We start from the raw sequence: 57,671 nt of genomic DNA, 5'->3' as shown, positions 1-57,671 counted from the left end.
TTTAATACTAACTGGACAGTTCCGCCTGCGCCGGCGGTAAATTCCGGTCAAACGATCTTCCTCTTTAATGGTTTACAGAATGCCAACAACATCCTGCAACCTGTATTGCAGTGGGGACCGTCTGCCGCCGGTGGTGGTAACTATTGGGCTATTGCCAACTGGTATGTAGGTAATAATTCCGTATTCAGCAACCTGATACGGGTAGCTCCTGGTACTAACCTGCAGGGTATCATGAGTCTTATTGGAGGAAGTGGAAGTACTTATAGCTACACTTCTGCTTTTGCAGGCTATCCCTCCATTACGCTTACCGTTAACAACATTCCCAAGCTTTACTGGGCTGCTGAATCATTGGAAGCATATGGCGTTGCAAGTTGCTCCAACTACCCAAATACGGCTAAAACAAGGCTTAGTGCAATTGAGCTGAAGGTAGGCAGTGCACAGGCGCCGTTGTCATGGAGCGTGGCCAATGCGGTCACCGACTGTGGACAACATGCTACTGTTGTTACGCCAGGTACTCCTAACGGTATCGTGGATATTTATTATTGATAATGACTTAAAACGGTTCCGGGCCATGAAACCTTGCTGGCTTAGCCAGCAAGGTTTCATTTCTATCATAACACCTCATGATTACAGGACCGGCGGAGCTTTCAGCCGGATCAGGCATCTGGTATTTCAGGCTCAACCAGCTTCGCTAATTTCTCCAGCGACTCCTGCCATCCCAGGTAGCACATTTCTGCAGGTATGACAACAGGAATACCTGTTTGTGTGATTTTTATTTCTGTACCTACCAACGTTTTCCGAAGCAAAACAGTAGTGACCATCTCACCAGGCAGGTTCGGGTCATCAAATTTATCGGTGTACTTCAGCAACTCGTTGGGTTTGAGCTCCAGGTATTCTCCACCAAATGAATGACCGTTGCCGGTGGTGAAATTTTGAAATGACATCTTAAAGGTGCCTCCCTGTTTTACGTCCATTTCGTGAACAGTACAAAGAAAGCCATATGGAGGCAGCCAGGAAGCAATGGCCAGCGCTTCAGTGAATGCGCGGTATACCTTTTCCGGAGACGCTTTGAGAACCCGGTGCAACGAAACATTATTGTCTGACATAACATCTTATTTTCATTTCCTACTCTTCTGGCTTTTCGGTTCCGCCCGTTTTTTTAGTGGTCGCTGCTCCACTTAGTTTATTTGTTCATTTCAGTATTGTAAAGATGGAAGGAAAATTTGGTTTTGACAGAGGCTAAATACGACAGTCTACGGGTTATTTGCGACCATATTTGCAAAAGCATTTCTCATAACCGATACAGCCCCCCAAATTTTTATCTCCTGAAAATTAAAGAAAAATTTGAGAAACCAATCAGTTGCACATATATTTGCAACCGATTAGTTGCGTAATTAAAATAATAACTATGAAAAGTAAAATCCTCTTTATTTTATGTCTATTGACCGGCCTCCTGTTTATTAATGCAGGCCTGGATAAATTCTTTCACTATATGCCGGTTCCTAAAGACATGCCTGATAAAATGGTGAAAGCAGGGATGGCCTTTATGGAAATAGGTTGGCTCATGCCATTGGTGGGCGCCATAGAAGTGCTCGGCGGCTTGTTATTGATCCCAGGGAGGACGAGGGCGCTTGGCGCAATTGTGATCTTACCTGTTTTAACGGGCATTCTGCTTGCCTGCATCAGCATGGCTCCATCCGCTCTGCCTATTGCATTTGTGTTGATTGCAGTCATTCTTTGGGTAATAATTGATAACAGGGGAAAGTACCTTCCCATGATAGAAAAGTAATTTAGTGGTATGGGGCCTGATTGCCATCAATCGGGCCCCATACATAAACGATACTTTAATGAGAAGAGATATTTTCCAGGCCATCGCCGACCCCACACGGAGGGCCATCATCGCTTTAATTGCAGTACATGCAATGACACCTAATGCTATCGCCGAGCATTTTGACACGACGAGACAGGCAATTTCCAAACATTTGAAAATATTGACGGAATGCGAACTGGTAAAACAGGCATACCAGGGAAGGGAAATTTTTTATCAGCTTGAAATTGATAAAATGAAAGAGATCGACAAATGGCTGGAACAATTCAGAAAGATTTGGGAGAGCCGTTTCGATCAACTCGATCAACTATTGGCAACGATTAAAAAACAAAAGAAATGAAAAACAATTTGCAATTCGACTTCCTCGTAGATAAGAAAGAAAATACGCTGACCATCAGACGTGAGTTTTTAGCCGACCGGCAATTGATTTGGGATTGTTATACCAAAAGTGAATTACTTGACAGGTGGTTTGCGCCCGCTCCACTTACCACAAAAACAAAATCAATGGACTTCCGTGAAGGAGGTCACTGGCATTACGCCATGGTAGAACCCAACGGTACAGAATATTGGGGATATACAACGTATCTGAAAATAAAACCAATTGACTACTACACTTCCTTAGACGCTTTCTCTAATGCCGAAGGTGAAATAAATAAAGACCTGCCCAGCGCCGAGTGGCTGGTGACTTTTATAGACAAGGGTGAAAACGCTTTAGTAGAAACGATCGTCACCTATAAATCTTTGTCAGATCTGGAACAGGTGGTGCAGATGGGCATGGAACAAGGGATGCTGGCAACCCTGGAAAAATTAGACCAATTATTATTAACCATAAATAAGTAAAAATATGAGCAACAAGGTTACGGTTACCGCCAGCATAAATGCAGATACTCATAAAGTTTGGGACTATTATACCCAACCCGGACACATTACAAAATGGAATTTTGCAGACCCTTCCTGGCAATGCCCTGCTGCTGCAAATGATATGCGCGTAGGTGGTAAATATTCAGCAAGAATGGAAGCGAAAGACGGAAGTTTTGGCTTTGACTTTGAGGCTACTTATAATGAAATTGTTGATGGTGAAAAATTTACCTATACCATGCCGGATGGCAGACAGGTAACCGTTAACTTTAATAAGGAAGGAGATAAAACCGAAATTGTTGTAACATTTGACGCGGAACAGGAAAATCCAATAGAAATGCAAAAGAGTGGTTGGCAGGCAATTCTCGACAATTTCAAAAAATATACGGAATCAAACTAAAGCGGGATATTTAGTATATCCATTGAAGTTCGATAATGTAACCTGATATACAGCATAAGCTGAAAAGCCGGCAGATACAATATCTGCCGGCTTTTCAGCTTATGCCGTAATAAAGCGTTGTATTCCGCATACATGCCCTCGAATTTACGATTAAAAAAGTGACAGACGGTGACATTATAACCACGAGACCGTATATTTTTTCGCTACTCTTTTTTCATATTTTTTGATTTAAAAAACGATGACGCAAAGGGAAATGTACCAGGTGTGCGGATAGATACCTTTCCTTAAAGAGTAATATGATGGCAGCAACTGCCAGCAGAAGCGTGGATGGAAAAGCGGCGCCTGCTCCAAGTGGCGTTATTGCTACCAGAAAAACTGTAGCTGCAATTAACCCCAGCTTCAGCAGTGCATCCCTGGCAGCAATGAAAATGCCTGTTGCCAGCTGACATATAGAAATAGACACGACAATAGCAGTGGTATTATCACGAAATGCACCATAAATGAACTGTTCGTAAACGGCTGAAACAGTCATTGCTCCATATGCCATAAACAGTTCCGGTGACCGGATAGCCATGAAGGCATTGAAGAGCGCGGCGCCAATAAAGAGCAGTGCCAGCAGGAGCCGGGCGATAAGAGGCCAGAAAATAGCAGTTATCAGTATTGCCAGACTGACTGCATTGGCTATCAGGTAGGTGAGGGAGAAAATATTTGCATGCATGATATCAATTTTAAAATATGATCAATGGAAATCAATTCTCTTGTTGATAATAAAATTAAAGGAAAAGCAGCCCTGGATAAATGATGCCGGTCATATATATTCTTGATTCACATCATCATTCCGGGGATGACGAGAATCATAGTTTGCCCTAATAAGGGTCATAATTCATTTTTCTTTCCGGTGGTAGATTTGAATAAAATTAAAAACACGATGCAAAAGATAGCCGCCATATTTGATGGACTCAGATTTTCTGAGAGTACCCTCCATTATTCCATATTGATTGCGAAGCAACAGAAAGCACACCTGACCGGTGTTTTCTGCCAGGATTTTACCTACAATAGTTTCAGTTTGCACCAATTGTTGAAAGCAGGAACAGCCGAGGTAACCATCAGACAACTTGAAGCTGCGGATAAGGAGAAGCGCGAAGCGGCTGCTGGTATATTTGAGGCCGCCTGCCAGAAAGCAGGGATAGCCTACAGTGTTCACCGCAATAGAAATATTTCGCTCCTGGCTGCGCTGGAAGAGAGCATTTATGCAGATTTGCTCATTGTGGATGCCCGTGAAACATTTGTGCACGATGATACGAAGCCGCCTACCCGTTTTATAAGAGATCTCCTGGCAGATGTGCAATGCCCCGTACTAGTTGTGCCTACCCAGGTGATGGTGCCTCCTGTTTTCAGTGATATCAATAATGTAGTGTTGTTGTATGACGGGGAGCCATCTTCCGTATATGCTATAAAAATGTATAACTACCTGCTGACTTCTTTGCAAACATTACCAACCACTGTGTTATCCGTCAATCCCGAGGGAAATCATCTGGAGAATAAACATCTTATAAAAGAATTTATTAAAAGACATTTCCCGGATGCCGGGTATAAGGTAATGGAAGGCGTTCCGGAAGAGGAAATTGTAAGCTATATGCTAGGGGAGGCGGAAGGAACCATCGCAGTGCTGGGGGCTTACAGGCGCAGTACTGTTTCCCGCTGGTTCCGGGAAAGTATGGCAGACGTACTGATGCAAACATTACCATTTCCCCTGTTTATTGCTCATAATAAATAATAACTATGATCATAAATAGTCAAAATACTGATCGTGGTCATGTTCTGCCGATTCGTTTGACAATAACTTAGACAATTTAATATTAAACAATAAGATGATACAAGATAATTTAGATGGGCGTTTACTACCACACGAATCCTGGAAGTATATACTAAGGGTGATGGAGGATGAAACCATTATTTTTAAGACGCAATTGGCCGATATTCTGTCTAATGATTTTGATAGAAGACATCTGGGGCACCTGGAAGTTTTTCAGCACAGATTTCTGAAGATAGATGAACAGATAGGATTGTTGAGGCATGAAGTAAGAGAGCTGCTGGAGGCAATGCAACATGATAGCAGGACGGCGATCTATCCGGCGCGTGTTACGGCACTGCAGGAGATGCTGGCAGCCAAAATTGATACTTTACAGGATAGTTTTGAGACCCTGGCGATGGACTTTAAAAGATATCTGCATACATATTTTCCCGCCGTCTAGTATATCATATTAGCCAGTTTCTTTTCATCAAGAATAACTACTACACCTTCTTTTATATCTATGAGTTTCTCATCACGAAAGTCACTTAAGGTACGAATAAGGGATTCTGTGGCGGTTCCGGCAATATTGGCGAGGTTTTCCCTGCTGATTTTTACGATGAATGGTGGTTCGTTCTTAGGGTTGTATTTTTTATGGAGATTTAATAATGCTTCCGCTACTTTTTTCCTGAGGGAATTGTACGCAAGCCCCAGCAACTGTTGTTCTCTGGAAGCCACATTTTTAGCCAGCATCCGGATAAACTGGAGCGCAACTTCATAATTGTTATGAAGCAATTCCTCAAAGTCTTTTAATGGGATCACTGCAATTTCAGTATCTTCCATTGCAACGGCGGAGTCTTTATAAACAGATCCTTCCAGTAAGGCTGTATATCCTAAAAAGTCCCCATCGCTATAAAGCTCTGTTACCAGTTCTTTTCCCAGGTCATTGCTTTTACAGGTTTTTACTTTTCCTTTCTGAACAAAAAATAACCTGGAAGGATGATTGCCCTCTGTATAAATGGCTTGCTTTTTTTTGTATTTATCAATATTCCTTCCTTCCGCCAGTGCCTTAAGAGAATCTTTCCCGGTGGCTTCATACATGAGTTTATTTAAGCCTTGCAGGTTGGGTGGGAACTGCAGGTTTTTAATGGCTGCTTTTCTTAGCCTGCTGGCTATGGCGTCCCATAGTTCGGTTCCGGTGAAGGGCTTTGTTATGTAATCATCTGCTCCCATGCCCATTCCTTTTCTGAAATCCGCCCTTTCTGTTTTTGCAGTCAGAAAAATGAATGGTGTGTCTTTTACGGCTTCATGCTGTTGCATGAGCTGTAAAACGCCGAAGCCATCAAGTACCGGCATCATAATATCGCAGATCACCAGGTCGGGTTGATGCTGTAATATCATTTCCACACCGGTTTTTCCATTATCAGCAGTAAGAACGTTGTAGCCGGCAATGGATAAAATATCCACTGTGTTTTCGCGCAGTTGTTCATTGTCTTCAATCAACAATATTCTTTTCATATTACTATAGGACGTTTTCTTTATCAATAGGGAAAATAATAGTAAAGGTAGTGCCTTTGTTTAATTCACTGGTGCATAAAATATTGCCATTCATCATCTCACTATATCTGTGAACAATATGCAGGCCTAAGCCGGTTCCCTGAATGTTACTGACATTGGCGCCCCGGTAGAATCGTTCAAACAGGTGTTCCTGATCTTCCTCCGACATACCAATTCCATTATCTCTCACGAGGAGTGTGAATTCGTCCTCATTTTTGTGCGTTTCAATTTCTATAAGGCTGCCGGATTTCGAAAATTTGATAGCGTTACCCAGCAGATTCATGACAATATGCTTTATCAGCGAAGGGTCCAATACCAGATTTTTTCCACCGGTATGTTTGTATTTAATGATCTGATTGTCTTTTACAATGCCCTGCATTTCCTGGATGATCGTATTGAAATGATCTTCAATTTCAAATTCAGCGCTTCGTACCTGTATCTTTCCTTCTTCAATTTTTCCAACTGAAAGGAAATCATTCAAGGTATCTGTTAACAGGCTGACATTATTAACAATTCGTTGTAAGTGTTTATTACGGATGGGCTGATCCTGATCTGTATCGTAGTGTTTTACAAGAAATGCGGAGGAAAGAATAGTGCTCAGTGGGGTGCGGAATTCATGGGAAGCCATGGAAACAAAGCGGGATTTCAGGTCGCCAAGTTCTTTTTCTTTACCTAATGCGATGGTAAGTTCTTCTTTAGATGCCTCCAGTTCTTCTAATGCTTTGCGCAACTGTACCGTACGGTCTTCCACCATTTCTTCGAGTTCATTGTAAAGCTTTTCTACCCGTTCTTCTGCTTTTTTTCTTTCTGTAATATTGCTGATATAGGCAATGACAAAATTACCTTCTTCATTGGAATAATGACTAAGACTGATTTCTACTGGAAATTCCGTTCCATCTTCGCGAACAGCGTAAAGGTCAAGACCTATACCCATTGGTCTGCTCTGTGGATCCGCATTATACCTTTCCCTGTGTCCAATGTGGCGCTGGTGAACGCGCTGAGGAATTAAAATTTCGACCTTTTTCCCTAACAGCATTTCCCGCTTATAACCAAACTGTTGCAAGGCAAAATCATTGATAAGTACCATTTCTCCCTGTTTGTTCGCAACAAGAATTCCAATACTTGCATAGTCGAATAATGCCCCAAAACGCTCCAATTCCTTATTGAGTTGTTGTTTGTGGTGTCGGTCGGATAAAATATCTGTGATCCGGCAAAAGCAATAATCTTTATGATTATGCTTAAGAAAAAGTTCTTCATATACGCCCGTAAAGGTTTCTCCTTTTACGTTTTTGTATGCCCGTTCCTTCACAATCAGAGCACTCGGGGTGTTTTGCTCCGCTGTATCAATGACGCCTATTTTATTTTGCTCCATGATGCGCTCCAGCGATGGATAATCGTCTGTCCCCAGCATTTTAATACCAGTATCATTAATATAAATCAACTTGCCGCTTTCCAGTTCTCTAACAGCTACGAGACCGGGAATACGTTCCAGGATAGCCGCAAAAATGCTCAATTGAAAGTTTATATCCAGATCGCCAATAGATAAGCTCATAATGTCAGTCAGTAATTTTATATAATAATAATGAATTTTTTTATTCTCCTAAAAGCGCAAAGCGACGAAATTCCTTCCTGCGTTTTACATGGTATTGTGCTACAGCGTATTTTTGAAGATGCTCCATGGCCTCATCAATGGAATCCGTTAGTAGTATGTATTGTAGATCAGTAGGGGCTATCATATAACTTTGAATCATTTTGTGAAACATGGGCATGAGTGGTTCCCAATAACCGCGGTTCATCAGGACCAATGGAAAGTTAAGGATTTTATGGGTCTGTATCAAAGTAAGTGCCTCCGAGAATTCATCGAGGGTACCAATACCACCTGGTAGGATCACGAATCCATATGAGTATTTGAACATCAGTACTTTACGCACGAAGAAATACTTGCAGTTGAATTGCAGGTCAAGGTACTTATTTGCGGTTTGTTCTCTTGGTAAGCTGATGTTACATCCTACAGATTTACCACCGGCCTCTTTTGCGCCCCGGTTAGCCGCTTCCATAATACCTGGCCCACCCCCTGTCATGACAGCAAAACCAAGTCTGGCAATACCGGCTCCTGTTTTTCGCCCCAACTCATAATAGTCTGATCCTGGTTGTACCCTGGCCGAGCCAAATACCGCTATGCAAGGCCCTGCGAAATGTAAGATCCTGAATCCACGGATAAATTCAATCAGTACTTTTAGCGAAAAGAAAAATTCCTTCGCCCTGGAGCGGGGACCTTCCAGAAAATATTTTTCTTCATGACCCGGCAGTTCCGTTACTGTATTGGACTTCTGTCGGTTTATATTTGCTACTGACATGGTGAAGTATTGAGTACTCAATTTCCAACTATCCTCACTCAGCGCGTATGACCGCTGTCATATGACAGGCTGATTATGCTCATTTTCCTATCAGGTAAACTATGCTAAACTTGTATTAACTAAAACACTTTTTTATGCAGATATATATTAGCGAAGAAGCAGTGGTACGGGATATACAGGAGAAGTTCCAAACCATGTATCCCTACCTGAAACTGGAGTTTTTCAGGAAACCACATACAATAGGAGCATGCTCTCCTGAAGCAGAGAAAATATCACCTGATACAGCAATTGAAAAAATAAGAATGATACATAGCTTCGGATGGCTGGATATCAGCTATTACAGGACAGCAGGTGCAGTGGAGCATGATTTTAGCTATATTTTCGGATTGAGTGCGAAGATACTCCGCAAAGCAGGAAATTTGTGGCTGGAAACTACCATAACAGATAATTGGACACTGGAAGAGCTGAATAATGCGGGAAGACCCGTAAAACGCGCCAGGTTGCAGTTTCCACAAAATTCGAATGATGATTGAAGTAGCTACCGGCAGACTGATTACTCCTTTTCAAATCTGCCGGTTTTTTCATGGATACGAATTCTGTAAAGTACCGGCCTTATGATGTTGGTTGAAGTATGTTGCATGGCCATCTCCTGGTGCATTTGAGCAACACCAGCCGTTTCACTTGCGCGCAATTGGGACAAACGGTTAACAAGAAATTTCATAGCATAGTATTTTTCCTTTAAATCAGTCACTTCTTCATAATCTCCCCAAACGATAACACTGCGCCAATTGGTAAGACTGATGATCTCATCTACCTGGAAACAGACATGTGGATGTTTTCTCATCATTTCTATTTTCATCCCTTCCTGCGAATGTGCGATGACATATGTATTGTTGAACGCATAATTAACAGGTACAATGTATACTTTTTCTCCATCCGTACATCCGATACGGCCGGTAACATTGTGCGCTAACACCTGGTCAATTTCATCATAATTCAATTTACCTAACATAAAGATATTTTAAGAAGATCAGGAATATAAAAGTATTAATACCTGCACTGAACAAGAACCTCGTAAAATAGCAGTAGTAGCTCCTTTACAAGCTGTATTGAAATGGGAAATCCAATAATCAGTAACAGTATGCTGATTCCCCAGGAAATTACAGTGGTACCGTATTCCCTGATGGCATATCTTCCGGGTGTGTGAGATAAAGCATGTAACATAACAGTAAGTTGATGTAAATGAAACAGGTAATCAATAATGTGTTATGAAGAGTGGATAAGCCAGCGTTTTAATCAGTAAATCAGCATGACTACGTTTGAACAGCCTGGACACTATGCTTCTGCCGTATGCTCCCATTACCACCAGCGCATGTTGTTTTTTGAGCAGATAATCAAATAATGCCTGTTCTGTATTTCCTTTCAGTGTAACAAAATCTGAACTTTCAAAATGCCTGCTCATCCATGTTGTAATACATTTTTTTTCGCTGGCCGGAATATCTTCTTCGCTGATCTGAACTGCCGTGGCTTTGGATTCTCCCAGTTCAGGCAGCAGGTAAGTCAGTTGCTTCATCGCAAAAATAGAAGATGGGCTGCCATCGTAACAGAAAACCACTTCGTTAACAGGCGTAAAAGAAGAAGGTGCTATTATTACAGGGCATTGTGCGGCGGCCAGAAGATGTTGTAGTAGCGCTGAGGGCGCCTCCTGTGTTTTTGAAATATAGGAAACCGCTGCATCTGCTATAATCAGGTCCGAAAATCTGCTTTCATTGATGAGGCTTTCAACGATATTATCCTCCAGGTATCTTATAGAGGCTCGTACTCCTTTGCTTTCACAAGTATATTCAAATAACCGCATATGGTCTTCTATTCTTTCTGCCTTCAGGTAGTGTTCTGGAAGGCCGCCGGCGGTAACACTTTCTACATAGGGCATGCCATATACCTGTTTTAATGCGGGTTCAGAAGTATAGTGTTCCTTCTCAAAGAAGAAGCCTGTCAGTCGTGAGCGGGTCATATTGGCCAGATAGCAGGCGAAATTGAGGGTGGTTTGCGTGGGTGCTGCACCACACACTACCAGTAATATCTTTTCCATCTTTTTTTGTTTAAAGATAGCCAGGCTGAAATCGTTTAAATATGACCATAGTCATAGCTGGATATGATTTTGGATACATTACGGGTTTTATGATTTCAATCAGCAAGTGGGGTGAGAACCATCATTTTTTTCAGATACCAGAGAAGGTAGCTTAGCATCAAAGTTATTCACTAAGCAAAAAGACCGACAGACAGTTTTATCAAGCCCGGTCAGCAGTGTTGAAAGGCGTTTATAAATTCAAAAATATTATTTATGGAAAAGGTATTATTTATATCAGATGCAGTTACCATGAGCAGGGAGTGTCTTGATTTTTCCTGTTACCTGGGTAACCTGACGCATTCAAAAGTGACAGGTATATTTCTTGAAAACCAGGAGTTGGAACTCAGGTCCAGTGAAGCTATCCAGGAGATAGCTGTTTGTGCGCCGGTTCCAGGTGTGTCACTTGATGTACAGAAACAGCTTTACAGGGATGAGAATATCTCTTTGTTTAAAAATATCTGTGAAGCAAATGGTGTTAACTGTGACATACATAAGAATTTGGGAATGCCAGTGGCAGAAGTACTGAAGGAAAGCAGGTATGCAGACCTGCTGGTAGTTGATGCCGCTACCAGCTTTTCGTGGCGACCGGAAAGCAGCCCTACTGCTTTTGTAAAAGAAATATTAGAAAAGTCGGAGTGCCCGGTTATTATCGCGCCATCAAACTTCGATGGAATTGATGAAGTAATCTTCACCTTTAATGGCAGCAGTTCGTCTATGTTTGCTATTAAGCAGTTTACCCATTTATTTCCTGCATTGAGGCATAGTAAGGTGACCGTATTGAGTGTTACAGAAACGGCCAGCCAGATGAAGGGGGATAGGGCAAGGCTGGAAGAGTGGTTAAGCGTACACTATGAAGATGCAAAGCTGATTGTGCTGGAAGATACCAATATAAGCGGACGACTGATGGAATACCTGCTTGTTAAAGAGAACGTATTTATTGTGATGGGGGCTTATGGACGAAGTTTGTTATCAAAAGTTGTATTTCAAAATCCGGCAGATCCAGTAGTAAAATTAGTTACTCAACCAATATTTATTTCACATCACTAACCAATGTTTTATGAAAAAGATTATAGCAGCCATTGATGCCTTACATTTTTCTGATAATCAGATGGAGGGCTTTAAATATTTTGCACGCGAGGCTGACAGTGCATTAACAGTTGTTTGTATGGATAATCTGACCACCGGTACTATTCCCGTGGCCAGTATGTTGCCGGAATCCTATGCGGTCACCTATGATCAGATCAGTGCCGAAGGCAGGGCTGCGCTTCAATGGCAGCGAAATAAAAATATCAGGCAGCTGCATCAGATCTGCGATAACGATCATATTGGTATTGAAATCAAAGAATCAGTTAATTATCCCGTGGAAGAAGTGGTGGCGGCCAGCCGTTTTGCAGATCTGTTAATGATCAGTAACAGCACGTCTTTTGCCGCCCTCTCAGACAGTCAGTCGCCACGGTTTGTAAAGGACGTCCTGGTGGAGGCAGAATCCCCCGTGATGGTATTGCCGGATGTACTTTCGCCGATTAAAGAAATAATATTTTCTTATAACGGTACCTATTCCTCCATTTATGCGATCCGGCAGTTTACACTGCTTTTCCCGGGTTTTAAAGATATGCCGGTAAAAGTAGTCTATGTAGCAGAAGACAACGAGAAGGTGATGCCGTTTGAATATCATCTGCGCAGCTATCTGAAAACGCATTATGACAGGGTAGAATTTGTTATTATGAATGGAGAGCCTGCAACGGCCTTCCTTGCGTTATTAATAAGACGAAACGATTGCATAATCACCTATGGTGCTTTTGGACGGAGTGATATATCCCGGTTTTTCCATCATAGTGATGCCGAAAATATATTGCGTACTACTAATATTCCTGTTTTTATCACGCACCCTTAAAGCATTTTTTTTATGAAAGGCATCATCATTTATAAAGGAAAATATGGGGCTACCCGTCAGTATGCCATTTGGTTAGGCAATATCCTCAATATACCGGCAATATTGGCTGGGGGCGAGATGGAGGAACAATTGAAAGCAGCTGATTATATAATTATGGGAACCAGCGTTTATATAGGGAAATTGCAGTTACGCAAATGGATAGAGAAGCACCGTAAGTTGCTGGTAAGTAAGGAGCTGTTTCTTTTCCTGGTAGCAGGCACACCTGTTTCAGAAAAGGAGAAGTTACAGGAATACATTACCGCTAATATTGCGGCTGAAATCAGAACCAGGTGTAATTGCTTTTTCCTTCCAGGCAAGCTGGAGTTCAATAAGCTTTCCCTTTCGGATAAGATTTTGCTGAGGATAGGCTCCAGTCTGGCGAAAGGCCGTGGTGAAAGTATTGTAACTACAGATTATAATGATGTGAAAAGAGAATTGCTTTTCGGAATCGTTGATATGCTGGGTAAACTAAATGAGGTATCTGTTAAATGAAAAGTTTCATTTTTATATTACTATCATTGCCGGGATTTTGTGCTGCCTTACCGCACAACCCACATAGCTGGCCGGTAACAGATTCCGCTACAGATATTTTTTATCAGAAAATGGACGGGCAACCTGTCTGGCTTACTGCAGCAGGCCGACATCAGCTGGATTTGCTGGCCCGCTATTTTTAGCAAGCTATCTGTGTGGGGCTGGATGCAAAAGATTATGAGCCTGCGCTGGTACAGGCAGTGATAGATAATAGCTGGAAGATGCCGGCTACCGCAGATACGTTAACGACAGATATGCGAATAACCAGAGCCGCAATACAGTTTTTGTATGGACAGGAGCCTTAGCACTATATATTTTTACCCCTGTAGACCTGCTGTTTTTCAGCAATGGGAAGATGTGAAGTTGGTGGGGCATCCGCATAAAGCGATTATATCACCGGTCGGAACACCTGTCAGTGTTGAACGCGATAATGTTGACGTTACAGATACGACCAGGCATAATAAAGGGAGGAGATCATCCACAATTATACCCAGGTCCAAAATGGAAGAGGCGAAAAAATGATGAAAAAAGCGGATGTAAAACATCCGCTTTTCTATACGTTAATATTCCCATTGCCAGTTGCTTATTTCAGGCATATCTTCCCCATTCGCTTTTATATATTGTTTATGTTCCACCAGTTTGTCCTGCAACAACTGCTTCAGATAAACACCTCTGCTACCGGTTTGAGGTAAGCGATCTATCACATCCATTACCAGGTGGAAGCGGTCCATTTCATTCAGTACAGTCATGTCAAAGGCAGTAGTAACAGTGCCTTCTTCTTTGTATCCTCTTACATGGATATTACTATTATTGATTCTGCTGTAGGTTAACCGGTGAATGAGCCAGGGATAACCATGAAAGGCAAAGATGACAGGGCTGGAAGTAGTAAAAAGCGCATTAAAATCCTTGTCGCTTAATCCGTGTGGGTGTTCTGTTTGTCTTTCCAGCTTCAGGAGATCCACTACATTGATCACCCTGATCTTAACTTCCGGCAGATGTTTCCTCAGGAGAGATACGGCAGCAAGGGTTTCCAATGTTGGCACATCGCCACTACAGGCCATCACTACATCCGGTTCGCATTCCTGGTCGTTGCTCGCCCAGCCCCATATACTTAATCCCCGGCTGCAGTGCTGAATAGCCTCTTCCATATTGAGCCATTGAGGGGAGGGGTGTTTTCCTGCAATGATTACATTCACGTAATGCATACTGCGGAGGCAATGATCCATTACAGATAACAGGCAGTTTGAATCGGGCGGAAGGTATACCCTTACAATCTCAGCTTTCTTGTTAATAACATGATCAATAAAGCCAGGATCCTGATGTGTGAATCCATTGTGATCCTGTCGCCAAACGGTGGAAGTAAGCAGTATGTTTAATGATGGGATTTTTCTGCGCCACGGAATTTCGCGGGTCATTTTTAACCATTTCGCGTGTTGGTTAAACATGGAATCAACGATATGAATAAAGGCTTCATAGCAGTTGAATATTCCATGTCTGCCTGTCAGCAGATAGCCTTCCAGCCAGCCTTCACATTGGTGTTCACTCAGCATCTCCATCACTTTTCCGGTGGGAGCCAGGAACTCATCATTTTTTTCAGTGTCGGCATTCCATTGCCGGCTGGTGGTTTCAAACACTGCCTCCAGGCGATTGGATACCGTTTCATCGGGACCAAAGATCCTGAAGTTGTTGTTGTCTTTATTCAGATGAATGATATCCCGTAAGAAGCGCCCGCTAACATGAACATCTCCTTCGCCTAATTTTCCCCGTTCAGTGGGGTTAACTGCATAATTACAAAAATCAGGCATTCTGAGTGTTTTTGTGAGCAAGCCACCATTAGCATGAAGGTTAGCTCCCATCCGTTTTTCTCCTTTAGGAGCCAATGCTGCTATCTCTTTTTTCAGCTGTCCTTTTTCGTCAAAGAGTTCTTCGGGTTTATAGCTTTTCATCCAGGCTTCCAGCATGGGAAGATGGTCTGCTGGGCTATTGGCAGAAACAGCCAGCGGTATCTGATGAGAACGGAAATTACCTTCTATCTTATATCCATCTACTATTTTAGGTCCGGTCCAGCCTTTGGGAGATCTCAGGATGATCATAGGCCATCGCGGACGATCTGTTTTTATATGATCTGCTGCATCCTGTTTTATATGGCTGATCTGGGTGATGGCCCTATCCAATGCCGCCGCCATGGCCTGATGCATGTCTGCAGGATCTGAACCTTCTACAAAAATAGGTGTCCAGCCATAACCTGAAAACAGCTGTTCTAATTCGGCATGCGAAATTCTGGCTAATACAGTTGGGTTGGAAATCTTATATCCGTTCAGATGCAGAATCGGCAATACAACTCCGTCTGTAACAGGATGCAGGAATTTATTGGAATGCCAGGCAGTAGCCAACGGACCTGTTTCGGCTTCTCCATCTCCCACAACACAGGTTACAATAAGAGATGGGTTATCTAAAACAGCGCCAAATGAATGACTGAGAGAGTAACCCAATTCACCTCCTTCATGAATGGAGCCGGGTGTTTGCGGGGAAGCATGGCTGGAAATACCACCGGGATAGGAAAACTGTGTAAATAGTTTTCTTAGTCCGTCTTCGTCCTGTGTAACAGCCGGATATACTTCGCTGTAAGTGCCTTCCAGGTAAGTCCCGGCTACTACAGCGGGTCCTCCATGCCCGGGGCCGGATACATAGAGCATATTAAGGTCATATTTGCTGATGACCCTGTTGAGATGCGTATAAATGAAATTTTGACCCGGGGTGGTTCCCCAGTGACCTAATTGCATTTTTTTTATGTGCGCCAGCTGTAATGGTTCGCGCAGCAGTGGATTATCCCGGAGGTAGAGTTGACCAACTGATATATAATTAGCGGCACGCCAATAGGCGTCTATCTTATCCAGCAAAGCCGGGGATAAAGGCGCTTCTTTACTGATGACTGTTTCTGTTAGGTTATTCATTATGATAAATTTTTTCTGATAATGATATTATTCAAAGGCTGATCATGCCATTCACTATTTGTGCCAACATCCATTCTTCGTCAGTCGGTATTACTCTTACAGCCACTTTCCCGTTATCAGCAGAAATAAGACTGCTATTCATCTGATTATGCTCATTGTCCAGTTCGATGCCCAGGAACTTTAAATGCTCACATACACGTTGTCTGATAATTGGCGCGTTCTCTCCGATACCGCCGGAGAATACCAGTGTATCAATTCCTCCCAGCGCAGCAGAATAAGCACCAATCTTTTTCCTGACTTCATAACAGAATACGCTGATGGCCTCACAGGCCCTGAAATCGGAGCTTTCCTGTATAAGTAAGTCTGTCATATCACCACTCGTTTCTGACATTCCCAGTAGTCCGGATTCATGATTAATAAGATGATTAAACTGGTCGGCAGAGAGATGCTCAGATTTCATAATATACCATGCCACGCCGGGATCAATATCGCCACTTCTGCTGCTCATGGGAATACCGGCTGCCGGTGTAAAGGACATACTGGTATCCATACTTTGTCCCTGGTGCACAGCAGCCAGACTGGCGCCATTTCCGAGATGAGCCAGTACCACGCGGCCATTGGCACTCTCTTTTCCGGCTATTTTTTCCAATGCCAGCATAAGATACTGATAGGATAAGCCATGGAAGCCATACCTGACGATTCCCTGGTTTTCAAATCTTCTGGGTATCGGTAGCAACCTGGCTACACGAGGCATTGTCTGGTGAAAGGCAGTATCGAAACAGGCAATGTGAATTTTATTCGGGTAATGTTGCCGGAAAACTTCCATCAGATTGATTTCACCGGGAAGATGATCGGGGTCGTAAGGAATGATCTGTTTTAAGGATGCGAGCAAAGCTTCCGTGATAACAGCAGGTGCAGTATGTTGCATACCATGAACAACTCTGTGAGCAATGGCGGTTATCTCATTAAAATMTATATGATTTTCCAGCCATTTTACCAGGTAATGAATGGAAGAAGAATAGTTAGTGACAGCATCCAGCGGAATGGCCGCTGCTACCTTATTGTTCGCTTCCAGCGTTTTAAGGCTGGTGCCAGTTTTGCCAATATTATCAATCTGCCCGGAAAGAACTTTTTCCGGCTGATCAGTTTGTTTAAAAATGGCAAATTTGATGCTGGACGAACCACCATTAATGATTAACAGCATAACAAGGTATTAAAGTGTAGTAAGCAGTTCCAAAGTTCTTGCTTTAGTTGTCGTATTACTATGACAGCCGTCATGTAAATCTTTGATAGTAGTCATTATTGCCACTTTATAGCAGGAGGGATGGGCGCTTTGCCTGTTGAAACAAGCGAGCAAGGTACTTGTATATGGTTGTTTGGGGCAACAAAAATTCATGCAAATGGCAATAGTGCTAAATGCTTTATTAATAAGCACATAGCGCTGTTGCGCTTATACTCTTTTTTTAATAACAAAGCTATCAGCAGGATACTTTTCCTTCATCATGCTGCGTATTCCTTCGCACCAGTCGCTGAAAAGTTTCTTTTCAGACGCCGTTAACCTGGCATTGGAGTGAATAATGGTATAAGATGATAATGGCATTTCTCCCTCATTTACCATCTCGGTACTTTCGCCCAGTTTTTTATACTGCCGGGAAATCCGGTTGTTCGTAAATTCATCGAAATTAAGATGACGTTTTCCATCTGCCACATGTTTGTTCATCCACCAGGCTACCGGCTGAATTTCTGCATACCAGGGATAGACGGTGTTATTGCTATGACAGTCATTACAGGCTCTTTTTAAAATATCCTTTACTTCAGCGGGAGTGTTGTAAGCAGTGGTGATGTCATAAGGCTGTGCTGAAGCAGATATATTTCTTGCAGGGCGATAAAACTGTATCAACACAGCTATCAGTAATAGTATCCATAGGAGGATCTTCTTTTTTTTCATATGAATTCAGTCTTGAATAACTACTTAAATTTTAATGCCAGGGTTACAATGTTACTGTTTAAGCCTGTGGAACGCATATAGTGTCCATATCTCAGCTCTAACCTCAAAAAACCTGTCTTGCATTAAACAATGATAGCACAATTTTGCAGGATAGAATCCCTTATTCCAACTGTTAACGTATCCTGCAAAACTGTTAATGAGTGTTAATAATCTTTTGGCTGGTGTCGGGCATCACTTACATTTGCGGTATGGACACTATTATCAGGCGCATCTGGTGGATTGTAATACCCACTGCTCTGGCAGTACTGGCATTTCAGCTATACTGGTTGCGAACTTCCTATTTCAGCCAGGATAAGAGTTTTCGGCAGGTAGCAACAGATGCCCTGCAGAAAGCCCATGATGTGACAATGGTGGAATCCGTGAAACGGTTTGACCCGGGAAGTAAAAGTGACAGCACCGGGAAATTTGAGGTGAGGAGCAGTGTAAAGATCAGCGATGGAGATAGAAACTTTTTTGATTCACTGTTGCATAGAAGCAAAAACCAGCCAGGTATTAAGATCGTCTCGAAGCTTCCCAATGAGAGTAAATATAACAGCAGCGATACCATTATTGAAAGAGAAATAAGGGCGGAAGGAAGTGGCCTGGATGTGACGAAACTGATTGCCAATGTATTTTCATTGTCTAACCTGGTGGAAATAGATACAGTACTGCTGGCCGTTAATTATAAAAAGGAACTGAAGAAGAGACAGATTACGCTGCCATTCAGGATCTCCCTGTCACCACCCAATAGCCAATGGGAGAACACTCCCGGTATTGTAACATTACCTGTTGTCAGGCAGAATAAGTCGGAGATGCTCCTGGTGCGATTTGAAGGTATCAACAGCCTGTTACTGTTTAAAATTCTCTGGCCAATTATACTTTCTTTTTTCCTGGTATTGCTGATCATTGGCTGTATCTGGTTATTGTGGCGCATTATTGTCAGGCAGAAGAAGCTGGAGGTGATGAAAAATGATTTTATCAGCAATATTACCCACGAGCTGAAAACACCGGTTGCCATTTTGAGCGCCACCAACGAGGCCTTACTTGCTTTCGGTGGCATGAATGATCCGGAAAAAACCGAACGCTATCTCCGCCTCGGACAAGATGAAATCCGCAAATTGCAGGGGCTTGTCGACAATATTATGGCATTGACAAGACTTGAACATGACGATGACGATATGGCCGGCGCCGGGGAAACGGTATCCCTCACAGCGCTGCTGAAAGCAGTTGTATCACGGTTTTTAGGTTTACCGGGCGTGGATATTGAGCTGGATATTCAAACCGGGAATGACCTGTTGCACACCTATCCGGTCGCACTGAAAACAATTTTTTCCAACCTGATCGACAATGCTATCAAGTATACTGTCACACCAGAAAAACGTATATTCATACAGGTGAGAGAGAACGAACAATATTATCTCTTCTTTATAGCAGATGAAGGAGTAGGAATTGAAAAACAACACCTGCCTTATATCTTCGATAAATTCTATCGTGTATCTCACGGAGATATTCATGAGGTAAAAGGACACGGGCTGGGGCTCAGTCATGCGAAACGCCTGATAGAACGTCTGAATGGCGCGATCAGCGCAGAGAGCACGCCGGGAAAAGGAACTGTATTTACCATACAAATGAAAAAATTATGAGCCAGCCGATACGTTTGTTATTGGTAGAAGATGAAGAAGTACTGGCCGGTGTGTTGGCAGAAACGCTGGAAATGAAAGGATTTGAAGTAGTCAAAGCCTTTAACGGCGTACAGGGGCTGGAGCTATATCGTAGCTTCAGACCGGATGTATGCGTAATAGATGTAATGATGCCGAAGAAAGATGGGATTACACTGGTACAGGAAATCAGGACAACAGACAATAAAACGCCACTTGTATTCCTTACTGCCAAAGGAGAAATACAGGACGTGCTGAAAGGCTTCCGTGCAGGGGCTGATGACTACATCAAAAAACCATTCAGCATGGAGGAGCTGATACTCCGCATACATGCCCTGCTGAAAAGAACGATGACGATGCCGGAACAAGCACCCGCCACTGGTCAGCTCCGCCTCGGTGAATATGTGTTTGATTATAACCGGCAGGAGCTTCACCATGGAAGCGATGTTCAGCGTTTATCTCAGCGGGAGGCCGATATGTTGAAAATGCTGGCTGATAATCTCGGTAACATCACCTCCCGGAAAGATATACTGCTGGAGTTATGGGGAGATGACAGTTTCTTTAATGCCCGCAACATGGACGTATATATTACCCGGCTACGGAAGTACCTGCGCCTGGATAATAATATCCAGATCATCAATGTGCGTGCGCGTGGATTTAAGCTCATCACATAAGCGAAAAGTTTTAACACTCATTAAGACTATATACATACCCGTTAACCCATTCAGAAAAAGCATCACTATAGCTTTGCAACAGATTAATGCAAATGACTATGATAAGGATGCTACCCATCATTTTATTTTTATGTTTCCTGCTACCGKGCGTTGTCGCGGCACAGGAATCATTTCAAACATCCGTTCATGATGCTGTCAATGGGAAGCCGCTGCCGGGAGCAATCCTGACTCTCCGTACTGCGGGAGATACCACCGTGATCCGTTCCGGCACCACTGATCAGCATGGCAAAGTTTCTTTCGTCCATATCCGGCCAGGTAAATATGATCTGCTCATACACAGTTTAGGTTACCAGGATCAGAAACGCCGTATAAGCGTACCCGGTATATGGCCCGATAGTATTTCGCTCACACCGGGGTTGACACTTAAAGAAGTAACGATTACAGAAGATATCCCACCGGTGCGTATGAAAGGTGATACGGTAGAATATAATGCGGCGAAATTCAAAACCAAAGAGAATGCGGTGGTAGAAGACCTGCTGCGTAAGTTACCCGGTGTGAAAGTGGAGCGTGATGGCTCCATCAAAGCACAGGGAGAGGAAGTACAGCGTATCCTCGTTGATGGTAAAGAGTTTTTTGGAAGCGATCCCACCATTGCTACGCGCAATCTTCCTGCAGATATGATCGATAAGGTACAGGTGCTGGACAAACAGAGTGATATGGCCGAATTCACCGGCGTGGCAGACGGACAGCAGACGAAAACAATCAACCTGGTGACCAAAAAGAACAGGAAGCGTGGCTTCTTCGGCAATGCCAGCGCCGGCGCTGGCACCGATGGTCGATATGAAGGAGGTATCAATGCCAACAGCTTTGCAGGCGATATGCAGTTCTCCGGATTGCTCAAAGGCAATAACGTCAATAAGTCGGGCTTTAGCGCATCAGAGCTGCTGAAACTGGTGATGAAAGATAATGACATGCTGAAGAATCTTCCACCAGCCGCCTTATCAGAACTGGCGCGTATGAAAGGAGTAAAGATTGAGGGCAATGAAGGCGCTATCGCTGAAATAGCGCGCCCGGTCGGACTTACAGACACTAAGTTCGGCGGCCTCAACTTCAATAACGATTGGGATAATTTCAAGTTACGCAGCAGCTATTTCTTCAATAACAATAATACCCACAATAACTATGACTACGCGAGGCAGTATCGTTTGCAGGATACTTCCTACAATTATCTCCAGGCAGGTAATACTGCCGGTGATAATACCAATCAGCGTATAGATATGAGCGGGGATATTAAATTCAATGCACGCACCTCGCTGAAAATATCTCCTCATATAAGCCTCAACAGCAGCAGTAACCGGGAAGACCGTAATTACCACTCTTTCACCGCTGATGGTGTAAAGCTGCTGAATGAAGGCACGCAGCAAACCAACAGTAATAATAAGCAACAATTGGCCACCACCGATATATTCCTGCGTCATCGCCTGAATAAGCCGGGTCGTACACTAGTGCTGAATATAAAGCCGGAGTATTATCATAATAATGGTGAAACATACAACAAGGCTACCGGCAGTTTTTATAATCTGCCCGGAGGGCAAAAACAAGATGTCACAGATCAGCAACGAACAGATAAAGCAGATGTATACAGTGTGAACAGCAACATCGTATATACGGAACCGTTATCGCGTACCCTTAGCTTACAGGCCGGACAAATGCTCTATTACAGCCAGGGGAATTATAACAGGCTGGTGCGCAACCGTGATACAATAGGCCACTATACCGGACCTGATGCGCTGCTCAGTGATGTTTATGATGCCCATACCTGGCAGTATACGGGTAAACTATCGCTGGCAGGAAATCATAAACGCCTGTTATATACTGTTGGGGCAGGATGGCAGCAGTATAACATCCGCGGAAGCTCCGATATGAAAGGCTACCAGGTAAATGGCAACTACCGGGCACTGTTGCCGGAGGCTTATGCAGAATGGAAGCGTAGTAAAACATCGAAGTTCATCCTCCGGTACAATATGGAAGCAATCGCCCCGTCAGTGGAGGATCTTCAGCCATTGGAAGACAACAGCGATCCACTCTATATACGGCAGGGAAATCCATTGCTGCAACAGAAAAAGACCCAGCATCTGCGTCTTTCCTATAACTCTTTTAAACTGAAAGGGGATCATAGCTTTTACGCCAACGCTGATTTCACCTACTACAACAGGGACATAACAGATAGCAGCAGTATTGAAACAGGCAGCGGCAGACAGCGGATCATACCAGTGAATGTTGCTGGTAATTTTAACGGATCGCTCTCCGTGGGTAAAAGCATCGGTATTGGCCACAATGGCTCTTCCTTTACCGCAGGCATCACTACCGGGTATGCCCGCCGCATTACGTTTACAAATGATCTGCCCAACATTAACCGGACATTATCTATTACGCCGGATATGAACTTTAACTATTACCTGGGGGATCATATCAACATATCAGCGCGCGGCAGTGCTGCCTGGAATATGCGCCGGTTCTCGGGTACACCGCTGTTGCCGGAAAAAAACTGGCTGCTGATGTATGGTGTGGAGTCCATCGTAACGCTGCCGTGGAATACTTCACTGGAAGCCGGAACAGACGGTTTCAGTTCATTGGGGATGGCCTCCGGGTACAACAATACCATTCTATTGCTGAATGCGGCTGTAGTTAAAGGAATCGGTAAAGCATTCTCCCTGCGTGCAGAAGCCCGCGATTTGCTCAACCGTAATACCAGCATCAACCGCATTAACGGTAACGGATATATAGAAGACCGGAAGAATAATGCATTGGGAAGATATTTTCTGCTCAGTGCGGTATACAAATTCAGACATTTTCCAAAATCACAACATAAATAAAGTATATGAAAAAGATGATGTTACTGCTGGCTGTTGCCGGCATCACCAGTGCTACCTGCATGGCGCAGGATAAAAGTCAGGGTAAAATTGACTATGAAGTAACGCTGAACCTTCACGCAGCAATGAAACCCGATCAGCTACAGTATAAGGACATGGTGCCGGAGAAGGTAGTGAATAAAGAAGTCCTGTATTTTAACGGCAGCAAAACACGTTTATCCCGTAAAGATCCCGATGACATAACCTCTGATGAGGGCGCAAAAGTAAAGATCGTGACTAATGAAGGACAGGTAGCTGTTTACACTGATGGAACTACGGGTCAGTCCTGGTCGCTGATGGAAGAAGACGGCAAGAAGACACTGGTATTATCTGACAAAGGAAAAGGAGAGAAGAAGGGAAATAAACCGGGTACAAGGACAAAAGAAATACTCGGGTTTACTTGCAGGGAACTGATGATAAAAAGTAAGGATGATGAGCCGATGACATTGTGGATAACAGATTCACTCCCCGTCAGCGCAGGTCCGATGGGGATTTCAGCAGACAAGGGGCTTGTGCTGGGCGTAGACAGTAAAAAGGTCAGTATCATTGCCACTGCTATTAACTATTCCCCGGTTAGCATAAGTGACGTAAGCATACCAGCTGATGTTTCGGTAAAGAATGAAGGAAAATAGCCCAAGCTATTTCCATAAAAAAGGGAGCCTGCTTCGTGCAGGCTTTTTTGGCAGCTATTAATCCTTCTCTGTTATTAATGATTATTTAATATGCGCATAATTTTGATCATTTAATTTTGTTGCTGTCGAATTCGGTACAGTAATGCTCCCAGGAATAAAAGAATTATCAGATAAACACCTGCTAAAACAATGTGAGAAAGGCGATGATATTGCCTTTAACGAGTTGTTTCGCCGCTATTTTAATAAACTGTATCAATATACACTCCCCTTTACAAAGGATAGCCTGGTGGCAGAGGAACTGGTGATGGATGTGATGCTTAACCTATGGCTTAAAAAAGGGAATATTACGGTAGAGGACAGCCTGAACCCTTATCTTTTCCGTGCGATGAAAAATACGCTCATCAACTACTGGCGGAAAAAGATCATTCAGACTACCTCACTGAATATCTCCGAAGAGGTGGATGTTGCCGACTCCCGATCGGCGGATCATACTATCTTAACCAGTGAACTTGATAACTTGTATAGCCAGCATCTGGAGGCGCTCAGCCCCCAGCGTAAAAAAGTATTCGAGTTGAGTCGTCATGAAAACCTTACTTATCCGGAAATTGCCAGCCGGTTGAATCTCTCTGTCAGAACGGTTGAACACCACATGAGTGCCTCGCTGGTTTTCCTACGGAAAAAGCTGAAACCTCTTTCAGATTCGGCGATCATTATTATTATCCTGCTCTATTAATGTCTGTAAGCAATGCCGTCAGGCTCACAAATTTTTTTTAAGATGCATTAGGGGTACCGCTACTTTTTTGTGTTTTATAGAGTATAAGCACAAAAATGGAAAAGCCGGTAGATAAAATACTGATCAAAAAATTCATTCTTAATAACTGTACGCCGGAAGAGATAGCCCGTATCAGCAAATTCCTGGAGCAGCCAGGGGCTGACCGGATCTTTGAGGAGATCCTGAACGAGCAATGGGAGGACGGTAGCAGCGATGTACCGGTGGATGAAACGCAGATGAAGGATTGGGAAGATAAGTTTCGCCGGAAGGTGGCACAAATCAATCCGCCGTCTCAAAAAAGATTTAAACTTTCTACATATCTGAAGTATGCTGCCATGTTAGCTATTCTTATCATGGTGGCTGGTCTGGGCAGGCATCTTATGCGCAAAGGTAAAGGTGACCATCCTGCAGTTATGGCGATGCTTAATAGCAGCACTGCTGCAGGGAAATTGCTGAAGATCCAGTTATCTGATAGCACCATCGTATACTTAAATGCATCAAGTAGTCTGCAATACCCTGAAACATTTACAGGAGATGATAGAACAGTGATTCTCCGGGGGGAGGCTTTTTTTGAAGTAAAACGTGACGGCCGGCATCCCTTTTTTGTTAACACAGATAAGCTTCGGGTACAGGTACTGGGTACCTCTTTTAACATCAGGTCATACCACGATGATGAGGATATTGCCGTAACCGTTGCTACGGGAAAAGTAGGAGTGACTCTTCCTGATCTCCCCAATGCCCCTGCCAGCATTTTATTGCCAGGCAATGAGTTAACCTATACCCGGCATTCATCGGCCCTGAAAATAGCCACCGTAAATGCCGCTGATAGTAAGGCCTGGGAAAGAGGCACCTTTATATTCAACTACGAAACCCTGGCAAATATTACCAAACGCCTTTCCAGGTGGTACGATGTAAAGTTTGTATGTACCAACCACACATTGCTGCAAAAGCGTTTTAAGCTGAAGTTGAAGAACGAAAATCTCAAAAATGTAATGGACGCCCTCAGCACAGCCGGCGATGGATTTGAATATCAGTTCAAAGAAAAACAAGTCATAATTAAATAAGTCCGAAACCTAAAACAACCAGTATGATGACCAGGTAAGTAATTGCCATCAACAAAGGAAGAGAAGATCGAAAAGAAAAAGAAGCGGAGGGTTCGAGGCCTCCACTTCCATGTAGCTTTTCAGATCTATTGTCAATTCGTGTAACAAATACCTAAAAGCATGTACAATTCTACGAAAAAAAAGAATGTAATTAAACACCTATGTGCAATGACCAGGTTTGCCTTTAATGTACTCGTTATTATTTTAACGATGGCAGGTACAGGTTTCGCTGAAGTGGTAAAATCTCAGGACATAAATGATGTCAGGGTGTCCGTCACTTTTAAAGGTGCGGCCCTGGATCAGATCCTGGATGCCCTGGAACAGCAGTCCGGCTTTACTTTCGCCTATCCAAGGGAGATCGGAAAATTAGGCCCGGTCAGCATCAGCGTAAATAATGAAACGCTTGCAGCTACACTTCAAACGCTGGCATCCCATCATCGCCTGGTTTTTAAACCAGTGGGTAACCTGGTATCGGTTAGTCAGCAGCCCAAGCCTGGCCGGCTACAGGGAAGAATAGTTGATGAAAAGAATGAACCGCTGCCAGGAGCCACTATCAGGGTATTACAAACAGGCCAGGTAATGCCGGGTGGTGCGGATGGCGCTTACCAGTTTACCCTGCCGCCAGGTACTTACACTGTTGAAGTAAGTTATATTTCCTTCCGGACAAAGCGTATTACAGAGATAGCCATTACCGGAGATCGTGCTACCAGGCTCGATGTGGTATTGACTCCATCTACCAGCACCCTGAGCCAGGTGGTGATTACCTCAAAATACAAAACGGAAAGTACCGCAGCGTTATATGTTCGCCAGAAGAATGAAGCAGGTATCACCAACGGTATGAGCCGCGAACAAATTGATGCTCTCCCGGATAAAAACATCGGGGAAACACTGAAGAGAATTTCAGGGATCTCTACAAATGACAACAAAACAGTGGTAGTGCGGGGCATTGCTGAACGTTATAACCTGGCCATGATGGATGGCGCCATACTCCCCAGTACAGATGTACAGGTACGTGACTTTGAATTTGATATTGTACCCAGTAACCTKATCGACAACGTAGTTGTTTCCAAAACCGCCACTCCTGATATGAGCTTTGGTTTCGGTGGAGGATTGGTACAGATCAACACCCTCGCTATTCCGGATAACAATTTCACTACGTTAAGTTTCGGTAGCAAATATATCGAAGGCAGCACCGGCAGGGATTTCCTCGGATATGGCCGCGGTAAGAACGACTATTTGGGTTTTGATGATGGCAGCAGGGAGCATTTTCCCAAAAAACTGATGATTTTTACGAATGACAACTACCAACCCACAGATCCCTATGCTACACCTGCGGCAGGTATAAAGCCCATCACACCGGCCATGATCGCCGAACAAAATAAAAAAATAGGGGGACTGGAGCGCATGGGGACGCGGACTTACAAAACGATGCCCGGCCAAAACTACCAGTTCAGCCTTGGCCGGAGTTATGACCTGAAAAATAGTCGTATCGGTTTTGTAGGTTCATTGAGCTACCGTAATGAACAATCCATTGATGATATCCCCTTCTTCGGGCGTGGTAACTGGGAGAAGCCAGGAAGGCCTGGTTACGATGTAGCCACCGGACAACCAGTGGAGCCGACTTTCGCTAACCAGTACAATTTTAATACAAGCTGGGGGGCCTTGTTCAACTTAGGATGGACCAGGAAAAATCATAAAATTACAGTAAGGAATTTTTATTCCCGGATGTTCAATAACCAATTTTCGCGCATAGTAGGTTTTGCTAATGACATCGGTTACGAAGGTTTGCCAGGTATCCGGGAATACGATCGCCCTAAATTTATTGACTTGCTGCAAAATCGCATCAATGGCGAGCATACTTTTGGTGCTTTTCGTTTAGACTGGAACGTATCCCGCAATAAGCTGACTAACCTGGAGAAAGATGCCATTGAGGCATGGCTGGCTCCCGTAAATACCCTTAATGGCAAGGTTTACAATGTAATGCCCAACGCGATTACAAACCCAGGAAGCGGTACTTTCAACCGGGGACAATACAAGTATGAAGAAACAAACAGCATAGCGGAAGGAGCATTAAGTTATCACTTCAAAGCATTGAAACAAAAGCAGACGATAAAAGCAGGTTATCAATACATGGAACGCCATGGCATTTACGACTGGACGATATTGCCAATTGGTACTGTACAGACCGCCGGCAATATATACGGTTATGTGCCGGTGCAGGAATGGCAGCAATTTATGGCGTTCAATGACCCTTTGAAAGACCTGTTATACTTTCCTGCCGCCTTCTCTCAAAATTCATATGAGGGAAGAAATATCAACCAGGGAACCTATGTTATGATGGATAATCGCTTCAACAGCTGGCTGCGTTTAGTATGGGGAATACGCGCGGAATATTATAAATATGAAAGATTGGAAAACTCGGCAAACGACTATCTGATCAGTAAACTGATAGAGCAGGAAGAGAAGAAGAAGTTTGTAGATCCGGCAACAGGAAAAATAGTAACGCCTTTTGCAGATCCGGCAACAGAAGAAAAAACCTGGCGTTATCTCCCCTCCGCCAACTTAACGGTAACACCCTTCAGTGATTTTAATATCCGGGCGGCTTATTCCCAATCGGTAGTAAGACCTGCATTAATTGAAAACTCGCGTATGATCCGTTATGATCCTGCCATCGGCGCTTACCGCCGTAATGAGGGCGTATTATCCACCACCATTGATCACTATGATTTGAGGGTAGAGTGGTATCCCAAACCGGGTGAAGTGATTTCCGTTAGTGCTTTCCACAAATATTTCGATAAACCGGTGGAATTGTATCGTTCTCAAATAGATGCCAGCCAGCGCATATACGTGACCACCCAGAATTCTGAATGGGCGAAGGTGAGCGGATTGGAATTTGATATGCGCAAAAGCCTCGGATTTATAAAACCCGACTGGAAATTGCTGAACAATATATTCGTGAGTAGCAACCTGACCCTACAGCGTTCGGAGGTACAGGCCAGTTCGTTCGTTGGAAAGGGTATGAGTGAAGATAAATACGGCAATACCTATGAATATCGCACGAAGACATTGCAGAAAGAAAAAAGACCATTATACGGTCAGGTGCCAGTACTCTATAATGCGGGGCTGCAATATAGCGGCAATCGTTTAGGGGTGAATATTGCGTTCAACCATATGGGGTACAAAACCTTCTCCACCGGTATGGCGCCGGATATCGTAGAGTACGAACGTCCGCGCAGCCAAATGGATGCTCAACTGAGCTACCAATTTTTAAAGAAGAAAAATTTAGCGGTGAAAATGAATATTTCCAACCTGCTCAATAATCCTTACAGGTTTTATATCAATAGCAGCGATACATATAAACTATTGGATAAATGGAAAGGGATGGATATTTCAGCGATCCCGGCAACCGAATGGAGTGAAATCTACGAATGGAAATATGGTTTTTCCCAGAAGTATGAAAACGGGTATTATGAAACATCGGAAGACGGAAAGACGAAAAGAAGGGTAGGGGATAAAGACACTTTTATCCGTAAAACAGGTACTTCTTTCAGCCTGTCAGCATCCTATTCTTTCTAAATCTTACAAAAAAAATGATACAAATGAAGATTTTATATACAATCTACGCCCTGGTGGCAGGCATGCTGGTACTGTCTTCCTGTAGTAAAAATGATGATTTCTATTATAAAGAAAATGTGGTCACTGTTAAACTAAAGGGCTATAATGGCAGCGATGAATACCTGGATGTAAAACTGGATACATTCAAGTTTGTGTATTATCCAAATTCATCCGTCAATGAAACCTTGCCCTATTCATTTATGGGCAACCAGGAAAGTGTGAAGCTGCGTATCACTGAACAGGGTACAGGAAAACTGGTGTTGGAAAAAATATTGAAAAGAAATGATGGCCTTGTCAAAATAGGCTTTTTATACCTGGACGAAAAAACAGCGGATCTGCCACAGGTACCTGCTATAGAAGAAGGAAAGATTAAGATAAGGTATATTTTCCGCCCAATCCAGACCAACTACAGTGAGCCGGTGGACATTGCATTGGTGAAGTATTATTTCACGCCAAAAGTGTCTGAGGAAATAGGGAGAATTAAAAATGTAAAGCCTAATGAGCTCAGTGAGCCTATATCTATTTCCACTTTTTCCACTTCCGGACAGCTATATAACGGGCAGAAAACACCGGTGCTTTTCAGAGCTTATATCTACAAAGCCGGTACTAATGAGTTTTATACAGATGGAACAGATTATAGCTGGAATACCATCTCGTCAGCTGTTCCGCTGCCATCGCCATCGACCACATCTGCCAGGGTGTATATCTTTAGTGAGGAAGCTTCAGATAATATTATGGGATTCACTAAAAACCTGGAATTGTAAAAGCAACAGATCATGATGTCAATAATAAATTATCGAAAATTACCAGTCCTGCTGATAGGCGTGTTGTTAGCATTTACCGCATGTAATAAAGAGGCGCTGGTCGCTGAAAAAGCCACACATATCATCATTGCCGGATACAATGGAAGTAGTGAGCAACTGGAGATTAGTATAGATACCACAAGATATGATGCCACCAGATTCAATGGAAATTATATCCTGAAGCCCGTGTCATTATTCGAATTTAGGGCGGTGTATACATACAGGCCGGGAGCTGTTCCGCCCGTATTACGCATTAAAAATCCGGTGAATGACAGCGTTTGGTATAGCGATCCCTTACCTGTTTCAGGTACGAAAGCCTTTTTTAATTTCATTTACGTGGATGGAAAGATACAAGCGCTGCATCCACCCGAAGCAAATGAGACCACCAACAAGCTGGGATTTTACGTACAGCACACAGAAAGTGAAGCGCCTTTTGATATTTTTTTGTACAGGCTGGATGCCAACACCGGTATGGAATACCGCTACTATCTGGCAAAGAATGTACACCCGGGAGCCTGGACCTACATTGATTATTTGCCAGCGAAGGACTTTGACAATAAGAATGATCTGAGTAAATCGAGCCTTTATTTTACCAAAGCAGGTACCATCGATCAATGGGCTTTCCTGGATGACGAAACGCAGAGCAAAATAGATGCACAAGGCTTGTTTTTCCCTTTGCCTGGTGACAAGGGCTTCGTACAACCCTATTTTATTGTCCCCGGTGGATGGAGACTGGGATATTCACGGTTGTTTTTTTACCCGGACAGAGTACGGTAAGAATAATATTTAAGTGCACTCATTGCCCTGCTTTTCCGGGCGGGGTAATGAGCTGCTGAATAGCTCAATGTCCAGATAGATTCCCGTGTTATCGGCACATCTTTCCAGCATGTCTACTTTTCATAAATCGCTATCCGGTAGGGAGCTAGTTTTGTGTAACAAACATTTTTTATGAAAGCAGCTACAGAACGTAAGATCATCCGCTGGTTACACATTATACTCAGCATTCCCATCCTGGGATATATCTATGGGCCGGTAGCGGACAACCCACCTGCTGCCAACGCAGTACGTTGGGTGTTTTTGCCGGTAGTGGTATTAAGTGGTCTTTGGATGTGGAAGAGACATTTGCTAAAGAAGAAGTTAAACAGACACAGATAGCCGTTACCACTTTAGCCCCCACTTATGCAAATCATCAATTATCTGCAATAACTCCATACCCTTTATGGTTGGGGTATATACAATCTTCATGGGTGCTTTTTCTTCTAATATGGTTTTGTGTATCAACTGGTCTGTGACCAGCTCTGAAAGGCGCTTACCCAATATTTGATCTGATAGGGAAGGAAAAGCATTTTTGAGAAGACTAAACTGACGTGTGCCTCTGGCGATGCTATGCAAGATCGGCATTTTCCATCTTGTACTGATGTTTCGCAGCACCTCATTCACTTCACATTTACAGCTTAATACCACCAGGTTGTTGGCATTGGATGTTCCCGCTTTTAGTTTACTCGACATAATGAATAAGAATTGATACTCACTTTAGGGTGAGTTATTGAATGACCAAATGTGCAAGGCGACATTTGCATTCACAAAAATAAAACATTATGAAACTAAAATTAAGTAACGCATTGTCATTTTACTTCCTGCTAATTTTATCACTTTTTGTTTTCCAGGTAAATGCCCAGCCGGTGATAAAGCCGCCGGTTTTTGTGTTGGTACACGGTGCATTTCACGGAGGCTGGTGCTGGCAAAAAGTGAGTACACAACTGCGCGCAAAAGGGGATATCGTTTATACGCCAACGTTGAGCGGTCTGGGAGAACATAAAAACATGTTGAATAGCCATGTTGATCTGAATACTCATATTGCTGATATTGTTAATTTGATTGTGTCGGAAGACCTGTATAATGTCGTCCTGGTGGGTCATAGTTACGCGGGTGGCGTTATTGCAGGTGTTGCAGACCGTATTCCGGAAAGATTGTCAAAACTGGTGTTTCTTGATGCCATGCTGATGAAAAATGGGCAAAGCGCACTCGACGTGAGCCCGGAGGATATCCGCAAGCGCTTTATTAAATCCGCTAACCAATTTGACAAAGGGTTAAGTCTTCCGTTTTTATCAGCTGAGTTCTTTGGCATCACCAATGCTCATGATGTTAAATGGGTGAATGAACGTTTAACAAATCAGCCTTTTAGAACTTTTAGGCAGCCACTGGTACTAAAACATCCGTACGGTAATCACCTGCCTCTTACTTACATTGCCTGTACAAATCCGGAACTCCGTGCCATCCGGCCATTTGCAGACGAAACAAAGACCAGCAAGGGCTGGAAGTACCTCGAGCTGAAAACAGGGCACGATGCCATGATGACCATGCCGGTTGAACTTGCCCAAATGCTGGAGTCGTTAAAATGAGCTACATCAGGGCCTCAGCAGTACCAAAGCTGGGGTGGTTACGGTAAGATCCGATTTGCACCGGGTAATTTCAAAATGTAACAATTAGGTAATAATATGCGTGCAATTTACAGGTATGCGAAAGCAATTAGTATTTGCATTATATTTATACCTCTTTTGAAAGTCATGCATAAAAACTCAAGAAGTGCAAACCATCAAGGAAACAACCCACAACACCCTGTTATTTGATCGTGACTATTGGAATAGTCAGCTCCCAGTGCTAAGCAGCGAATACCAGGGAGCCAGCCCTTATCCGCATATTGTATTAGAAAACTTCCTGAACCCCGATGTATTGGACAAGTGTGTCCAGGAGTTTGATAAATTGAATGAGGCGGATGGCTGGATTAATTATGTTCATTATAATGAAAACAAGGCAGGGCTGAATAAGCTTGATCTCTTGCCGGCGTCCATTAAACGGACCATTAATGAACTCAATTCTCCGGAATTCCTTGAATTCCTCAGTACCCTGACCGGAATAAAAGGTCTTATGAAAGATGACCTCCTCGAAGGGGGCGGCATACATCAGTCCAAAAGGGGTGGCTATCTTAATATCCATGCCGATTTCACAGTACACCCGCACCATCGTCGCTGGCAGCGGCGGGTAAATGTGCTCGTATACCTGAACAAAGACTGGGAGGAAGAATGGGGAGGCAAACTGGAACTTTGGGATACAAAAATGGAAGCTTGCGAAAAGAAAGTGCTGCCTGTTTTTAATCGCTGTGTTATTTTTAATACAGATGCTGATTCCTTCCATGGACACCCGGAACCAACTACCTGCCCTGAGGACCGGTACAGAAGATCTATCGCTTTGTATTATTATACGGAGGAAGCCCAACCTTTTCGCAGAGCGACTCATTACATGGTACGCCCCGGAGAAGAAAAGAAAAAATTTATGGTGAAACTGGATAATGCGATGGTGGCTGTTTATACAGAGATCAAGGGCATGCTGGGATCAAACGATAAAATTATAAGTAAAGTGCTGCGGTTCTTTTCCCGTAAAAAGTAAAAGAATACCGGTTGAAAATAATAATAGTAAAGGCGTTGGATATATTCCAACGCCTTTACTATTATTTACTTTCGAATAGTCCGGTTACTTGGATGGCACCTCCCTCTTCAAAAACACAAATCCATTTTTACGATATAGCTCTTTCAAAGAAGCATGCGCTTTATATTGATCTACCCTATCAATTTTTGTTACAAAATAAGCAGGTTTATCAATATCTCCTGTCAACAACCAGGCTTCATCATAAGAATTCTGATTCACCGGTTTCTCTTTATGAGTATAAAAGAAAGGTGCATAGCTCCAATAACCTAATGTAGTTACATAACAATCTTCCCCTTGCCTTTGCTCAAAAAACTCAATAGCAGCAGCTTGTGAATACTTTTCTACTTTGGGAACAATGATTGCTGCCGCCAGGAAAATAACAAGGCCCGTTCCAACAAAATAAGTGGTGGCTGCATTGATGAATGCATGCTTTTTCAACTGTCTTATTCCCACTATAATAGTTACCACCATCAGGAGCCCCACTATACCTTCCCAACCGCTCCAGGTTACATCAGCCGCCATATTTGCCTGGGCAAATGTATCGTGAACATAAGGGATCAGTTGCTTGATATTTAATGCGATCAGCGCAACAGCCAGCAATACCAATGCGATGATTCCGCCCAGTATCGTTGTTAATACGCCCACATATTTTTTATAATCCATTTCCTTTCTGTCCCATTTATAAAATGAATAGGCTGCCAGGAAAGTAATCGGGAACCAGGCCAGAGAGGAATAATGAATAATGCGCGATTGTACAATCGTGAATAAAAGCGTTACTACCCAGAACAACAGCAACATCCAAATCTTAAAATCTTTGTCAAACCTACTGCTGTAGCGCGCTTTAAAGAAAGCTGGGATGGCAAAAAGAGAGGCCGGGAAACATCCGATGAGCAGCACTACATAGTGATACCCGAAAAAGCCCGCCTGCCCTGCATCATGGGTAGTAAAGAGGCGATACTGGTACTTTAAAAACTCTGTAATGAACCAGGGCCCGTTCTTGGCCGTTTCATATCCGTACCAGGATAAGGTAACCAAAGAAGCGACCACCAAAAACAAAAGAGCATGCCACCAGTTAAAAAAGAACCGGAACCGGTTATAAATAAAATAACACCCTAACACCATCAGGAAAACCATCAAAGCTACCTGTCCTTTGGTGAGAATGGCAAGTCCCATATAAACACCTGCCCAAACAGCATAGTATACCGGTTTTTTGTCTATACCCTCCTTATCAAATCCATTCTGCTTCCAGTTATACAAAATAAAATAGTACAGTGAGAGGAAAGTAAACAGGTTAAACCATGGATCAATAATACCGGATTTGAAGTACATATTAGGGAAAAGCGATCCTCCGAAAGCAAGCGCCCAGAGGACACCAAACTTTTTATCATACAATCTTGTACCACAAAGAAAAAGAACAATAAGGGTAACGATCCCGCAGAGTGCATTGGGGAAACGTGCTGCAAATTCATTGATCCCAAATATTTTCATGGACAGACTTTGCATCCAGAAGAACATCGGTGGTTTTTCCCAGAAGGGCTTGAAATTGACATAGATCCTGGTATAATCGTCCAGCTTCAACATTTCCCTGGAACATTCCGCAAAATTTATTTCATCCCAATCAAATAAATGCACCCGGCCCAGGAAAGGAATGAAAAAAAGCGCTGCAATCACTGCCAATAATAGGATACTTGATAGTTTAGTTGTACGCATATGCACCGTATGTAAATGGTTGTATTGAACAAATATATGTTCATATACTATCATTTACAAATTATGAAATTCTTTTTAGGCAGATTGGCAAGGATTAGTGATGCATATAATTAGCGCTACCAAATGTACCTTCAATAGACTCGGGCAACAACCCATATTTATTACGCATATCCACCCGGCCCAGCATTTCACCGGTATCTACATCTACCACATCGATTGTTCCGGAGTTTAAGTCCGGAAGGTTTAGCAGGTTATTCTGAATGGCAACAACCGACTTTCCTGATTTCGTTTTAAAGAAGGCCATGTGGTGGGCACCTCTATTGGCGGGCAACGTTTTCAGGAGTTTCATTTGTGGTAGCTGACTGATATCGAATACAAGTACTTTGCCTGGTTGAGCAAATGATACGTATAAACGTTTATCATCTGCTATGTAAAATTCCAGTGCCCAGCCGAGGCCCATAGCAGATCCTTTCAATACACGGTTAAAACTGCTATAGGTATTGCGGCTGGCATCGTAGGATGATATCCATATATCTCCTCCAAGCATGGTATTAGCCAGCGCATAGGGTGGAAAGCCATTTCTCAATAGTAGCACTTCTACGGGGCTGGAAAGGTCTTTGGCGCTATCAGCGACCTGATATGTTTTAATGATCTGATAAGTGTTCATGTCTATCAGGGTACAGGTATTGCCAACACCGGAAGTGAGATCAGGATGAATGGTGCTGGTTACCATGGCGAGTTTTTTATCTTCATAAACAGAGATGCCATGAGGGTACATAATAAATTTATCAGGATGTGCATCAATAGACCCACTGATTGTTTTTACCAATTCATTTGTTTGGGCGTTAAACACACCTACGGTTCCATCGCGTAAACCTCCGTGTCCGCCCATGAACGTAACCCAGTATTCGCCGCTTTTTGTGAAGAAGATATCTTCACCTACTCTATTTCCATGTGTATTGACTGGTGTTACGGTATGAATAATGGGATAACCATCCTTGTCCCATTCCATTTTTAATTCGTAGAGATAGTCTCCTCCTAAAGCGGTGGTGAAGAGGCGTTTTTCATCTCTGTTAAAGTAGAGATGGTGAGGGAGCACGCCAACACCGATTTCTGTTTTAGAAAGTATATTCCCAAAATACGGAGACTCAGGATCCAGTTCCATCGTCAGAACACCATCTTTTCCTGCTCCAAGATGTCGATAGTCTATAAAGAAAAGTGTTTTTTGTTTTAAGGATGGATCCACTGCTTTTTTACAGGAGAGGCATATGGTTATAATGCCCAGGAGTATAATGGTCGTAATACGTGTGGGAGTTTTCATATGTTGGTGGCTTATGGAGTAAATGTATTATTTCTACCACGAATGATCACTGCAGTCTGTTTATTTTGATTGTATACTGATACCATTATTCACTATTGAGTATTAATTTTAACATGGTTAGCACTGCTAAGTAATATTTTTAGTCTTATTTATTCTTATAAAGAGTGAACCATGAAATAGTCATTCCACGATCGTTTATTATTTAACTATTACGTTTAAAAAATGTTTATCGGAAACTATGAAATGAGCTTGTATTCATTGTTGCCAGCGTATGTAATATTCCTGTAATTCAATTTGCATTACTTAAAACTAAAATTAACCCACCATGAGTACCGGCTTGTCTGCCCAGGAATACTGGGATAAAAACTCACATGGCAGAAAGAAATGGGAGTCAGTCATTAATTTCTTCCTTAATCCTGTGAGTAAAAAATTAATTGAAAATCTTCATTTATCTTCTTCTATGAACGTGTTGGATGTTGCAACAGGAACTGGCGAGCCAGGGCTGACTATTGCAGCAATGCAGCCGGATTTGCTGGTAACAGGTACCGATATTTCTGAAAAGATGATAGAGATTGCAAATGAAAACGCAAAGGAGAAAGGGTTGTATAATTATAGGGCCATCAGGTTTGAGGCGTCATTTATGCCATTTCCGGATGATTTTTTTGATGCGATTGTCTGTCGTAACGGTGTCATGTTTTTTCCCCATGTATCTGCTGGCCTGAAGGAAATGCATCGCGTGTTGAAAGTAAACGGTTGGGTTTCGGTATCTACCTGGGGAGCTTTGGAGAAAAATCTCTGGATCAGCAATGTGCTGGACGCGATCACAGAATTGACACATCATAAGTCTTACAACAGGCACAAGCCAGGTATGTTTTATTGCATGCAACCAGGAACGATGACCGATTGGTTTGAAACGGCGAACTTTGAAGATATCACGGAGGAGGAGATAACAGGAGTGGTGGAATTCAGTTCCATGGACGACTACTGGTTATATGTAACTACTGTAAGTGCTGATGTAATGAATGCACTGAAAGGTATTCCTGACAATATGGTGGACATAATCAAGGAAAAAGTACTTGATAAGATTCGCAATCACGTTATTAGTGAGAAGATATATTTTCAGTGGAGTATGCGGGTTACAACCGCAACAAAACATTGAGGCTGAAGCCCCCAATATACAGTTTAAAAAAACTAAGACCATCTTTCGTTACAGCAACCTGGAAAGCTCCACTATTTTGATGAATGTAGCTACAATTTTGACCCTTGAACCGGATTACAGAATTGATTAGATAAATTTCGATTTTAGTAAATAGTTATATGAAAGGTTTAATAAAATGGAAGCTTAACAGTCAGATATTTTCGGTTGTGTTGGGTACCTGGATGCTTTTGGGGTTAAGCATTGAAAAAATCGCTGCTCAAACAATTGTGTATGCTACCGGCCAATGGGATCGCCGTGAATTTGGTAATCACCGGGTTGTCATAGCTGTGAATGATGATGCTCCTGCTGTACAGGTTCATATACCCTGGCGACGACTGGATGATCCCCGGAATAAATCTGTTATCCTGGTAGATGCTTCCAGCGGGAAATTGATACACAATTTTAGTTTCCTGGCCATCAATAAAGAATTTTCAGACTTTATTTTCGAGCCATCTACCGGAAAAGGAAAATATTATCTGTACTATTTACCCTACAGGAATACAGGCAGTTGGTACTTCCCAAATACGGTCTATCCGCCTGCAAAGGAAACGGCAGATTCCCAATGGATCGCAAAGTTTAAAGGCAAAGCATTGACCCAGGCACAGGTACTTCGTTTTGAGTCTGTAACTGAGTTTGATAGTTTCGATCCTATGGAAACTGCCGCCACTGCGAGAGAAGTAGAAGAATTGCTGCTCGTTAACAGGAAGAAAGATTACCTGCTTTTCCCGGAAGACAGGAAGCATCCTATCCGGATGGATGCTGATATTCCATTACGCTGGATACAGCAGAAAGAAGGCGAACCATTTAGCGCTACCGTACTGCGAAACGAATTCTTTGCCTTTCAGTTGGGGATATATACGCCATTCAGCGAATTGCGAAATGTGCGCCTGGTATTTACTGATCTGCGGAGTAATGGAGGAGAAAAGATTTCTCGATCGGCCATCCGTTGTTTCAACCTGGCCGGGGTAGACTGGCTGGGTAAGCCATTTACCAAGCAGATAGATATACAAAAGGGTAAGATTCAACCAATGTGGATCGGCGTAGATGTTTCATCAGCTACCAGGCCGGGAGTTTATGAAGGAGAGATAGAAGTGCTGGCAGAAGGCGTTGACAGGAGAACGCTGAAGATCAGGTTCGATGTACAGGATTCCCTGCTTATGGACCGGGGCTACAATGAATTGTTCAGGATGGCGAGATTAAATTGGCTGGATTCGAAGATCGGGCTGGACGACAGCTTATATAAACCGTATACCCCCGTTCAGCTACAAGGCAATACCATTCGGATTTTGGGACGGGAGCTTCGATTTGACCGCTATGGTTTACCAGACAAAATCACCAGCAATTTCTCCGGCGCCAATGACAGAACAGGAGGACCCGCCAGGGATATTCTCAGCGGCCCAATGCGGTTGGTGGCTTCCCATAATGACAAAGAGCTGATCTGGACGGGAGGAAAACCTGTCATTATGTTGAAAACGGAAGGAGCGGTGAGTTGGAAGACCAACCTGCATAATGGACAAACCCTTCTTGAAATCGCCGCAAAAATGGAATGCGATGGGCATATCGACTACCAGGTAGCGCTAACAGCAGGAGAGGACCTTGCGCTGGATGATATTCAATTACAAATCCCCTACGCATCTCAGGCTGCCACGTATATGATGGGGCTGGGCCGTAAGGGAGGAAAACGCCCTGAACATTGGGATTGGAAATGGGATAAACAACTGGCCAACAATCAGCTTTGGCTTGGCGATGTGAACGCGGGACTTCAATGTAAGCTAAAGCATGAAAACCCGGACTGGTCCTTATACAATTTCAGTCAGACAGGGACCTATAAAGATTGGAGTAATGAGGGGCTTGGCGGATGTACCTTACATGATGAAGTGCAGGACAAAGGCAGGGTATTATTTAAAGCCTTCACAGGAAAGAAAATGCTTCGTAAAGGCCAGACAATACATCTCAATTTCGGCTTACTCATTACGCCCGTTAAACCGCTGGACAACAATCACTGGGATGAACGCTATTTTCAGGCCGACCCACCGATAGATAACTGGAGAAAAGAGGCGATGAATAAAGGTGCAACAGTAATGAATATCCACCAGGGAAACCTGCTGAACCCCTACATCAATTATCCATTCATCGCTACGGATACATTAAAGAGGTACATCAATACAAACAGAAAGTTCGGAATAAGGACCAAGATATATTATACCGTCAGAGAACTGAGTAATTACGCTGCAGAGCTCTGGGCGTTCCGGAGCCTTGGTGATGAAATTTTTACTCCCGGTCTTGGCGCTCAGCTGGCCGACCAGTTCGCCGACGATGGCCTTGGTGGCAACTTATACGCTAAAGGAGGACCCTGGCTGGCAGAACATCTCAGAACGAGTTACGATGCTGCCTGGCATACACCTTTGGAGGGAGGCGAATACGACATGTCTATCCGCACACAAGGGCTTTCGCGTCTTCATAACTATTACCTGGAAGGCCTGGGCTGGTTGGCCAAAAATACCGGGATGAGGGGTATCTACCTGGATGGCGTGGGCTACGACCGGGAAATCATGAAGCGGGTTCGGAAAGTGCTCGACAGGTCTGCCGATAGCTGTTTGATCGACTTTCACTCTGGCAACAATTTTAGTGCTTCCTATGGGATGAATAGTCCCGCCAATCAATACATGGAGCTTTTTCCCTGCATCAACAGTCTTTGGCTGGGGGAAGGATATAATTATGATGAGGGCCCGGATTATTGGTTAACAGAAATGGCTGGTCTGCCCTTTGGACTATATGGTGAGATGCTTAATGGTTGCGGAAATGCGTACAGGGGCATGCTTTATGGGATGACTTCCCGTCTTGGCTGGGTTGGTTGCGACCCTTCAGCCCTGTGGAAACTCTGGGATGAATTTGGCATCCGGCAGTCCAGGATGATCGGATACTGGGACCCTCATATTCCTGTCAAATGCAACCAGGATGATGTTAAACTTACTATCTACCAAAAAGAAGATAAACTATTAATTGTTTATGCCAGCTGGGCAAAGGAAGATCGTCATATCCAATTATCGCCGGATTGGAATGCCCTGAAGATGACACCCACAGCGGTTTCTATTTATGCACCGGCAGTAAACAGTCTCCAGGAAAAACAAGTGTATACCAATCTCAATGACCTCCATGTTCCTGCCGGTAAAGGAGGCTTTATCATCATTGCGAAAAAACAGTAACGCTATTCAAACAACGAATGCACGCTAGTCTCGGGCGACAATAGAGAATGCTGCGTAAGATAACAGGCTTATCTTACGCAAATAAAGCATTGATGTTGGATAAGATTGTACACATACAAAGGGAGCTAATGTAGTAAATTTAGCCGTCTGTCAATGTTTCAGACAACTGCTAAAAATGTAAAATGAAAAAACGATTAGTTCTTATTTTTTGCTGTGCAATAATGTCCCTTTCCTTATCTGTTGCTGCTGAAAAAATCAGAGACGCAAAAAAGATAGTTGCTCTTTTGAGAAAGTCGCGGGCATATTGCGAAGACGCGGCTGAAAACCGTATTGATAACAGCTCTTTGGTGATAACCAGGAGTTGGGATCACCAAATGGTTCGTTCGGCGGTAGTTAACAATGGTACACAAACCATCTATGTCAACAATATCGTGTTATTTGAAATAGATGGGGCTGTACTGGACAGCAGTAGTCAGATTTATGGTGAAGGGTTCCAGATGTTGTCACAAACCGGGGGGAGCTTAGGGCATCCTCAAAACATAGGCGGTTATACAGATGAAGGACACTATAAAGTAATAGGGCCTCATCATATGCCTACTGCATATGGTATGTTTAATTTAACCTTACCTGGTGGTGAATGTTTAATGTTAGCTTTTTCGTCCTGCCAGCGCTTCATGGGGCGTATCAGTTTTTCAGCAAATAAGATAATCGTTTCCGTAGATGTAGAGCACCTAAAATTAGCACCCGGACAGCGGGTTGAACTGGAAGATTTTATGGCACTGGCCGGAACCGATAAGAATTTGCTGTATGATGAATTAACCAAACAGATTGCTTTAAAACATCCACCGATTTTCGGAAAACAAGTGCCTACAGGCTGGTGTTCCTGGTATTGTTATGGCCCTTCCGTTTCTCAAAAAGATATTCGTGAAAACATGCTGGGTTTTGCGGCTAAATTACCGGCTGTGAAATATATTCAGATTGATGATGGCTTTCAGCCATATATGGGAGACTGGCTGGATGAAAATCCGAGATACGGTTCACTGGAAAGTACGCTGGCAGAAATTAGAAATGCCGGTTTTACGCCCGCTATATGGTTGGCTCCTTTTATTGCGGAAAAAAAATCGAAGTTATTCACTGAACATCCTGATTGGTTTGTAAAAGACAGCACAGGGCAGCCGCTTAATTCGGCTACCGTGGGATTTGGCGGCTGGCGTAATGGCCCCTGGTACGTGTTGGACGGGACCAATCCACATGCGCAGGAATATTTAAAGTATGTGGTTAGAACGATGCGTGAAAAATGGGGCGTACAATATTTTAAGCTGGATGCCAACTATTGGGGTGCTATCCACAAAGGGGTTCATTATGATGTCAACGCAACCCGGATCGAAGCTTATCGCGCCGGTATGAAAGCCATCCTGGAAGCCTGTGATAGCAATACCGTTATCCTCGGGTGTAATAACCCTATATGGCCTTCGTTGGGTTTAATAACCGCCTGTCGTACGAGTAATGATGTATCAAGAGACTGGAATTCTTTTCAATCAACCGCCAGGGAAAACCTGATGCGTTCCTGGCAAAACGGGAAATTATGGTATAACGATCCGGATTGTTTAGTATTGGGACCAAATGGTAAATCCGGGACGGAGCTTACGGCAAATGAATTTTTGTTTCATGCAACGGTGGTTCATGCTGTTGGAGGTTTGATGCTGCTGGGTGATAAATACGCCAGCCTCTCGGAAAAACAATTTGATATTATCCGGAAACAGTTACCTCCCGCAGGTAAAAGTGCCCGTTTTACAAATGACAAATTTGAAACAGGCTGTATGGATATGGGTGCGGAACAATATTATTATTTTCTGAACTGGGATGACAGTAAGCCGGTTTCGCTGAAGATAAAATTAAAATCTAAATCGTCATTGGAGAATTATTGGTTGGGCACCGACCTTGGTGTTCATGATGGAACATACCAGGTCAAAGACTTACCCCCACATTCAGCGTTGTTAATAAAAGCAAAAACCATAAATTAATGAATTCTCAATTTGGTAGTATGGAGGTGCGTGTTTGTAAGTATTTAGCAGGACTGTTAATGATGATTGTTGTAGTGAGTGCCAGGGCAGAAGGCGTACATAATGATGAATTATGGTATGTCAAACCTGCCGGGAAATGGGAAGCAGAAGCCTTACCCATTGGTAATGGGAGAATGGGCGCCATGCTTTATGGCGGCGTTAAAACCGATAGGATTCAGTTTAATGAGCAGAGTCTTTGGAGTGGCGATAACAATTGGGACGGAGATTATCAGACAGGGGATCACGGTTTTGGTTCGTATCGTAATTTTGGGGAGTTCGCAATAGATTTTAATCATGGGGATGTTGCCACTGCATATCAACGTTCTTTGAATATTCAGACCGGAGTTCATACCACATCATTTGAAATAGATGGTACCCGTTTCCGGCGCGAAGCTTTTGCGAGTCATCCAGACCAGGTAATTGTTTTCAGGTACACAGCCAGTAAAAAGGGGGCTTTGTCCGGTAAAATTTCCCTGCAATCAGCACAGGGGGCAGTGAGCACTGCGGATGCAAATGGATTGAGTTTTCTGGGCGAAATGCCTAACCACCTGAAATATGGGGCCAGGCTTCATGTCGCTAATGAAGGTGGTAGTGTTTCACTGGAAGGTAATACATGGGTATTTCAAAAATGCAATACGATTATTGTTTACCTGGATGCACGTACCAATTATAAACCTGACTACTATTCCGGTTGGCGTGGAACAGATCCGATGCCGCTGGTTGAGCAGGAAATAGCTGCTGCTCAAAAATCCGGCTATCAAAAATTAATCAGCCGCCATACGAAGGATCTCACACATCTTACAGCCGCCGCCGTTATTGATATAGGGAAAACAACCAATGATTTGCTTGTATTGCCCACAGATATCCGGTTGGGAAAATATGCAGCTGGTGGTGCCGATCCCGACCTGGAAGAAACCATGTTTCAGTATGGTCGTTATCTGTTGGCCAGCTGTTCCCGCGCAGGTGGATTGCCTGCCAATTTGCAGGGTTTGTGGAACAACAGTAATACGCCAGCCTGGGCAAGTGATTATCATAACAACATCAATATCCAGATGAATTACTGGGGAGCTGAATCCACCAATTTATCTGATTGTCAATTGCCATTGATTGACTTCATTAAAGCTTTCCGGGAGCCATGCCGTATCGCCACTCAAAAAGCTTTCGGGAAGAATGTACGCGGCTGGACCGCCCGTACCAGCCAAAGTATTTTTGGTGGTAATGGCTGGGAATGGAATATTCCGGCCAGTGCCTGGTATGGTCAGCATGTGTTTGAGCATTGGGCTTTTACAATGGACAAGGAATATTTACGTACAACGGCGTATCCTGTTTTAAAAGAGATTTGCGGTTTTTGGGAAGATCAGCTTAAGAAAATGCCAAATGGTACGCTGATGGTGCCTAATGGTTGGTCGCCGGAGCATGGCCCCAGGGAAGATGGGGTAATGCATGATCAGCAGCTGGTATGGGATCTTTTTCAAAATTACCTGGAAGCTGCAAAAGCACTGGGTATCGATTCATCATATCAGGCCAAAGTAGCAGATATGCAGGCACATCTTGCACCCAATAAAATCGGGAAATGGGGACAGCTACAGGAATGGCAGGAAGACAGGGACGACCCGGATGATCAGCACCGGCATACTTCACACCTGTTTGCAGTGTATCCCGGTCGTCAGATCAGTATGACACGTAACCCTGACCTGGCAAAAGCTGCTATTATTTCTTTACGCAGCCGTAGTGGAAATTATGGGAAAAATGTAAACACAACTTTTACGGTGGAATCAACTGTTGGCGACAGCMGCCGCTCCTGGACCTGGCCCTGGCGCTGTGCCCTCTGGGCACGCCTGGGTGAAGGTGAAAAGGCAGGTACGATGCTGCGTGGGTTACTTACTTATAATACCTTACCTAATCTCTTTACGAATCATCCGCCTTTTCAGCTGGATGGAAACTTTGGCATCAGCGGTGCCGTGGCAGAAATGTTAATGCAAAGTCATGCCGGTGAAATTCATTTGCTGCCAGGGATACCTTCCGGCTGGGCTGGTAATGGATCTTTTAAAGGTCTGAAAGCTCGTGGAGGATATACGGTAGATTGCACCTGGGAAAACGGAAAAGTGACGAAGTATAAGATCAGCTCAACAGAAGGAAAAAAAGTATGGATTCGTGTAAATGGAGAGCGGAAACTGATAGTAAGCGAAAGAGGATAAAACCATGAATTGCCGGTAAAATTTTAAGTATGATAAGAATATACATAATAGCATCCTGGTTGAATGTACTCCTATGGTCTTTGATAGGCTTGTTTACTATTGGGAGTATTGTTTTAAGCAGTAATGTGCTGGTGATTAACCTTACTGTTGGAACCGTATTTTTATTAATCGCGGCCTTGTTTTTTTTAAAGGCTTTTTTTCTCGTAAAAGGTGTAAGAAATGGAGAAATAAGTAGTAAAGGAGGGACATCTTTTTCAAAATATTTGATGAGCGATTTAATATTGACAGCAGGAACGATATTATTTTCATCGATCGTTTTTTCTGGTGTTTTGCACAGAATATTTCTGGAAGGCCATCCTATATTTGGATAGTATACAGATGGGGAAAATAATAAAGGTGCCGGCAAACTATTGCCGGCACCTTTATTATAAGAGATCTATCGTTTGAAATAAATATCAGGCTTATTTTAACTTATCAGCAACATTCCACACTTTCAGATCCCGGATGCTTCCTTTGAAAGCATGAACAGTATCTCCTATATTTTGTAAGGGAAAAAACAAGGTTTGTACCTTTGTCATGGAGTCTTTTGTGCCGGCAAAACTGATCCGCTGTGCATTCAGACTTTGCAGCAGTTTACCATCTACGTACAGACGTGTACCTTTATGGTCGCCGCTGATGGCTAACGTTGTCCATTTGCCTGCAGGCACTACGTAATCAAATACATAGTCATATCCTTCTCTCGAAAAGCCCAGTTTCCCGGTTTGTTGCTGCTTCAGTTTAACAGTGGATCCCGGGGAGCTAAACAGGGTGGCGTTCGGATCGTTATTCATATCTGGTTTAATGGTAAATGCAACTGTATAATTATATCCGATTTCCTGCACAGGTGTTTGAGCGAAGCTCTTGCCGCCATTCAGTTGCAGGCCATCTTTTCTGTTACCGGAATGAACGGTTTTAACGATATGCCTTTTATTGCCTGAACGATCTTTGTTGTTACCCTTGCGTAAGTCGTAGTATAATACAAGGTCAGTTTCACCAGCTACTTTCCCTCGCATGTTGGCGCCCGGACCTTCTCCGATAGCGGAAGCTTTTTGGGCAAAAACATCATACTGCTGTGTAGTATCCGTGCCACGCCACATTTTCTGAGATAATACCTGCATCGCGGGGAATACCCTGTCATGCACATCTTTTTCCGTAATGCCATTACCTACCACATCATTCCAAACGGCAAAAGAGCCTCCTTTGATCTGTGGGTCCTGATCCTTGAAGCGTACATCGCCCACCTGGACAGGTTCCCATTTCTTGTAAAGCATGGGCAGGTTGAGATAGTCATAATAATAGCCTGCAGCAGGAACAATATAGAGCCAGCCATCCGGAGTAGAGATGATATCATATCCTGCTTTTTTCATTTCCACAGGATCAGCATAGCCATTGTACCAAACGTTCATGGTAACATCTTTCACTTTTACCGGCGTGTTGCCTTTGGCATGAGTAAGGGCGCCCCATAGTCTTGCTTTTTTGCCGTAGTGTTCTACCAGTCGTATGTAGTGATCCGTAAAAACACGAAACTGTTCTGCGGAAGATTTATCATATTCATCGGTGCCTATGTGGACTTCCGGACCAGAGAAAACAGGATCGGGTCCTTCCAGGTATTCCATGAAAACACTGTCAATGACCTGGTAAGTAACCGGGTTATCGAGGTCCAGATGGTCCATGCCAAATTTTTTGCTGCCTATTTCCGGACGAAAATGAGTGAACGCGAGCGAATGTGCCGGCACATCAATTTCAGGTACTATGTTCACGCCATAGGAGGTAGCCAGTGCCTGCAGCTCTCTGAACTCCTGTTTGGTATAGGATCCGTCCTTTGCGGTCAGGTTGGGATAAGYATCACTTTGCAGGCGGAAGGCTGCATAGGTGCTATCCCAGTTCTTCCCGAAGTGTTTATAAAAGCCGTTGTCATTAAGGTGTATATGAAAATCATTCATTTTATAGTAAGCCATCAGCTTCACATATTGGCGCAGGAAATCAAGGCTGAAAAACTTCCGGCCATCATCCAGCACAAATCCGCGGATTGAATAGCGGGGATAATCTTTGGTGGTGCCGGAGGGGAAATGAAGGTGCTGTTTGTCCTGTTCCAACACCTGTAAAAGTGTCCGGGTACCCCAGAACAACCCGCGCGTATGCAAGGCAGAAATATGGAGAGATGTGGGGTTTGCTGTCAGCAAATATCCTTCCTGGCCAAGTGCTGTATCGGTAGCATGCAGACTGAGGAAAATATCTCCTGTGGCAGGAACACCTGTCTTTATCGGGAATGGAGCATTGCTGGTGAGCAGTTGCAGATCTTTTTGAAGAATTTTTGCAGTAGCAAGCAACTGACTGGCGGAGGTTTCTTCAATTACAATAGCCGTTGATGATTGAAGCGTGAACTGTCCATAACCGCCTTTCCATTCCTGCAGGTTGGGAATCACAAAGGGCACCGGGTTGGCTGCTCCTGACTGAGCACTGAGTATAAACGTCCTGCAAATACAGGCGGCAATGAGGAAGTATTTTTTCATATGTTCTTTTGATACTGATGATGCTTCGTTGGGAATTTTTGTTGGGTGGTGTAAATCACTGTTCACTTAAATATACAAAGAACATAAAAGTCAGCGAGAAATTCACCTCCACTCCAAAAAAACAATCAGGTTGTTGAAATATCCCTGCAGGTGGCTGTGCCTGACAAAGAAATGGCCCGCCATAGCCTGCCGGGGAAATAATACCGGTGCCAGCCTGGCGGGCCTTATTTGAATAACCTGACTGCAAATTATTGCAGGTAGGGATAATGAAAAAAATGGTTGATCAGGCATGACTACCTGGTTACCTTTTCCAGCTCATCAAGTGTCCATAGCTGATCTCTGCCGGTTACTTCTGACCGGATTTTCCGGACATCATCTACTTCTACTATCGGCGATTTACCCTTGTCGTATTTTCCGAAGTTGTAGCGTACATAACTTAAAATGGAAGCTACCCATTCATCGGTATTGGAAGCGCCGAATGGAGCCATTACATCGGTAAATGATTTGCCATCAATAGGACCTGATAAGCCATTGAGCAATATTTTAGTCATCAGCGCTTTGTCGCCGTTGACACGATTGGAACCTACAAATGGTGGTGCGGCTGCGCTGCCGCCACCAACGATGATGCCTTTACCGTCCGGCCCGTGGCAGGTAGAGCAGAGTTGTTTATAGATATTGGCACCATTGAGGATCAGGTTACGATGTGCTGCCGGCATATTTGCAAGACGACTGCCAAATAGTTTGGTATTGGCATTTACTTCTGCGCTGTGGGCTGCACTGATTAACATGTTCGGATAAGCAGAGGCATTTATCATGGCCTTTTGTATGGTCATGGCTCCGGGAGATTTAGTGCTGGCCAGTGAGAGTACCAGCTGCACCTGTACGGCAGCGGAAGGATCATTTTGCAGGGCTGCTATATGATTGCGTACTTCTTCATCATCTTTCTTTAAAAAAGATTCGCTGATCCATACAGCCGCTTTTCTTACCTCCGCGGCGCTATCTTTCATCGCCGAGAACAAAGTTTCTTTATCTATAGCATTTAGCCCTTCAAGGGTCCACAGTGCATGAATACGCGCCAGGGCACCGGTGTTTTTTCCAACGCTAGCGTGCTTTCCGATGGCAATGGTTTTAAGTTCAGGGACAACGGAGAGATCACCATTGGCGATGATTTCTTTTTGTGCATTTTCCCTCCACCAGCCGTTGGGATGGTCGAGACAGGCAATCAGTTTATTAGCCGGCGCGTCAAGTAACTGTGGCTTTTCATCGACCTTGTAATTATCATGTACCAGCCGGTAGATGCGACCGCGTCCGATATTTTTCTCCAGTCCTTTTTGCAGAATGCGGGGGCGTAGGAAACTGCCTTCCGCTGTCCAGGTAGCTTCCTGGATAATTCCATGGTACATGTCTACGATATAGAGGCAACCATCAGGACCGGTAGCTGTATTTACAGGCCGGAAGTTCATGTCATAGGAAGTGATAAATTCCTGGTGACCTTCATAGGCATTTTTCAGGATCGTTTTACCACCTTCATCTGTTATTTTTGCACGCCTGATTAAGCGGCCAACTGGTTCGCAGATTAAAAGATCTCCCTTCAGGTCGGCCGGTAATGCGTCTCCTCTGTAAACGGATTGTCCACAGGCAGCGGTGAAGTGATTAAGGGTGGTATCTGCACGCAGACGTTTTAATCCACCCTGCACATCCGGGGTGGCAATGATAGGCCATACTGCGAGAAAGTCTTCATTGTATTGATCCTGGAAATTCAGGGAGCCATATGCCGGATTAATCTGAAATCCCAGCGCCGGGATCTCCGCGCCTGCAGCTGAAAAGAACAGACGTCCATAGTCATCGTTACCAAGTCCCCATTGCCCGCCCGGTGAATTTGTCAGGGTATCCGGAACCAGCTTGCCTTTAGTATAACGGTATCTTACCGGGTCACAGCTCACATATATCCAGTTATCCAGGTTCCATACCAATCCGCTTTTCTGGTGTTCCAGGTTACGGGTATCCGGTCTGTTATTTTTGTAAACCAGTTCTTTGCTGTCTGCTATACCATCTCCGTTTGTATCCGTATAACTCCAGATGTTGTAGGTAAAAGTTTCATTTACCAACAGCTTGTGGCCAATGCAAAGCATCATACGGGGTAACACAAGACTGTCGATGAAAATACTGCTTTTATCCATCGTCCCGTCTCCGTTGGTATCTTCCAGCATGGAAATACGACAGATAGGCTGCTGCTGGCCGGTGCCATTGATGTCCTGCATGTAGGTCCGCATTTCCGCTACATACATACGACCGTTACCGTCCCATACAATAGCTACCGGCTCCTTGATCATAGGCTCACTGGCTACCAATTGTAGGTGATAACCGGTGGGAACCTGTATGGATTGCAGGCTTTCTTTAGGTGATTTATAAGCAGGAGAGGGAGATGGGTTCACCAGGATATTCCCGGCTGCATCCCGTTTAATACGGGTACTTTTTTCAGCCACCTTGCATTGATAAATAAAAAGACTGAAACCAGATAGCGCAGCTATCACCCATATTTTCTTTTTCATGGTAGCTGAACTTTATTTGGCTTTTAAAGAGAGTATATAGGTCACCATTTTTTTTACATCTTCATGCTGGAGTGCCGGATGAGGAGTCATCGGAACACCTCCCCAGTTGCCTGAACCACCCTTGATAATTTTAGAAGACAACAGTTCGAGGTTGGCATCTGTATATGGATATTTTTTCGCTACATCTGAATAGGCAGGTCCCACAAGCTTTGTATCTGTTTTGTGACAGGCAAGACAATCAGATTTGCTCAGCAATTGTTTGCCCTCGTCAATATCCTGTTGCCTGATAACCGGGGCTGTCTGCTGCTTTGATTTTGTGATGGGCGCTTTCTTTACAGGCGCTGTTTTTGCACCGGATGATTTAGTTTGCGCATTTACATGCAAGTTACCGATGATGGAGATCAGTAAAACAGGAAGAACTAATTGTTTCATATTCTAATAAGTAATTATAAGGTGCGTTCCCGTGATGGAGAAGTAAAATTCCTGGCATCTATTAGAGTATACCCGGGTATTTCTTCATGTATATTTATCCGGATGTAAATATCTTCTACGTGTGCATAGTATTCAACCAGAAAACTGACTATAGCTGATGCTTTATTTGCTGATGTTAAGAGGATTCATTTTTCAGCGCTTCATGGTACTGTTAATAAACAAGGAAGGCCACGGGAGAGTCGTGGCCTTCTTTGTTTATTATGTCCGGCTTCTTATCTTAGGGAGCATTAGCCAGTAGGTAGTGCTGCAGCCTTTACATTCCGCCGTATAGCTGGATTTCCTTCACAGCTACTTTACTGGTTTCCGGTTGGATACCGGTAATCACGTAGCGTACATATCTTGCTGCCGGCGCCTGAAACAATGCCACCTTATAATCCTGTCCGGATACCCGCTCTGGTTTTTTCACCTCCACCCAGTCGTTGCCATCAACAGATACCGCGATACTATAGGTATACCAGTCGCTATCCTTTCCCCATACAATACGGCTACCGCTGAGGGTAGCTGTTTTTTTGAGGTCGATGGTAATGTTGACGGGGAGATTTCCCGCGCTGGCCGCCCAGCCTGTGGCGGTATTACCATCTATCATGGTTTGGATGTTTTCCTGGTTGTGGCCGGGTTGAACAGCAATGGATTTATCCACCAGTTTAATTTCCGGCAGTTTTTGGCCGGATGCGGCGCTGTCTGTATAGTAGGCCGCCGGAGTTGTTTTGTTTTCGTTTATCCATTGGGGATGGGTGCCGTCAATTACATATATACCGGAAGAAGCTATTGTTTTAATGAGCCGGTTAGCCGGGGTTAATCCCGGGCTGTTTACACTGATCCTGATATTGCCTGGCGTTGTTGAATGGCGGATAATACCGTAGGCAATACCTCCTTCCGTTTGTTGCAGCGCAATACCTGCTGCAGGGATGTTGCCGCCTGTCAGTGTGGCTTCGCCCGATACATTCATCCGGATGAGAAAAGATTGCCCGGGTATTTTGTTGGAAACGAGGGTGCCGTTCCGGTCGCATACTTTCACGTAAAAAGGTGTCATAGAGGAGCCATCGGCAAGGAATGAAGTATGGTGCTCCGGGATCTCAATTTCCAGGTGGTGAGGAACACCAGGCGTTTTTACCACATGTGTGCAAACAGCTTTTCCGTTGATGATGCCCACGGCTTTTAACGTTCCCGTTTCATATTTGCCGGTATGGAAAACAAAGTACGGGCTGCCACCTTTTGCCGCTACAAAAGGAGCGGTGGTGGCGTTTTGGGCCCTTGTTATTTCGCCGCATAGCTGGTTATTTCTATAAAGTTGTACAGCATCGCAATTGGAGAACACCATAATGGCGCTATCCAAGGCGGGTTGGTTATTATAGCTGCCAATGTATACCATAGGTCCGTAAGTGGGATTGCGGGCATCCTGCATAGCTTTGAGCTGGTAATAACTGAACTTTTCATATCGGTCAAGATCCGTTACGCCGCTAAATGCTGTAACCGGATCAGCCCCGCGGGTGTAGTCGTTATAACTCCATACAAAGTATCCGCCTATTCTCGGATTGGCATCCAGTCCGCCATGGTCCCAATAGCCGCCAAGCGCTTCTGATGTTTCTCCATTCAATGCGTTTTGTCTTAAAATACATTGATTGATCAATCCTTTCTCCGTGTACATTCTGCTGGCACGCAGGCTGTTTTCTTTTTCGGCGTCTGCCATCCAGCTATCGCCCCATTCGCGGGTAAGGAAGGGGCGGGAGGGCATAGGGTCGGTACCATCTTCATTTACCACTTTATAGGAAACATTGTAATGACTTTTGCTGCGCGAATTGTAATCATCTGCTACAAAGAGCTGGTTGCCGGGCATTTCTTCCTGTGCCGTCTTTACCGCTTGTTGCATCCATGTTTCAGGGGTAGGCGATTCGTTGAGGGAAGTTTCCCAGAGAAAAACGGAAGGATGGTTGCGGTCTCGGCGGATCATCTCCCTGATATCCCGGAAGGTGTTGGCGGTGAATAAAGAATCTTTAGAGAAGAATTGCCACCCGGGCTGGCATTCAATGACCAGCAAACCTGTTTTGTCGCAGGCATCCAGGAAGGCAGGTGACTGCGGATAGTGGGCGGCGCGCACCGCATTGAATCCTCCTTTTTTCAGTTGCAGGGCATCAAGATACTGCATGTTATCTGCGGCTGCATCACCTATGTATTCATACGCCTGATGCCTGTTGGCGCCACGCAGATATAATTTTTCCCCATTGATATAGCATCCGTCAGTACCAAAAGAAATGTTTCGTATACCCGTATAGGTGACCAGGCTGTCAACAGGTACATTGTCTTTATAAACAACAGATACCAGGTGATACAAATAAGGATGATCCGGATGCCATAATTGAGGATGATCTACTGTCAGGGATTGTTGTATATCCGTATCCGTCTGCCCGGAAATATGCTGACTGCTGCGGGCGGTTGCTACGGCCATTCCACTACTGTCCACCAGGGTGGTGCTAAGCACTGTATTTACCGGGTTGGGGGTCGCATTAACAATATTGGTTTTTATATTAACGGAAGCAGTGTTTTTGTTAGCGGTGGGGTAGGTGATAAATACGCCACCACCGGCTATTTTGTTGGCTTCCAGTGGATGAGAGATAAATATTTTTTCAGTAACGATCAGGGAAACATTTCTATAGATGCCACCAAAATAATTGAAATCTAATTTCGACTGTGGTTTTCCCGGTGGTATCTGTGGGTTGTCGGTATTGGTGACCTTTACCGCCAGTAGATTGTCTTTATCAAAAGACACCAGCCCGCTGATGTCAATGACAAAGCCCATGTACCCGCCGGTATGCGTAGCTATTTTTTTACCGTTGAGATATACTGCTGCTGTTGTTTGCACGCCATCAAAACAAATGGTGATTCGTTTATCACGGTAGGAGGAAGGGAGCCTGAAATATCTTCTGTACCAGCCAATACCCTGGTAAACGGTATTACCGCCGTTATGTTTTTTTTCGATGCGCATTACGTGCGGAATACTGATGCCGGCCCAGCTCTTGTCGTTGAATATTATTCTTTCTCCACCGTTTACATCGCCTCTTTGGAAGGCCCAGTTGGTATTGAAGTTTAAAACCGTTCTTGTTTGTTGGGCATATAAACTGAAGGGGAGTAGCCAATATATCAACTGGAGGAAAAGATAGGAGCGGCATTTTAATAATGGCATGTGGACACTTTTTTAAGATAAAAAATCCCGCTCATTTTTCAATTCGCGGGATTTTTCAAGAGTTAAAGTAGTATTAATTAGTAACCGGCATTTTGTGTCAGGTTCTTGTTGATATCTCTTTCCTTTTGTGGTACAGGCCACAGGTAATCCCTGTTATCCAGGAAGGTGCGTTGCTCGACTTTAACGTGTTCTCCGCTAAGTGTAAGTTTGCCATTGGCAGGATCTACGGTACCTAATTTTGTGCCATATACGGTGCCTGATCTAACGGCGCTGCCTATTTTCCAGCGTTGTACATCGTACCAGCGCAGTCCTTCCAATGCCAGTTCCACTCTGCGTTCACGTCTTACCAGCGTACGCATTTTGTCCTGGGTATTGTACAGGGTCCTGTTTACCACCGGCATGCCGGCGCGGGTTCTGATGGCATCCAGTGCATCATATACGGAATTGTCGATTACACCAGACTCAATTTGTGCTTCCGCATAGGTGAGCAGTACTTCCGCATAACGTATCACAATCATATTCAGCCCGGTATTCCACATATCGGTGAAGTCGGACAGGTGAGATGTGAATTTTTTGGGAATGTAACCTGTTTTGGAATTGTTATCGCCGTTATAGTAATCGCCGGAGCTGCTTTCTATGGAGTTATAGTAAGCACCTTCATACAATTGACCGGGACAAACGATGGTGGCCGTTAAGCGTGGATCCCTGTTGTTGTATGGATCATTTTCATTGTAGCCGGAGGTAGGATCGTCGATGGTTTTACCTGTTTTGGTTTCGTAGGCATCTACCAGTGCCTGGGTAGGATCGAGTGAGCCCCAGCCACCAAAGGAAGACGATGGCATGACACCGATATCTGAATTGGCGTAATCATTTTCCTTGTATTGCACATCCAGGATAACCTCTTTGTTATTTTCATTTTGAATACGGAAAAGGTCCTGGTAGTTGCCAAACAGTTCGTAACCTAAGCCCATTACTTTTTTGCAATCTGCAATACAGTCTGCATAATTTTTATCGTACAATTCTATTCTGGCTTTCAGGGAGAGGGCGGCGCCTTGTGTAATACGGCCTACTTCGCTGCCCGTGTAGCTTACCGGTAATACGGCAGCGATAGCAGCCAGCTCGTCTTTTACAAACTTGCGTATCTCGGTAGCGGGTGTTCTCGAAAGGGTATTGGCTACGTCCGTAGTAACGGTATTTTTAACGAAAGGTATGTCCCCATAAAGTTGGGTCATGGTAAAATATTGGTAAGCTCTCAGGAAACGGGCTTCACTTTTATACCTTTCCTTTAATGTACCGTCCATGGGTGTGTTATCTATATTTTCCAGGAACCAGTTGCATTTCTGGATGGTAGTATAACTCCAGCGGCTGGAAGCATTGGTATTGGCGGGTGTAATAGCACCACTGCCATAATCTGTATAGCCTTCCCAGGGGTATTGGCTGTACATATTATCACTTGCTGCATCCATATAGAGTAAGGCATAATCGCCTTCCCAATCTTTATAGCAACCATTCAGGGCAGCCAGTGCATCTGACTGGGACGTCCATAAAGAGGAGTTGCCGTAAGCAAACGGTGGTTTTCTATCCAGAAAATCTTTTTGACAGGCGGACTGCAGTAAGCCTGTAGCGAGTATTATATATAGAATGTTTCTTTTCATGATGTTAAGTACTTTTCGTTAAAAACTAACATTTACACCAAACGTGTGCACTTTTACCTGTGGGTAGTAATAAATACTGCTTGAAATGGACGCTTCCGGATCTACCCATTTGTACAGGTGATCAAACGTGAGGATATTTTGTCCACTGTAGTAAAAACGTACTTTACTAAGTCCGGCTTTCTTCACAATGCGACCCGGCAAGGTGTATCCTATCTGCAGATTTTTGAGGCGCAGATAAGAGCCGTCTTTTACCCAGAAAGAGGAAGGCGTACCACTGGGGTCATTTTCTTTATTGTTATACCAGATGCGCGGGAGAGCTGCACTGGTATTATCTGGCGCCCAGGTATCCAGCAGTGCAGAAGTAGGTTTACCCGCAGAAGAACTTACACTGCCCAGTTTACCCGCATCGATATAGTTTTTTACGCCAGTAGCTCCCTGCAGGAAAATGGCGATGTCAAAGTTTTTCCAGGCGCCGCCCAGGTTAATACCAAAAGTTACTTTTGGGAAATAATTACCGAGATATACTTTATCGGCCGTGTTAATGGTATCATTACCATCCTTATCCTTGTACCGGATATCACYCGCGGATGTTTTGTTGGTCTGGTAAGGAGATTTTTTCACCTCATCTGCTGATTGGAAAATACCATCCGCTTCATATCCATATAACGAATACAGAGGATGGCCTACCTGTTGGTACGTATAGCCATCAATTTTGGCGCCGGCGTTATGGCGGTCTGTTATTTCATTGTTGATGAAAGCGGCGTTAATAGCTGCGTTGTATTTAAAGTCCCCTTTAGTATCATTATAGCTGAGGGAGAATTCCCAACCCTTGTTTAGCATAGCGCCTGCATTCTGTACAGAAGGCTTCAGTCCATATGGTGCGCCCACCTCTACTGGCAGAAGGATAGCATTGGTAACCTTACGGAAATAATCGGCTGTAAAATTTAATTTTCCGTCTAAGAAACCCGCGTCCAGACCCACACTGGTTTCAGTGGTGGATTCCCATAAGAGATCCGCGTTAGCACCATTAATAGGCGCTATACCTGGGGCGATAGTAGCACCGGTACCGCCAAATGTATAGTTCTGGCCACCATTCACCTGCAACAAATAAGGATAATAGGGAAAGCCGGGGTTGTTGGCATCATCCAGCCCCACCACGATTTGGTTACCCAGTTGACCCCAGGAACCTCTTAGTTTGAGGTAAGACACATACTTCTTTAAAGACTCAAAGAAATTTTCCCGGTCTATATTCCAACCGGCGGAAAAGGAAGGATATGCTCCCCATCTGTGGTTAGCGGCGAAACGGGAAGAACCATCGTAACGGAGATTGGCTTCAAATAAGTATTTACCGTCGTAATCATAATTTAACCTACCGAAATAAGAGCGGAGTGCTAATTCATAAGAATATCCGCTGGCCTTCTGTCCATCCGTAGAGGCCAGGTTTACATCGGTGAGCAGGTTGTTGAGGAAGCCTTTGCGGTAACCATCATCAAAAGAGTATTTGGTCAGTTCCTGTGAGAAGCCACCCAGTATCTTGAAATTGTGTTTCTGAATGGATTT

49 protein-coding genes (2 of these 49 only partly in view) are annotated in these 57,671 nt (G+C 43.9%); 30 read left to right on the top strand and 19 right to left on the bottom strand.

Annotated features, from left to right (window positions below):
* Positions 1-546, top strand: partial view of a hypothetical protein gene (locus AC1DCV_RS05735; protein WP_477022277.1) — the 3' portion only. The gene continues 405 nt to the left of window position 1, outside the view; only the last 546 of its 951 coding nucleotides appear in the window; its start codon lies beyond the left edge, outside the window; its stop codon occupies positions 544-546.
* 110 nt (positions 547-656) lie between these two features.
* Here the strand turns inward: AC1DCV_RS05735 and AC1DCV_RS05730 are convergent, their stop codons facing one another.
* Complete coding sequence (locus AC1DCV_RS05730; protein WP_477022276.1) at positions 657-1,106, bottom strand: SRPBCC family protein; 450 nt, start codon at positions 1,104-1,106, stop codon at positions 657-659.
* Positions 1,107-1,408: 302 nt separating this feature from the next.
* Between AC1DCV_RS05730 and AC1DCV_RS05725 the strand changes: the two genes are divergently transcribed.
* Genes AC1DCV_RS05725 through AC1DCV_RS05710 form a run of 4 tightly spaced genes read left to right on the top strand, consistent with a single transcriptional unit; the run spans position 1,409 to position 3,086 of the window.
* Positions 1,409-1,789, top strand: a complete 381-nt coding sequence (locus tag AC1DCV_RS05725; protein ID WP_477022275.1) for a DoxX family membrane protein — start codon at positions 1,409-1,411, stop codon at positions 1,787-1,789.
* A gap of 58 nt (positions 1,790-1,847) precedes the next feature.
* Positions 1,848-2,168 (top strand): ArsR/SmtB family transcription factor, encoded by a 321-nt coding sequence (locus AC1DCV_RS05720; RefSeq protein WP_441575772.1) that lies wholly within the window; start codon positions 1,848-1,850, stop codon positions 2,166-2,168.
* On the top strand, positions 2,165-2,668 hold the full coding sequence (locus AC1DCV_RS05715) for an SRPBCC family protein (protein WP_477022274.1): 504 nt from the start codon (positions 2,165-2,167) through the stop codon (positions 2,666-2,668). Before AC1DCV_RS05720 ends, AC1DCV_RS05715 begins: the two co-directional genes overlap by 4 nt.
* 4 nt (positions 2,669-2,672) lie before the next feature.
* Positions 2,673-3,086 carry an SRPBCC family protein gene (locus AC1DCV_RS05710; RefSeq protein ID WP_477022273.1) on the top strand — a complete coding sequence of 138 codons (414 nt, stop codon included), beginning with the start codon at positions 2,673-2,675 and terminating at the stop codon, positions 3,084-3,086.
* A 214-nt stretch (positions 3,087-3,300) separates the two neighbouring features.
* Here AC1DCV_RS05710 and AC1DCV_RS05705 read toward each other — a convergent pair whose 3' ends face one another.
* The gene (locus tag AC1DCV_RS05705; RefSeq protein ID WP_477022272.1) at positions 3,301-3,804 is read right to left on the bottom strand and encodes a hypothetical protein; all 504 of its coding nucleotides are present in this window, start codon (positions 3,802-3,804) and stop codon (positions 3,301-3,303) included.
* Between the two features lie 210 nt (positions 3,805-4,014).
* Here AC1DCV_RS05705 and AC1DCV_RS05700 point away from each other — a divergent pair, with 210 nt between their 5' ends.
* Together AC1DCV_RS05700 and AC1DCV_RS05695 are read left to right on the top strand one after the other, a co-directional pair.
* Positions 4,015-4,863 (top strand): universal stress protein, encoded by an 849-nt coding sequence (locus AC1DCV_RS05700; RefSeq protein WP_477022271.1) that lies wholly within the window; start codon positions 4,015-4,017, stop codon positions 4,861-4,863.
* 94 nt (positions 4,864-4,957) lie between these two features.
* Positions 4,958-5,341 carry a hypothetical protein gene (locus tag AC1DCV_RS05695; RefSeq protein ID WP_477022270.1) on the top strand — a complete coding sequence of 128 codons (384 nt, stop codon included), beginning with the start codon at positions 4,958-4,960 and terminating at the stop codon, positions 5,339-5,341.
* On the opposite strand, the gene AC1DCV_RS05690 is transcribed toward AC1DCV_RS05695, so the two are convergent.
* Genes AC1DCV_RS05690 through AC1DCV_RS05680 form a run of 3 tightly spaced genes read right to left on the bottom strand, consistent with a single transcriptional unit; the run spans position 5,338 to position 8,792 of the window.
* Positions 5,338-6,396 (bottom strand): response regulator, encoded by a 1,059-nt coding sequence (locus AC1DCV_RS05690; RefSeq protein ID WP_477022269.1) that lies wholly within the window; start codon positions 6,394-6,396, stop codon positions 5,338-5,340. The two genes, AC1DCV_RS05695 and AC1DCV_RS05690, sit on opposite strands and share 4 nt — an antisense overlap.
* Before the next feature lie 4 nt (positions 6,397-6,400).
* Positions 6,401-7,987: a sensor histidine kinase gene (locus tag AC1DCV_RS05685; protein WP_477022268.1), complete on the bottom strand. Its 1,587-nt coding sequence runs from the start codon at positions 7,985-7,987 to the stop codon at positions 6,401-6,403.
* A 40-nt stretch (positions 7,988-8,027) separates the two neighbouring features.
* Complete coding sequence (locus AC1DCV_RS05680; protein ID WP_477022267.1) at positions 8,028-8,792, bottom strand: LOG family protein; 765 nt, start codon at positions 8,790-8,792, stop codon at positions 8,028-8,030.
* Positions 8,793-8,926: 134 nt separating this feature from the next.
* On the opposite strand from AC1DCV_RS05680, the gene AC1DCV_RS05675 reads away from it, so the two are divergent.
* Positions 8,927-9,325 carry a hypothetical protein gene (locus AC1DCV_RS05675; RefSeq protein WP_477022266.1) on the top strand — a complete coding sequence of 133 codons (399 nt, stop codon included), beginning with the start codon at positions 8,927-8,929 and terminating at the stop codon, positions 9,323-9,325.
* 20 nt (positions 9,326-9,345) lie between these two features.
* On the opposite strand, the gene AC1DCV_RS05670 is transcribed toward AC1DCV_RS05675, so the two are convergent.
* Positions 9,346-9,804, bottom strand: coding sequence for a pyridoxamine 5'-phosphate oxidase family protein (locus tag AC1DCV_RS05670; protein WP_477022265.1), 459 nt, complete (start codon positions 9,802-9,804; stop codon positions 9,346-9,348).
* Positions 9,805-10,047: 243 nt separating this feature from the next.
* A complete protein-coding gene (locus AC1DCV_RS05665) occupies positions 10,048-10,884 on the bottom strand; it encodes a hypothetical protein (RefSeq protein ID WP_477022264.1) in 837 nt (278 codons plus the stop codon).
* Between the two features lie 252 nt (positions 10,885-11,136).
* Between AC1DCV_RS05665 and AC1DCV_RS05660 the strand changes: the two genes are divergently transcribed.
* From AC1DCV_RS05660 to AC1DCV_RS05640, 5 genes are read left to right on the top strand one after another with little or no spacing between them, the layout of a single operon-like run.
* Positions 11,137-11,970 carry a hypothetical protein gene (locus AC1DCV_RS05660; RefSeq protein WP_477022263.1) on the top strand — a complete coding sequence of 278 codons (834 nt, stop codon included), beginning with the start codon at positions 11,137-11,139 and terminating at the stop codon, positions 11,968-11,970.
* A gap of 10 nt (positions 11,971-11,980) precedes the next feature.
* Positions 11,981-12,817, top strand: coding sequence for a hypothetical protein (locus AC1DCV_RS05655; RefSeq protein WP_477022262.1), 837 nt, complete (start codon positions 11,981-11,983; stop codon positions 12,815-12,817).
* A 12-nt stretch (positions 12,818-12,829) separates the two neighbouring features.
* Positions 12,830-13,348 (top strand): flavodoxin domain-containing protein, encoded by a 519-nt coding sequence (locus AC1DCV_RS05650; protein ID WP_477022261.1) that lies wholly within the window; start codon positions 12,830-12,832, stop codon positions 13,346-13,348.
* Positions 13,345-13,530, top strand: a complete 186-nt coding sequence (locus AC1DCV_RS05645) for a hypothetical protein (RefSeq protein WP_477022260.1) — start codon at positions 13,345-13,347, stop codon at positions 13,528-13,530. Before AC1DCV_RS05650 ends, AC1DCV_RS05645 begins: the two co-directional genes overlap by 4 nt.
* Before the next feature lie 12 nt (positions 13,531-13,542).
* The gene (locus tag AC1DCV_RS05640; RefSeq protein ID WP_477022259.1) at positions 13,543-13,692 is read left to right on the top strand and encodes a hypothetical protein; all 150 of its coding nucleotides are present in this window, start codon (positions 13,543-13,545) and stop codon (positions 13,690-13,692) included.
* Positions 13,693-13,947: 255 nt separating this feature from the next.
* Here the strand turns inward: AC1DCV_RS05640 and AC1DCV_RS05635 are convergent, their stop codons facing one another.
* From AC1DCV_RS05635 to AC1DCV_RS05625, 3 genes are all read right to left on the bottom strand, one after another.
* Positions 13,948-16,341 carry a phosphoketolase family protein gene (locus AC1DCV_RS05635; RefSeq protein WP_477022258.1) on the bottom strand — a complete coding sequence of 798 codons (2,394 nt, stop codon included), beginning with the start codon at positions 16,339-16,341 and terminating at the stop codon, positions 13,948-13,950.
* A gap of 31 nt (positions 16,342-16,372) precedes the next feature.
* Positions 16,373-17,545 carry an acetate/propionate family kinase gene (locus tag AC1DCV_RS05630; protein WP_477022257.1) on the bottom strand — a complete coding sequence of 391 codons (1,173 nt, stop codon included), beginning with the start codon at positions 17,543-17,545 and terminating at the stop codon, positions 16,373-16,375.
* 246 nt (positions 17,546-17,791) lie between these two features.
* Positions 17,792-18,289: a heme-binding domain-containing protein gene (locus AC1DCV_RS05625; protein ID WP_477022256.1), complete on the bottom strand. Its 498-nt coding sequence runs from the start codon at positions 18,287-18,289 to the stop codon at positions 17,792-17,794.
* Positions 18,290-18,489: 200 nt separating this feature from the next.
* Here AC1DCV_RS05625 and AC1DCV_RS05620 point away from each other — a divergent pair, with 200 nt between their 5' ends.
* The 10 genes from AC1DCV_RS05620 to AC1DCV_RS05575 all read left to right on the top strand — a co-directional run bounded on the left by AC1DCV_RS05620 (position 18,490) and on the right by AC1DCV_RS05575 (position 31,652).
* Entirely contained in the window at positions 18,490-19,971 is a 1,482-nt protein-coding gene (locus AC1DCV_RS05620) for a sensor histidine kinase (protein WP_477022255.1), read from the top strand.
* Positions 19,968-20,660, top strand: coding sequence for a response regulator transcription factor (locus tag AC1DCV_RS05615; protein ID WP_477022254.1), 693 nt, complete (start codon positions 19,968-19,970; stop codon positions 20,658-20,660). Before AC1DCV_RS05620 ends, AC1DCV_RS05615 begins: the two co-directional genes overlap by 4 nt.
* 98 nt (positions 20,661-20,758) lie before the next feature.
* Entirely contained in the window at positions 20,759-23,536 is a 2,778-nt protein-coding gene (locus AC1DCV_RS05610) for an outer membrane beta-barrel protein (protein ID WP_477022253.1), read from the top strand.
* A 5-nt stretch (positions 23,537-23,541) separates the two neighbouring features.
* Entirely contained in the window at positions 23,542-24,204 is a 663-nt protein-coding gene (locus AC1DCV_RS05605; RefSeq protein ID WP_477022252.1) for a hypothetical protein, read from the top strand.
* A gap of 142 nt (positions 24,205-24,346) precedes the next feature.
* Positions 24,347-24,937 (top strand): RNA polymerase sigma-70 factor, encoded by a 591-nt coding sequence (locus AC1DCV_RS05600; RefSeq protein WP_477022251.1) that lies wholly within the window; start codon positions 24,347-24,349, stop codon positions 24,935-24,937.
* A gap of 95 nt (positions 24,938-25,032) precedes the next feature.
* Entirely contained in the window at positions 25,033-26,040 is a 1,008-nt protein-coding gene (locus tag AC1DCV_RS05595; protein ID WP_477022250.1) for a FecR family protein, read from the top strand.
* Positions 26,041-26,247: 207 nt separating this feature from the next.
* Positions 26,248-29,655 carry a TonB-dependent receptor gene (locus tag AC1DCV_RS05590; RefSeq protein WP_477022249.1) on the top strand — a complete coding sequence of 1,136 codons (3,408 nt, stop codon included), beginning with the start codon at positions 26,248-26,250 and terminating at the stop codon, positions 29,653-29,655.
* Positions 29,656-29,678: 23 nt separating this feature from the next.
* Positions 29,679-30,458 (top strand): hypothetical protein, encoded by a 780-nt coding sequence (locus tag AC1DCV_RS05585; protein WP_477022248.1) that lies wholly within the window; start codon positions 29,679-29,681, stop codon positions 30,456-30,458.
* 12 nt (positions 30,459-30,470) lie between these two features.
* A complete protein-coding gene (locus AC1DCV_RS05580) occupies positions 30,471-31,274 on the top strand; it encodes a hypothetical protein (protein WP_477022247.1) in 804 nt (267 codons plus the stop codon).
* Positions 31,275-31,445: 171 nt separating this feature from the next.
* On the top strand, positions 31,446-31,652 hold the full coding sequence (locus tag AC1DCV_RS05575; protein ID WP_477022246.1) for a hypothetical protein: 207 nt from the start codon (positions 31,446-31,448) through the stop codon (positions 31,650-31,652).
* Positions 31,653-31,655: 3 nt separating this feature from the next.
* Here the strand turns inward: AC1DCV_RS05575 and AC1DCV_RS05570 are convergent, their stop codons facing one another.
* Positions 31,656-32,006, bottom strand: coding sequence for a winged helix-turn-helix transcriptional regulator (locus tag AC1DCV_RS05570; protein ID WP_477022245.1), 351 nt, complete (start codon positions 32,004-32,006; stop codon positions 31,656-31,658).
* Between the two features lie 89 nt (positions 32,007-32,095).
* Between AC1DCV_RS05570 and AC1DCV_RS05565 the strand changes: the two genes are divergently transcribed.
* Positions 32,096-32,899: an alpha/beta fold hydrolase gene (locus AC1DCV_RS05565; RefSeq protein WP_477022244.1), complete on the top strand. Its 804-nt coding sequence runs from the start codon at positions 32,096-32,098 to the stop codon at positions 32,897-32,899.
* Positions 32,900-33,083: 184 nt separating this feature from the next.
* Positions 33,084-33,944 carry a 2OG-Fe(II) oxygenase gene (locus tag AC1DCV_RS05560; protein WP_441575804.1) on the top strand — a complete coding sequence of 287 codons (861 nt, stop codon included), beginning with the start codon at positions 33,084-33,086 and terminating at the stop codon, positions 33,942-33,944.
* Positions 33,945-34,028: 84 nt separating this feature from the next.
* On the opposite strand, the gene AC1DCV_RS05555 is transcribed toward AC1DCV_RS05560, so the two are convergent.
* On the bottom strand, positions 34,029-35,693 hold the full coding sequence (locus AC1DCV_RS05555; protein ID WP_477022243.1) for an ArnT family glycosyltransferase: 1,665 nt from the start codon (positions 35,691-35,693) through the stop codon (positions 34,029-34,031).
* 94 nt (positions 35,694-35,787) lie between these two features.
* The gene (locus AC1DCV_RS05550) at positions 35,788-37,014 is read right to left on the bottom strand and encodes a YncE family protein (protein WP_477022242.1); all 1,227 of its coding nucleotides are present in this window, start codon (positions 37,012-37,014) and stop codon (positions 35,788-35,790) included.
* Positions 37,015-37,339: 325 nt separating this feature from the next.
* Here AC1DCV_RS05550 and AC1DCV_RS05545 point away from each other — a divergent pair, with 325 nt between their 5' ends.
* From AC1DCV_RS05545 to AC1DCV_RS05525, 5 genes are all read left to right on the top strand, one after another.
* Entirely contained in the window at positions 37,340-38,173 is an 834-nt protein-coding gene (locus AC1DCV_RS05545) for a class I SAM-dependent methyltransferase (protein ID WP_477022241.1), read from the top strand.
* Between the two features lie 158 nt (positions 38,174-38,331).
* A complete protein-coding gene (locus AC1DCV_RS05540; RefSeq protein ID WP_477022240.1) occupies positions 38,332-41,418 on the top strand; it encodes a glycoside hydrolase domain-containing protein in 3,087 nt (1,028 codons plus the stop codon).
* 284 nt (positions 41,419-41,702) lie between these two features.
* Positions 41,703-43,442: a glycoside hydrolase family 36 protein gene (locus AC1DCV_RS05535; protein WP_477022239.1), complete on the top strand. Its 1,740-nt coding sequence runs from the start codon at positions 41,703-41,705 to the stop codon at positions 43,440-43,442.
* Complete coding sequence (locus AC1DCV_RS05530; RefSeq protein WP_477022238.1) at positions 43,442-45,679, top strand: glycoside hydrolase family 95 protein; 2,238 nt, start codon at positions 43,442-43,444, stop codon at positions 45,677-45,679. Before AC1DCV_RS05535 ends, AC1DCV_RS05530 begins: the two co-directional genes overlap by 1 nt.
* Positions 45,680-45,708: 29 nt before the next feature.
* On the top strand, positions 45,709-46,050 hold the full coding sequence (locus AC1DCV_RS05525) for a hypothetical protein (RefSeq protein WP_477022237.1): 342 nt from the start codon (positions 45,709-45,711) through the stop codon (positions 46,048-46,050).
* 90 nt (positions 46,051-46,140) lie between these two features.
* Here the strand turns inward: AC1DCV_RS05525 and AC1DCV_RS05520 are convergent, their stop codons facing one another.
* From AC1DCV_RS05520 to AC1DCV_RS05495, 6 genes are all read right to left on the bottom strand, one after another.
* Entirely contained in the window at positions 46,141-48,231 is a 2,091-nt protein-coding gene (locus tag AC1DCV_RS05520) for a family 20 glycosylhydrolase (RefSeq protein WP_477022236.1), read from the bottom strand.
* A gap of 293 nt (positions 48,232-48,524) precedes the next feature.
* A complete protein-coding gene (locus AC1DCV_RS05515; RefSeq protein ID WP_477022235.1) occupies positions 48,525-50,783 on the bottom strand; it encodes a DUF7133 domain-containing protein in 2,259 nt (752 codons plus the stop codon).
* 12 nt (positions 50,784-50,795) lie between these two features.
* Complete coding sequence (locus AC1DCV_RS05510) at positions 50,796-51,215, bottom strand: c-type cytochrome (RefSeq protein ID WP_477022234.1); 420 nt, start codon at positions 51,213-51,215, stop codon at positions 50,796-50,798.
* Between the two features lie 313 nt (positions 51,216-51,528).
* Positions 51,529-54,456 (bottom strand): glycoside hydrolase family 2 protein, encoded by a 2,928-nt coding sequence (locus AC1DCV_RS05505; protein ID WP_477022233.1) that lies wholly within the window; start codon positions 54,454-54,456, stop codon positions 51,529-51,531.
* Between the two features lie 77 nt (positions 54,457-54,533).
* Positions 54,534-56,111, bottom strand: a complete 1,578-nt coding sequence (locus AC1DCV_RS05500; protein WP_477022232.1) for a RagB/SusD family nutrient uptake outer membrane protein — start codon at positions 56,109-56,111, stop codon at positions 54,534-54,536.
* An 18-nt stretch (positions 56,112-56,129) separates the two neighbouring features.
* Positions 56,130-57,671, bottom strand: partial view of a TonB-dependent receptor gene (locus tag AC1DCV_RS05495; protein ID WP_477022231.1) — the 3' end only. The gene runs 1,785 nt beyond the window's last position; 1,542 of the gene's 3,327 nt are visible here — the last part of the coding sequence; its start codon lies beyond the right edge, outside the window — the gene reads right to left on this strand; the stop codon is at positions 56,130-56,132.

It is taken from the genome of Chitinophaga sp. 10T418, assembly GCF_056394125.1.
The sequence above is the reverse complement of the archived record's forward strand: the minus strand, read 5'-3'. Positions and strand labels throughout refer to the sequence as shown.

Bases quoted from the DNA above. Each gene is read 5' to 3' on its own strand.
- AC1DCV_RS05730 (WP_477022276.1), bottom strand. From the start codon at position 1,106: ATGTCAGACAATAATGTTTCGTTGCACCGGGTTCTCAAAGCGTCTCCG.
- AC1DCV_RS05725 (WP_477022275.1), top strand. From the start codon at position 1,409: ATGAAAAGTAAAATCCTCTTTATTTTATGTCTATTGACCGGCCTCCTG.
- AC1DCV_RS05720 (WP_441575772.1), top strand. From the start codon at position 1,848: ATGAGAAGAGATATTTTCCAGGCCATCGCCGACCCCACACGGAGGGCC.
- AC1DCV_RS05715 (WP_477022274.1), top strand. From the start codon at position 2,165: ATGAAAAACAATTTGCAATTCGACTTCCTCGTAGATAAGAAAGAAAAT.
- AC1DCV_RS05710 (WP_477022273.1), top strand. From the start codon at position 2,673: ATGAGCAACAAGGTTACGGTTACCGCCAGCATAAATGCAGATACTCAT.
- AC1DCV_RS05705 (WP_477022272.1), bottom strand. From the start codon at position 3,804: ATGCATGCAAATATTTTCTCCCTCACCTACCTGATAGCCAATGCAGTC.
- AC1DCV_RS05700 (WP_477022271.1), top strand. From the start codon at position 4,015: ATGCAAAAGATAGCCGCCATATTTGATGGACTCAGATTTTCTGAGAGT.
- AC1DCV_RS05695 (WP_477022270.1), top strand. From the start codon at position 4,958: ATGATACAAGATAATTTAGATGGGCGTTTACTACCACACGAATCCTGG.
- AC1DCV_RS05690 (WP_477022269.1), bottom strand. From the start codon at position 6,396: ATGAAAAGAATATTGTTGATTGAAGACAATGAACAACTGCGCGAAAAC.
- AC1DCV_RS05685 (WP_477022268.1), bottom strand. From the start codon at position 7,987: ATGAGCTTATCTATTGGCGATCTGGATATAAACTTTCAATTGAGCATT.
- AC1DCV_RS05680 (WP_477022267.1), bottom strand. From the start codon at position 8,792: ATGTCAGTAGCAAATATAAACCGACAGAAGTCCAATACAGTAACGGAA.
- AC1DCV_RS05675 (WP_477022266.1), top strand. From the start codon at position 8,927: ATGCAGATATATATTAGCGAAGAAGCAGTGGTACGGGATATACAGGAG.
- AC1DCV_RS05670 (WP_477022265.1), bottom strand. From the start codon at position 9,804: ATGTTAGGTAAATTGAATTATGATGAAATTGACCAGGTGTTAGCGCAC.
- AC1DCV_RS05665 (WP_477022264.1), bottom strand. From the start codon at position 10,884: ATGGAAAAGATATTACTGGTAGTGTGTGGTGCAGCACCCACGCAAACC.
- AC1DCV_RS05660 (WP_477022263.1), top strand. From the start codon at position 11,137: ATGGAAAAGGTATTATTTATATCAGATGCAGTTACCATGAGCAGGGAG.
- AC1DCV_RS05655 (WP_477022262.1), top strand. From the start codon at position 11,981: ATGAAAAAGATTATAGCAGCCATTGATGCCTTACATTTTTCTGATAAT.
- AC1DCV_RS05650 (WP_477022261.1), top strand. From the start codon at position 12,830: ATGAAAGGCATCATCATTTATAAAGGAAAATATGGGGCTACCCGTCAG.
- AC1DCV_RS05645 (WP_477022260.1), top strand. From the start codon at position 13,345: ATGAAAAGTTTCATTTTTATATTACTATCATTGCCGGGATTTTGTGCT.
- AC1DCV_RS05635 (WP_477022258.1), bottom strand. From the start codon at position 16,341: ATGAATAACCTAACAGAAACAGTCATCAGTAAAGAAGCGCCTTTATCC.
- AC1DCV_RS05625 (WP_477022256.1), bottom strand. From the start codon at position 18,289: ATGAAAAAAAAGAAGATCCTCCTATGGATACTATTACTGATAGCTGTG.
- AC1DCV_RS05615 (WP_477022254.1), top strand. From the start codon at position 19,968: ATGAGCCAGCCGATACGTTTGTTATTGGTAGAAGATGAAGAAGTACTG.
- AC1DCV_RS05605 (WP_477022252.1), top strand. From the start codon at position 23,542: ATGAAAAAGATGATGTTACTGCTGGCTGTTGCCGGCATCACCAGTGCT.
- AC1DCV_RS05600 (WP_477022251.1), top strand. From the start codon at position 24,347: ATGCTCCCAGGAATAAAAGAATTATCAGATAAACACCTGCTAAAACAA.
- AC1DCV_RS05595 (WP_477022250.1), top strand. From the start codon at position 25,033: ATGGAAAAGCCGGTAGATAAAATACTGATCAAAAAATTCATTCTTAAT.
- AC1DCV_RS05585 (WP_477022248.1), top strand. From the start codon at position 29,679: ATGAAGATTTTATATACAATCTACGCCCTGGTGGCAGGCATGCTGGTA.
- AC1DCV_RS05580 (WP_477022247.1), top strand. From the start codon at position 30,471: ATGATGTCAATAATAAATTATCGAAAATTACCAGTCCTGCTGATAGGC.
- AC1DCV_RS05575 (WP_477022246.1), top strand. From the start codon at position 31,446: ATGAAAGCAGCTACAGAACGTAAGATCATCCGCTGGTTACACATTATA.
- AC1DCV_RS05570 (WP_477022245.1), bottom strand. From the start codon at position 32,006: ATGTCGAGTAAACTAAAAGCGGGAACATCCAATGCCAACAACCTGGTG.
- AC1DCV_RS05565 (WP_477022244.1), top strand. From the start codon at position 32,096: ATGAAACTAAAATTAAGTAACGCATTGTCATTTTACTTCCTGCTAATT.
- AC1DCV_RS05555 (WP_477022243.1), bottom strand. From the start codon at position 35,693: ATGCGTACAACTAAACTATCAAGTATCCTATTATTGGCAGTGATTGCA.
- AC1DCV_RS05550 (WP_477022242.1), bottom strand. From the start codon at position 37,014: ATGAAAACTCCCACACGTATTACGACCATTATACTCCTGGGCATTATA.
- AC1DCV_RS05545 (WP_477022241.1), top strand. From the start codon at position 37,340: ATGAGTACCGGCTTGTCTGCCCAGGAATACTGGGATAAAAACTCACAT.
- AC1DCV_RS05540 (WP_477022240.1), top strand. From the start codon at position 38,332: ATGAAAGGTTTAATAAAATGGAAGCTTAACAGTCAGATATTTTCGGTT.
- AC1DCV_RS05525 (WP_477022237.1), top strand. From the start codon at position 45,709: ATGATAAGAATATACATAATAGCATCCTGGTTGAATGTACTCCTATGG.
- AC1DCV_RS05515 (WP_477022235.1), bottom strand. From the start codon at position 50,783: ATGAAAAAGAAAATATGGGTGATAGCTGCGCTATCTGGTTTCAGTCTT.
- AC1DCV_RS05510 (WP_477022234.1), bottom strand. From the start codon at position 51,215: ATGAAACAATTAGTTCTTCCTGTTTTACTGATCTCCATCATCGGTAAC.
- AC1DCV_RS05505 (WP_477022233.1), bottom strand. From the start codon at position 54,456: ATGCCATTATTAAAATGCCGCTCCTATCTTTTCCTCCAGTTGATATAT.
- AC1DCV_RS05500 (WP_477022232.1), bottom strand. From the start codon at position 56,111: ATGAAAAGAAACATTCTATATATAATACTCGCTACAGGCTTACTGCAG.